The following is a 57,671-nucleotide window of genomic DNA, read 5'->3' as shown; positions in this document are numbered from 1 at the left end:
GGGATCCACTCGCGCAGCTCGGCGGCGGAGTAGCCGAAGCCCTGGAGCGCCCGGTAGTAGGGGTACTCGGCGCCGGCCTGGACGAACACCTCGTTGATGCCGTGCAGGGCGAGCAGGTCGATCTGCCGCTGGTGCTGCTCGAAGGTGCGGTACGGGCCCGAGTAGCCGTCGTCGGTGTCGTTGAGGGCGTAGCGGTGCGGGACGAGCGCGCTGCGGGTGACCGGCGCGGGCACGGCGGGCAGCCGCGCGGGCAGCATGCCGATGCTGTCGCCTGGCCAGCCGATGTCGGCCCCGGCGATGTGCTGGAGGTACCAGCCGACACCGGTGAGCAGGGTGGCGCCGGTGGACCCGCGCACGGTGACGGCGCCGGCCGAGCCGGACACCGTGAACGTGTCGGCTCCGGCGGCCGGATCGGGTACGAGGGTGAACTGGGCGGCATGGCGGGGCAGCAGCCGCTCCAGCGCGGCCCGCGCGGGCCCGGCGTCGAAGGCCCGGGGCTTCGACGCGCCGGGGGAGCCGCGGTGTGCCGGGCCGCGCGCGTGGTCCCGTACGGGCGCGGGCGCGGGGCCTCGTACGTGGTCCGCGTCGGCCACGTCGGCCAGTGCGGGGGAGCCGGCGCAGAGCAGGGCCAGCAGCGTGGCGAGGGCTGCCCGGCGGCGCAGCTGCGCGCGCCGCCGGCGCCGGGGCGGGGAGTTCGTCATCCGATGAGTCACCGATCCGTGGTCTGATCCCGGTCTGATCCGGACCTCGTCCCGTGCCGGGGCCCGTGGGTCCGGTCTGGTCGTGCTGCGTCGTGCGTCGTGCGTCGTGCGTCCTGCGTCGTGGGCCGGTGGCCCGATGCGCGATCGGGGCCGCCGACCGGGCGCTGTCCGGGGTCGGCCCCGGACGGCAGCCCCGGCGGGTCGTCAGACCGGCAGGGACCAGGCCTGGTCGACACGGTGCTCGCCGCAGTCGGTCAGCCGCAGCCGCTCGGCCGCGGCGTCCGGGGTGGCGGCCGCGGCGGGAGCCGTCAGGCACAGCCCGCTCACGTCCTCGACCAGCGCCCCGTCCCGGCGGTGCGTCCAGCCCTGGCCCGGCTCGCCGGGCGCGCAGGCGGCCAGTTCCACGACTCCGTCCTCACCCGCCGACAGGCACTTGCCGGTCAGGCGTACGCTCGCCTCCGGCCCCAGGACCCAGCGCTGGTCGGCGGCCGCAGTGCACGGCGCAAGGACCACCGCGCCCACCCCGGAGGTGTTGACCCCGTCCACGCACTGGGCGCCGTTCCCGGTGATCTGCCCGGTCGGGACGGCCGCGCCGCACCCCTCGCGCGGGGTGAGCCGGAAGACCGCCGTGTCGTGCGCCGCCACCTTCCCCGTCAGGGAGGTCGAGACTTCGGTGCTCCTGCCGCTCCACAGGTCCTTGGCGTCGACCGTGCAGGAGTACAGCCCGATGTCGGAGAGCGGTACGGAGATGTCCCGGGTGCCGGCGGACCGGTTGAGCACGGCGACGGCGCGGTCGCCGTTCGCCAGCGGCCGCGCGAGCACCTCGAAGGTGGCGTTGGCGGAGAGCACCGCGCCCTGGCGGCCCATCGGGTCCTGGTCCAGCGCGATCACGTCGGTGTTGCCCAGGGCGGCCAGCCCGGCCGGGGTGAGCTTCGAGACGTCGGAGGACAGGATGAACGGGGCCGCCATCATCGCCCACAGGCCCACCTGGCTGCGGCTCTCGGCCTCGGTGAGCCCGGGGGCACCCGCGATCAGGAAGTCGGGGTCGTTCCAGTTGCCGGGACCCGCGTACCGGCCGAGCCAGCGGTTGTAGCCGTAGTTGCCCAGCACCGAGCTCCACCGGGAGGTTGCGGGCGCGGTCGCGTTGTAGACCTTGATGTCCTTGCCCTCGCGCCACAGCTGGCCGGTCTCGCCGACCCAGCCGAGGACCTTGTGCCAGTCGGAGCCGCCCCACTCGCCCTGCTGGAAGTAGGCGGGGGCGGAAGCCGAGAGCACCATGTCGCGGCCGCTCGCCCGCAGGCCTTCGGCGACGGCGTTGTACGCGTCGCGGTACGCCTGCTCCTTCGTCTTCCCGGGCGGCACCCACAGGTTGCAGCCGTCCATCTTGACGTAGTCGACCTGCCACGACGCGAACTGCCGCGCGTCCTGGGCGTAGTGGTCCGGGCCGCCGCCGTCGGGGGAGCCGCTGCCGGGGTAGCGCTCGCAGGTGAGGGAGCCGGCGTCCTCGTAGATGCCGAACTTCAGGCCCTTGGCGTGCAGGTACTCGCCGAGCCAGGCCATGCCGTGCGGGAACTTCTGCGTGTCGACGACCAGGCTGCCGTCCGCGTCCCTGCTCTTGGTCATCCAGCAGTCGTCGACGGTCACCGTGTCGTAGCCCTTGGCGGCGAGGCCGCTGGACACCAGTGCGTCGGCGTTCGCGACCACCTTGGCCTCGTCGATGTCGCACATGTAGTGCGCCCAGTTGTTCCAGCCCATGGGCGGGGTGAGCGCGAGCGGGCTGTCCGAGGTCGCGTAGGGCTCGGCCGCCGCGGGGGCGGGGGCGAGGCAGAGGGCGAGCAGGGCGGCCGCGGTCAGGCAGGGGAGCGACGCACGCAGGCGAGGCGGCACGGAGACTCCTTGAGGTGGGGCTGCAGTGCGCTCAGTGCAGCGGTGCGACTACCCGCTGTCAACATAAGTCGATGGTTATGGCTCAATGACCAGCAATATGGCCGTAGTCGACGTCACACGATCGGGGTGAGGCAGCGGCGATACGTCGTATGTTCCATCGTCTGATACGATGTATCTCATGCCGAGGAGATCAGCCGCCCTGGACCGCGCGACGCCCGACGCGATCGCCGTCACCGCCCTGCGCCTCCTCGACGAGGAAGGGCCGAACGCGCTGAGCTTCCGCGCCCTCGCAGACCGGCTCGAGGTCTCCCACGCCACCGTCCAGCGCCGCTGCACCGACCTCGCCGGACTGCTCGACCTGTGCACCGAGCACCTCGCCGGGCAGCTGCCCGAGATCCCGGCCGGGACCGGCTGGGCCGAGGCCACCGAGCTGCGGTTCACCGCCCTCTACCGGCTGCTCACCGCCCACCCCGGGCTGCTGGTGCTCCGTGGCGGCCGCCCCTGGCTCGGCCGCCAGCTGCTGGCCCGGCTGGTCGAGCCCGCGCTCGCCGACAGCGTGGCCGCCGGGATGACCGCCGCCGAGGCGATGACCGCCTACCGCCGTATGTACCTGCTCACCCTCGGCAGCGCCGCCTTCGTGGACCACCGGGATCCGGCCGGAGCCACCGCCGCCTCGCGGGCGGCCCTCGCCGCGCTGGATCCGGAGCGGTTCCCCGTGCTCTCGGGCGGGCTGGCCGACGTACTGCCGGCCCTGACCGACCACGAGGTGTACTACGGCGCCCTGCGCCAGCTGATCGAGGCCAACCGGCCTGCCGCCGCCTGAAGCCGCCCGAAGTCGCCCGAAGTCGCCCGAAGGGACCCCGTCATGGACGTCATGGAACAGCAGCTCGACTACGCCGCCGTACGCGCAGCCGCCGACCGGATATCCGGGTCGGTCCGCCCGGTTGCGGTGGTGCCCGCCGCCGAGGGCCTCTGGTACGCGCTGGAGTACCTCCAGCACACCGGGTCCTTCAAGGCCCGCGGCGCCCGCAACTTCCTGGCCGCCCACCGCGAGGCCGGCACCCTCCCGGACGCGGGCGTCACCATCGCCTCCGGCGGCAACGCGGGCCTCGCCTGCGCCTGGGCGGCCCGCGCGCAGTCCGTCCCCGCCACGGTCTTCCTGCCCGCCAACGCACCCCGCGTGAAGGTGGAGAGGCTGCGCGGCTACGGCGCCGACGTACGGCTCGTCGGCGACCGGTACGCCGAAGCGCTGGCCGCCTGCGAGGAGTTCGCGGCGGCCGGCGGCGCGCTGAGCAGCCACGCGTACGACCACCCGCTCATCGCGGCGGGCGCGGGCACCCTGCTGGACGAGATCCGGGCCGGGCTGCCCGGTCTGGACACCGTGGTCGTCGCGGTCGGCGGCGGCGGGCTGTTCGCCGGTGTCGCCGCCGCGGCCCGCGAACACGGCGTACGGGTGATCGCGGCCGAGCCGGAGAACTGCCGGGCCCTGAACGCGGCATTGGAGGCGGGCCGGCTCGTCGATGTGGCCGTGGACTCGGTCGCCGCCGACTCGCTGGGCGCCACCCGGGTCTCGGCTGCTGCGCTGGCTGCCGCGCAGGAGAAGAACGTACGGTCCGTCCTGGTCCCGGACGCCGCGATCACCGCAGCCCGGCGCGCTCTGTGGGAGGAGCACCGGATCGTGGTGGAGGCGGGCGCGGCCACGGCCCTGGCGGCCGTACGGAATTCGCCCGAGCCGCTGGGCGAGCGGGTGGCCGTCGTCCTGTGCGGGGCGAACACCGACCCCGGGGACCTGACGGCCCCCGGCAACTGACGGTCGGGGAGGGGGGCGGGCGTCAGTCTTCGTCCGCGCCCTCGCGTACGACGACCACGGTGCTTGCCGCGTACTGCACCACCTGCTGGCTGACCGAGCCGAGCAGGGCGCCCTTGAAGCCGCCGTAGCCCCGGGTGCCGACCACCGTCAGGTCCGCCTCATTGGAGGCGTCCACCAGCACCTGGGCCGGCGAGCCCTGTTCGACACGGCGGAAGACGGGGACGCCGGGCGAGGTGCCGACCGCCGAGGCCACGGTGTCCGCCAGCTTCTGGCGGGCCGTCTCCTCGGCGCCGACCGGATCGCCCTGCATGCCCGTGGTCGCGCCCGTGCTCGTGTTCGTGCTCGTGCCCAGGGCGAACGGATTGGTGTTCCACTCCCAGCTCATGACGGCGTGTACCCGCCCGCCGATGGCCTTGGCCTGGGCGACGGCCCAGCGCAGGGCTTCCTTCGAGTGGTTCGAACCGTCCACGCCGACGACGATCAGAGGCTCGATGGTCTCACTCACGGTGGGTTCCTCTTGTTTCGTCCGTATCGTCCGTATCATCCTTTCCTCTTGTATACACGGGCGAGGGGGCCTGACCTCGAACGACGATCGTTGCGGGTGCCGAAGACTTTGGAGGACAGCGCTCGGTCCCCGTGGCTTGCGAAGGTCTGGGTGTCAACGAGGATCGGCAAGGTACGGAGGAACGGACGTGGCGCAGCGCAACGGCTGTCTGATCGGCTGCGGAGTGGTGCTGGTGCTCGGCCTCGCGGCCGTTGCGGCACTCGTCTTCGGCGTCGGGAAGGTCGTCGACGCAGCCGGCAAGACCATGCTCGAACCCGGCGTCTACCGGTCGGTGAACGTCGGCGACCCGGAGGACGCGGTCCGCGCCAAGATGCCGTCCGGCGAGAGCTTCATCAAGGGCGCCCTGAAGTCGGGCGGCCCGGCCGAACCCGAGGGCACCGTCTGCTCCTGGTACATATCCGCCGCGGACAGCAAGGACGGGGAAGAGACCGTGTTCCGCTTCTGCTTCAAGGACGGCAAGCTCGCGGAGAAGGTCGAGTACCGCATGAAGTAGCGGCCTCGTGGAGCCGGGCGGGGGCGGGGGCGGGGGTGAGGGCGAGGGCGAGGCGGGTGGTGGTCTGCGGGGCGGTGACTTCGGGGGTCCGTGGCTGACTGATCGGGATCGGGGAGGGTTGGGGGTTTCCCGCCAGTCCCATAGTCCTTCCGGTGCGGGCCGGTCCCTCAAGGGCGCTCCCTGCGGTCGCGTCGCTGCGCGATGGCCTGCGGCCACCCTTGACCGACCGTCCCACCCCGGAAAGACAAGGACTGCCGGGAAGCCCCAAAGGAACGGTCACCTGGGACAGATCGACATGCGGGTCCATCGGGGATGCAGGGGCCTGGTCCCGGCTGTCCGGATCCCCACGCGGGGCCCATGAGCAGGCCCCTTCCGGGTCGGGGCCCGGCCAACCCGCACCTGGCGGCGACGAGAACGGCATCGGGGGTGGTCCGGCGCGTCGGCTCGGTATGCGCTTCCCCACGTCGGGCGTCGTCCGCCTGCTGGTTGGCACCGTCCGACCGAACCCAGGCAGCCGAAGTGCGTAAGGGGCTTTGGCGCGGCCTCTGGTAAACCGCATTAGTGCGTCGCCTCTCGAACCGCCCATAAGAAGTCAACATCTGACGCCGGAGCAGATTTGTTATGGAATCGATATCACTTCGGATCGGTTAACAACTAAAGCGCATTAGTGCAGGTCGCTGCGGTGTTGACTCTGTGGGTTTCCTCTGCCTGTCGGCCCGCTGTCGTGATATGAGACCTACGGGTACCCGCCCATCGGGACTTTGGCCGCATTGACGCGATCGCGATGTGGGGTCAGCGTGGGCTGCGCGCTCCGGCAGTGAGGCCGGAACTCCCCCTGAAGGTGGCGACGATGACCCGTTCGAACGCGACCCGTACAGCCATCGCCACGCTCGTGGCCGGCACGCTCCTCTCGGTCTCCGCCTGCGGAGTGAGCGGGGGCGCCGCAGATGTGCCGGAGGCGAAGAAGAGCGGCAAGGTGGCCGGCGAGATCACCTTCCGCACCCTCCAGCTCAAGCCCAAGTTCACGGCGTACGTCCAAGGCGTCATCGACGCCTTCGAGAAGAAGTACCCCGAGGTCAAGGTCAGATGGGAGGACGTGCCCGGCGACGGCTACAACGAGAAGCTCGTCGCCGACGCCCAGGCCGGAGCCCTCCCCGACGTGGTCAACCTGTCCACCGACTCCTTCCAGCTCCTCGGCGACCGCGGCCTGCTCGCCGACGTCGCCAAGCTCGACCCCGAGGTCGCCAAGGAGTACGTCCCCGGGGCGTGGGAGCAGTTCAAGCTCCCGGGGAAAGGCGACGGTGTGTATGCGTATCCCTGGTACGTGACCCCGGAGATCCTCACGTACAACAAGGAGCTCTTCGAGAAGTCGGGCCTGGACCCGGCGCAACCGCCGGCCAGCGTGGAGCAGTTCTTCGACTACGCCGACAAGATCGCCGCCTCGTCGGGCGGCCGGTACTCCGCCTTCATGGCCGACCCCAAGGGCCGGCTGCCCGGGGACTGGCAGAAGATGGGCGTGCCGATCCTGAACGAGAAGCGGGACCGGTTCGTCTTCGACACCCCCAAGGCCGTCGAGTGGGTCGAGCGGATGAAGGACCTGTACGCCAAGGGCGCCATGCCCAAGGAGTCCCTCCTCAAGTCCGACGACATCAACCAGCTCTACGGCGGCGGCAAGCTCGTCTTCGGACCCGGTTCCCCGGGCTTCGTCAAGGACATCAAGCAGAACGCCCCGCAGGTCTACGCCGGCACGCAGGTGGCGGGGGCCGTCACCGGCAAGCTCGGCCACATCGGCATCTACGCCCAGTCGCTCGGCATCAAGAAGGACACCGAACACCTCGACGCGGCGAGCGAGTTCGCCAAGTGGGTCACCAACGGCCCCAACCAGGTGGAGTTCTCCAAGAACGCGACCATCTACCCGTCCAACGCCCAGGGCCTCGCCGATCCGCGCTTCGCGGACCGGGGCGACGGCAAGGACGCCGAGACGGTCGCCCGCGCGGTCGGCGCCGAGCAGCTGAAGAGCGCCGCACTCGACGCCAACACCCCCGTCCAGTGGTCGAACCAGGTCGGCGACGCGGTCGTCCGCGAGATGCAGAAGGCGATCCAGGGCGAGCAGGACCCGAAGACGGCCGTGCGCAAGGCCCAGGAGGAGGCGAACCAGCTGCTCGCCAAGTCGGCGCAGAAATGACGCGCGCCGCCAGACGGCGCCGCAAGGCCCTCGCGGCCATGGAGGTCGAGACCGGGCTGGTCCACCGCAGCTGGTGGACCCCCTACCTCTTCCTCGCCCCCGGCCTGCTGATGGTGGCGCTGTTCAGCCTCTGGCCGTTCGTCAACACCGTCATCCTCTCCTTCACCGACGCCCAGATCCTGCGCGGCGGCACCTTCGTCGGCTTCGACAACTACACCCGTGCCTTCGCCGACCCCGACTTCTGGACCGCCACCGGCAACAGCGTGCTGTACCTGGTGGTCGTGGTGCCGTGCCTGGTCCTCCTCCCGCTGGCCCTCGCCGTGCTCGTCCAGGGGAAGATCCCCGGCATCGGGTTCTTCCGCTCCGCCTTCTACACCCCGGTGATCGCCTCGGCCGTGGTCGTCGGCCTGATCTGGCAGTGGGTGCTGCGCAGCGACGGGCTCGTCAACACCGTGTTCCGGAGGCTGAGCATCGTCTCGGAGCCGATCCCGTTCCTGACGGACAGCACCATGCTGCTGGTCTCCGCGATGATCGTGACCGTGTGGAAGGGCCTCGGCTACTACATGGTGTTCTACCTCGCCGCCCTCGGGAACGTGCCGGCCTCCCTCTACGAGGCGGCGGCACTCGACGGGGCCGGACCCGTACGCCGTTTCTTCAGCATCACCGTCCCGCAGGTGAAGCCGATGATGCTGCTGGTCGGCACGCTCTCCGCCATCTCCGCGCTGCGCGTCTTCACCGAGATCTACATCCTCGGCGGCGAGAGCGGCGGTCCCGGCGGCGGGGCACGCACCCTGCCGTTCCTCATCCGGCAGGTCGGCCTCGGATTCTCCGGCGAGACGGGTTACGCCTCCGCGATCTCGATCCTGCTGTTCCTGCTGACCCTGGTCTTCAGCCTGCTGGGCCGCCGCCTGTCGAAGGGGGACGAGAGGTGAGCACCGCGACACGTACCGCGCCACCTGCCTCGGCCTCAGCACGTACCGCGACGCGCGCCGGCGCCGACCGCAGGCGCCGCCGGATCGGGCTCGCCGCCCGGTACGCCACGCTGATCCTGATGCTCGTCGTGATGCTCGGCCCGATCGTCTGGCAGTTCCTGACGTCGATCCGCGGCCGTACCGAGAACGTGTACGACGGCGTGCTGCCCTCGCAGCCCACCCTCGGCAACTACGCCCTCGTCGCCGACTCGTTCCCGCTGCTCCAGTACGTCGGCAACACGCTCGTGGTGGCCGTCCTCGCCATCACCTCGAACATGCTGTTCGCCGCGATGGGCGGGTACGCCCTCTCCCGGGCCGGCTGGAAGGGCCGCAAGAGCGTCTTCACGGTGCTCGTGGCCACCCTCATGTTCCCCTTCGAGTCCGTGATGATCTCGATGTTCCTGACCGTCCGCGAGATGGGCCTGGTCGACACCCTCGTCGGCGTGTGGCTCCCCGGCGCGGTCTCCGTCCTCAACATCATGATCATGCGCTCGGCGTTCCTCGCCGTGCCCAAGGAGGTGGAGGAGTCCGCGGTCCTGGACGGCGCCGACGAGTGGACCCGGTTCACCCGTCTCTTCCTCCCCGCCGCCAAGGGGGCCCTGGCCGTCGTCTGCATCACCAGCTTCATGGGTGCCTGGGACGACTTCCTCTGGCCCCTGCTGGTCCTCACCAACAGCGACCACTACACGCTCCAGCTCGGCCTGAAGACCCTGGCCGGCGCCAGCACCACCAACGACCAGCGGATCATCGCCGCCGGCGCGATGGCGGCGCTCCTGCCGATGATGCTGCTCTTCTTCGCCCTCCAGCGTTTCTTCTTCAAGGGAGTGGGCGAGGGAGCCGTCAAGACCTGAGCCGTCCCGCCTCGGCCGCCCGCCCCTCCCGTACGCCCGCCCCTCCTCCTGCCGTCACCCGACCTCCCTCCCTTGGAGCAGCCGTCATGCACGACGACCGCAGCATCACCGAACACCGCCTGCGCAGGGTTCTCAAGGAGCGCATCAAGCCCGCCGTCCACTCCCGCCCGGTCCCGCTGGAGATCGGGCGCTGGGAGGCTCCGGGTGAGCCCGTGCCGGTCGCCGCGGGTCTGGCGGCTGCGTACGGGCCCTGCGCGATCGGCGAGACGTGGGGCCCGGCCTGGGGAACCACCTGGTTCAAGGTCACCGGTACCGTCCCGGCAGCCTGGGCGGGCCGTACGGTCGAGGCCGTCCTCGACCTCGGCTTCGACCGGATGATGCCCGGCTTCCAGTGCGAGGGACTCGTCCACCGGGCCGACGGCAGCGAGGTCAAGGCCCTCAACCCGTACAACGACTGGGTGCGCGTCGCCGACTCCGCCGCCGGCGGCGAGCAGGTCGAGTGGTACGTCGAGGCGGCCTCCAACCCCGTTCTGGTCGACCACTCCGCGACGTACGAGGGCGACCGGCAGACCAGCGGCGACCAGCCCCTCTACCGGCTCGCCCGGATGGACCTCGCCGTCTTCGAGACCGAGGTCTGGGAACTCGTCCAGGACCTGGAAGTCCTCTACGACCTGATGATGCAGCTCGGCGAGGCCGACGCCCGGCGGTACGAGATCCTGCGCGCCATCGACGCCGCCCTCGACGCGGTGGACCTGGGCGATGTCCCCGGGACGGCGGCCGCCGCACGCGCACGGCTCGCCGGGGTGCTCGCCGCCCCGGCCAACGCCTCCGCGCACCGGATCAGCGCGGTCGGCCACGCCCACATCGACTCCGCCTGGCTGTGGCCGCTGCGCGAGACGGTCCGCAAGGTCTCCCGCACCGCGTCCAACATGGTCAACCTGATGGACGGGCACCCCGAGTTCGTCTTCGCCATGTCGCAGGCGCAGCAGCTCGACTGGATCAAGACCCACCGGCCCGAGCTCTTCGAGCGGGTCAAGAAGAAGATCGCGGACGGACAGTTCGTACCGGTCGGCGGCATGTGGGTGGAGTCCGACACCAACATGGTCGGCGGCGAGGCCATGGCCCGCCAGTTCCTGTACGGGAAGAAGTTCTTCCTGGACGAGTTCGGCATCGAGACCCACAACGTCTGGCTGCCCGACTCCTTCGGGTACACCGCCGCGATGCCGCAGATCGTCAAGCTCTCCGGTTCGAAGTGGTTCCTGACGCAGAAGATCTCCTGGTCGCAGGTGAACAAGTTCCCGCACCACACCTTCTGGTGGGAGGGCATCGACGGCACCCGTGTCTTCACCCACTTCCCGCCCGTCGACACCTACAACAGCGACCTCGGCGGCACCCAGCTGGCCCTCGCGGCCCGCAACTACCAGGAGAAGGGCCGGGGTTCGCGCTCCCTGGCCCCCTTCGGCTGGGGTGACGGCGGCGGCGGCCCCACCCGCGAGCACCTGGCCCGGGCCAGGCGGCAGCGGGACCTCGAAGGCTCCCCGCGCGTCGAGATCGAGCGGCCCGACGCCTTCTTCGAGAAGGCGCACGCCGAGTATGCGGACGCGCCCGTCTGGGCTGGCGAGCTGTACTTGGAGCTGCACCGCGGCACCTACACCTCGCAGGCCAAGACCAAGCAGGGCAACCGGCACAGCGAATCGCTGCTGCGCGAAGCCGAGTTGTGGGCGGCCACCGCCGCGGTCCGGGTGCCGGGGTACGGGTACCCGTACGAGGACCTGGAGCGGATCTGGAAGACCGTGCTGCTGCACCAGTTCCACGACATCCTGCCCGGATCGTCCATCGCCTGGGTGCACCGGGAGGCGCGCGCGACGTACGCGGCCGTACGCGAGGAGCTGCGCGGGATCACCCTGGCGGCGCAGCTGGCCCTGGCGGGGAAGGGCACCGCGGAGCTCGTCTTCAACTGCGCCCCGCACGCCCGGCGCGGCATCCCGGCGGGCGGCGCCGGCCTGCCGGAGGGGGCGGGGCAGCCCGTCACTGCCGAGGAGCGGCACGGCGGCGGGCACGTCCTCGCCAACGGGCGGCTGCTGGTGGAGATCGACGGCCGCGGGCTGATCGTGTCGGCGTACGACCTGGAGGCGCGCCGGGAGGCGGTGGCCCCGGGGCAGGCCGCGAACCTGCTGCAGATCCACCCCGACTTCCCGAACATGTGGGACGCGTGGGACATCGATGCGTTCTACCGCAACAGCGTGACGGATTTGGTGGAGTCGGACGCGCTGGAGGTGGCGCAGACCGGGCCGGACGCGGTGACGGTCCGCGTCGCCCGCTCCTTCGGCCGGTCGACGGTGGTCCAGTCGATCACACTGCGGGCGGGGGCCAAGACGGTGGACATGGTCACCGAGGTGGACTGGCACGAGACGGAGAAGTTCCTCAAGGCCGCCTTCCCGTTGGACGTGAAAGCCGAACGGTCCGCCTCGGAGACCCAGTTCGGGCACGTCCACCGCGCCACCCACACCAACACCTCCTGGGAGGCCGCCAAGTTCGAGATCTGCGCGCACCGGTGGATCCACGTGGAGGAGCCGGGGTGGGGGACGGCGGTCCTCAACGATTCCACGTACGGCCACGACGTGACCCGCGACATGCGGCCGGACGGGGGCCAGACCACCACGGTCCGCCTCTCCCTCCTGCGGGCCCCGCGCTACCCCGACCCGGAGACCGACCAGGGCGCCCACACCCTGCGGTTCTCGCTGGCCCCGGGCGCGGGGATCGGGGACGCGGTGCGCGAGGGCCACGCGCTCAACCTGCCGGAACGGGTGGTGTCCGGGGCGGCTCCGGTCGCCCCGCTGCTCACACTGGACAACGACGCGGTGGTGGTCGAGGCGGTCAAACTGGCGGAGGACCGCAGCGGCGACGTGGTCGTCCGCCTCTACGAGTCCCGCGGGGGCCGCGCGACGGCCGTCCTGACGGCGGGCTTCCCGCTCTCGGCGGCGGTCGAGAGCGACCTCCTGGAACGCCCGCTGTCGGGCACGGCGGTCGGCGCCCCCACCCGGTCGGGCGCGGTCCCCCTGACCCTGCGTCCGTTCCAGATCGTCACGGTCCGCCTCCACCGCCGCTGATCCCCGCCAGCCCCCGGTCCGGTCACCCGGACCGGGGCCCGGCACGGTGACCGCGGCCCGGTAGGCCTCGGCCTTCACCGGCCGGCCGGCGGCGGGTGAACTCCGCTTCCCGAGTCATGCGGCGAGGAACGCCGAGACGGCCGCCGTGAATTCCTCGGGCGCCGCCGCGTGGATCAGGTGTCCGTACGGGAGGGTGATCAGGCGGGCGTCGGGGATGCGGGCGGCGATCTCGTCGAAGGAGGCGGCAGCGAGGTGGCTCGTGGGGCCGCCGTAGATGACGAGGGTGGGGGCGCTGATCCGCTCCAGGCCGGTCAGCCACGCCGGATCGGGCCGGTCGAGCTCCGCCCTGACGGCGAGCACCATCGCCCAGTCGAAGTCCAGCTCCCCCTCGGGTCGTACGGGGGCGGCGGAGATGCGGGGGAGCGGCGCGGGGGCGTCCTCCAGTACGAGCCGGCCGACCCGGCGCGGCTGCTCCGCGGCGACCAGGTACGCGACGACGCCGCCCAGGGAATGCCCGACCAGGTCGACACTGTCGAGCCCCAGGGCGTCCAGGAAGCCCAGGACGTCGTCCCGCATCAGCTCCGGCGAGTACTGCGCCGGCCGGTCGCTCAGGCCGTGCCCGCGCAGGTCGAGGGCGTACACGTGCCGGTCCCGCGCGAGTGCGTCCCGTACGCGCTCCCAGTCCGCGGCGCGCTCGCCCAGCGCATGCAGCAGGACAACGGGCGGGCCGCCCTCGGCCCCCGCCGCCTGGTATGCCAGCCGGACTCCGTTCACCGTCACGGTGAGGTCTTCTGCCATCCGGCCGAGCGTACGGGCAGCCGCGCGGAACGGCGTGGACGGGGTCGCGCCGGTGAAGTATGTTCCTGGCTGCCCGCCCCCGTCGGCGGGCTTCTTCATGTCACCGTGCGCCCGTGGGGGTTCCTCGTCATGTCCTTCGGTACCAGATCGCTGCCCCCGCTCGGCGCGCCCCCGGTACGCTCGCTGCTCCGCTCGCCCAAGGGCCTGGCCACCGCGCTGACCGTGCTGCTGGGCGTGTGCGCAGCGACCCGCACGCTCATGCTGGCCGCCGGGCTCAACCGGTACGAGGCGCTCGGCGGCGCCGTGGATCCGGAGCCGTCCTGGCGCCTGTTCTCGATGGCGATGGGCCTGGCGCTGCTGGTGATGGTGCCCACGGCCGTGGTGTTCATCGTCTGGTTCCACCGGGTCCGGGTGAACGCGGGTGTCTTCGCTCCCGAAGTGTTCCGCCGGGGCGCGGGCTGGGCGATCGGCATCTGGTTCATCCCGTTCGTCGGCTGGACCGTCCTCGCCCACGGGATCGCCACGCGCATGTGGACGGCCAGTGCGCCGAAGCCGCCCCGCGGCGTCGGCGCGTCCGTCTCCCCGGTTCCCGTCACCGCCTGGTCCGGCGCGTTCGGCGCGGCGATGCTGCTCTCGCTGGCCTCCAACCGGATCGGCGACAAGGCCCTGACGGAGGCCGGGCTGCGCGACGCGGTGCTGGTCGGCATGGCGTCGGACCTGGTCTACGCCGTGGCGGCCGGTCTCGCCGTCGTCTTCGTACGGAGGCTCTCGGCGATGCAGTCACGGGCGTGAACTCCGCCACAGCCCTCGCCCGGCCGGGCCCCTGACCCCGGGAAATCCCGGCCCGGCAGGCCCCCCGCAAGCCCGCCCCCGGTTATGCACCTAGTTGCAAAACCCTCCTCTCCTCGCTAGAACAGGTGCATCACCCCCGCGCGAGGAGGCGCCCCTCATGAGTTCCCAGAGCCGGTACCCGCACCTGCTGAGCCCCCTGGACCTCGGCTTCACCACCCTGCCGAACCGCGTGATCATGGGCTCGATGCACACCGGCCTCGAGGAGCACGCGGGCGGCTTCGAGCGCCTCGCCGCCTTCTACGCCGAGCGCGCCCGCGGTGGCGCCGGGCTGATCGTCACCGGCGGCATCGCCCCGAACGACGCCGGCCGCCCCTTCGAGGGGGGATCCCGCCTCACCACCGAGGAGGAGGCCGCCGAACACCGGGTGATCACCGAGGCCGTGCACGCCGAGGGCGGGAAGATCGCCATGCAGATCCTCCACTTCGGCCGCTACGCCTACCACAAGGACCTGGTCGCCCCGAGCGCCCTCCAGGCCCCCATCAGCCCCTTCGTCCCGAACGAGCTGAGCGACGTCCAGGTCGAGCGCACCGTCGAGGACTTCGTCCGCGCCGCCCGCCTCGCGAAGCTCGCCGGCTACGACGGCGTCGAGATCATGGGCTCCGAGGGCTACCTGATCAACGAGTTCATCGCCGCCGCCACCAACAAGCGCACCGACCGCTGGGGCGGCGCCTACGAGAACCGCGTGCGCTTCCCGCTGGAGATCGTCCGGCGCACCCGCGCGGCCGTCGGCGAGGACTTCATCCTCATCTACCGGCTCTCCATGCTGGACCTGATCCCCGGCGGCTCCACCCTCGACGAGGTCGTCCACCTCGCCAAGGAGATCGAGGCGGCCGGCGCCACCATCATCAACACCGGCATCGGCTGGCACGAGGCGCGCATCCCCACCATCGCCACCTCCGTCCCCCGCGGCGCCTACACCTGGGTCACCAAGCGGCTGATGGGCGCGGTCTCCGTACCGCTCGTCACCAGCAACCGCATCAACACCCCGGAGATCGCCGAGGAGCTGCTCGCCGACGGCCGCGCCGACCTGGTCTCGCTGGCCCGCCCCTTCCTCGCCGACGCCGACTTCGTCGCCAAGGCCGCCGCCGGCCGTTCCGAGACCATCAACACCTGCATCGGCTGCAACCAGGCCTGCCTCGACCACACCTTCAGCGGCAAGATCACCAGCTGCCTGGTCAACCCGCGCGCCTGCCACGAGACCGAGCTCGTGCTCTCGCCCACGCAGCTGAAGAAGCGCGTCGCCGTCGTCGGCGCCGGCCCGGCCGGCCTCGCCTGCGCCGTCTCCGCCGCCGAACGCGGCCACTCCGTCACCCTGTTCGAGGCCTCGGGCCACATCGGCGGACAGCTCGACATCGCCCGCCGCATCCCGGGCAAGGAGGAGTTCGAGGAGACCATCCGCTACTTCGGCACCCAGCTCGCCGCCCGCGCCGTCGACGTCCGGCTGAACACCCGCGCCGACGTCGAGACCCTCCAGGGCTACGACGAGGTCGTCGTCGCCACCGGCGTCACCCCGCGCACCCCCGACATCAAGGGCGTCGACCACGCCAACGTCGTGAACTACCTCGACGTACTGCGCGACGGAGCCCCCGTCGGCGAGCGCGTCGCCGTCGTCGGCGCCGGCGGCATCGGCTTCGACGTCGCCGAGTTCCTCACCGACAGCGGCGAGGGCGCCTCCCAGGACCCCGAGACGTACTTCCGCCACTGGGGCGTCGACACCTCGTACACCGGCCCCGGCGGCCTGACCGCCCCCGAGCGGCCCGCGCCCCCGCGCCAGGTCCACCTCCTCCAGCGCAAGACCACCAAGGTCGGCGCCGGCCTCGGCACCACCACCGGCTGGATCCACCGCGCGGAGCTCAAGCACCGCGGTGTCGTCTCGGTCGCGGGCGCCACGTACGACCGGATCGACGACGAGGGCCTGCACATCACCGTCGGCGAGGAGCAGCGGCTCGTGCCCGCCGACACGGTGGTGCTCTGCACCGGCCAGGAGCCGCGCCGCGACCTGTACGAGGCGCTGCTCGCGGCCGGCGGCCGGCCGCACCTGATCGGCGGTGCCGACGTGGCCGCCGAGCTGGACGCCAAGCGTGCGATCCGCCAGGGTACGGAACTGGCGGCGACCCTCTGATCCCGCCGGCCGGGCCGGCAGGTCGTCGCCGACCCGCCGGCCCGGCCGGAGCGCGTACTGCCCTGACGGATCAATGGTGTTGTGCGGCCCGGGCCGGGCCGCCACAATCTCCGGGTGACTCTGACACCCGCAGACGCAGACAAGATCCTCGCCGACAACTTCGCCCCCTGGGTGCTCGCCCTCGGGCTGACCGTCCAGGAGACGGGCGAGCGGCACGCCGTACTGCGGCTGCCCTGGTCCGAGGCGCTGGCCCGGGACGGCGGCGGTCTGTCCGGGCAGGCCCTGATGGCCGCCGCCGACACCGCCACCGTCATCGCGATCTCCGCCGCGCGCGGGGGGTACGGGCCGATGACCACCGTCCAGCAGTCGACCAGCTTCCAGCGGCCGGTGCTCGGTACGGACGTGCTGATCGAGGTACGGGTGACCAAGCTCGGCAAGCGGATGGCCTTCGCCGACATCACCATGACCCCCGAGGGCGCGCCGGAGCCGGCCGCCACGGCGTCGACCGTCTACGCCCTGCTGGGCTGAGCGCGGGTGCCGGACCAGGACCCCTCGCTCTGGCGGAACCGGGACTTCAACGTGTTCTGGCTCGGTCAGGCGCTGTCCGTACTCGGCGGATCGATCTCACTGCTCGCGCTTCCCCTGCTGGTGCTCGACGCCACCGGGGACGTCGTCCAGATGGGCCTGATCACGGTCGTGACTGGGGTCACCGGCATTGCGACCGGGATGTTCGCCGGGCATGTGGTGGACAGGACGGACCGGCGCCGCCTCATGATCACCTGCGATCTCGTACGGGCGCTGCTGCTGGGCGCGGTACCGCTCATCTGGCTGGCCGGGCCGCGGATCTGGGTGCTGTACGTGGTGACGGCGCTGGTCACCGCTCTGAAGACGCTGTTCGACGTGGCGTACGTGACGGCGGTGCCGAACCTGGTGCGCGGCGAGGACCTGACCGCCGCCAACGGGCGGCTGATGGGAACCTTCGCCGTCGGGACCCTGTGCGGGCCGGCGGCGGCGGGGCTCATCGCCGGCGGGGTGGGCGCGGACTGGGCCCTGGGGGTGGACGGTGCGACCTTCCTGGTCTCGGCAGTGAGCCTGCGATGGGTGGCCTTCGGGCGGGACGGTACCGACGAGTCGCGTGCCTCGAAGCCGCGTGCCGCCGAGTCCGGGAAGCTGCGGGAGGTGTTCGTGGTGGGCTTCCGCTTCCTGTGGGCCCACCCGGTGCTGCGCCCGCTGACCGTGCTGCTCACGCTGCTGACCTTCGTCACCATGGGCTCCACCGACCTGCTGGTCTACCGGCTCCAGGAGGAGCTGGGGCGGAGTGAGACCACTGTCGGCTTCGTCATCGCCGTGAGCGGGCTCGGCGTCGTCGGCGCGGCCTTCGCCGCCGGGCCGCTGCGCCGGACCTTCGGGTTCGGCGCCTGCTGGCTGGGTTCGGTCGCCATGATCGGCGTGGCGGTGGCGGGGACCGGCGTCAGCCGCAGCCTGCCGGTGATCGCCGTTCTGGCCGCCGTGTTCATGTTCGGGATGACCCTCGGCGGGGTCTGCTCCATGACCCTGCGCCAGGAGGTGACCCCGGACCCGCTGCTCGGCCGCGTCACCTCCGCCTTCTGGACCGTGCACAACGCCTCGGGCCCGGTGGGCGCGGCCGCCCTCACGGTGCTGGCCGCCCGGCACGGGGTCCCGGCGGTCAGCGTGGCCGCCGGGGTCTTCTGCCTGCTGATCCTCGGTGCGGGGCTGCTGACCCCGCTACGCGGCAGCCGGATCGCGGGCGCCCCGGTCGGGGACGCGGTCGCCGGATCCGCGGCCCGGGAGCCGGTCAGCGGCCGGCGGCCGCGGCGGCCGTGACGCCGGTGAGCTGCTCTGCCACGCGCGGCCCGCGCGGCCCGCGCGGCGCGCGCGTAGGGTGCGGTTCTGCGATCGTGGGTCGTGGGTCGTGGGTCGTGGGGAAGCGTACGGAGGAGCAGACATGTCCGGACAGTTCGAGGCGACCGTCGAGATCGACCGGCCCGTCGCGGAGGTCTTCGCCTACCTGGCCGACGGCCGCAACGACCCGCAGTTCAGCCCGCGGGTCCAGGAGATCACCCGGACGCCGGACGGCCCGACCGGAGTGGGCACGGTCTTCCGCAGCACGGTGAAGGACGCCGGCATGAAGACCGGCCGTGAATTCCGCATCACCGGCCTCGAGCAGCAGCGGCTGGTCCGCTGGACGGAGCAGAGCAAGAACCTGGTCACGGCGGAGGGCGGGTACGACTTCGAAGCCCTGCCCGGCGACCGCACCCGGGTCCGCATCTTCAACACCCTCGAAGGGCACGGGCTCGGAAAACTGCTGGTGGGCCTCGCGCTGAGCGCGGCACGCAAGGACGCCCCCGACTTCGGCCGCCGGATCAAGGCCGCCGTGGAGGCGTCCTGAGCGTCCTGAGCGGCGGCCGAAGCCTGCAGGGTCAGAACCTCCCGTCGGTGAGGACCGGGAAACGCTTCGGCGACTGCGGGGCGATCTCCGAGCGGCGCTCCTGCGAGCCCGGCGTCGTCCGGCACGTGACGTCCTGGGCGGGCAGCTTGCCCGTCGTCAGGTAGGAGTTGACCGTGGCGTTGGCGCAGGAGTTCGGGTCCGCGAGGTACACGCCGTGGCCCTCACCGCCCATCGCGAGCACCATTCGCGAGCCCTTGAGCGCCTTGTGCAGGCCCTGACCGCTGACCAGCGGGGTCTGGGAGTCCCACTCGTTCTGCACGGTCAGCACGTCGGTCTTCGTCTTCATCGGCGTCGCGGGCTCGATCGGCCGCCGCCAGTCGGAGCAGGGCTTGATGTTGGAGGCGAAGTCCCCGTACAGCGGGTACTTGGCCTTGTCCTTGGCGGCCTCCCGCGCATACTGCTCCGGGTAGCGGGGCCATTCCGTGTCCCCGCACACCACGGCCAGGAACACGGCCGTGCCGTTGTCCGACGCCGGCTCGGCGGCGGGCTTCAGCAGCTTCAGCTGGGGCGCGGTCGCCTTGACCGGCTTTCCGTCGGCCGCGTCCTTGAGCGCCTTGACGAGGGGCGCCGCCTGCGAGGGGTAGAAGAACACGCCCCGCGCGGTACGGATGTCGTCGCCCGTGAGCTTGATGCCGTCGAACTCGATCGGCTGCTTGTCCGCCCGGGCCACCAGGTCCCAGAAGGTCTTGGAGACCGCGTCCGGGGTGTCGCCGAGCTGGTACTCGGCCGCCCGCTCGGCCGTCCACTGCGTCCACCGCTCGAACGCCGGCTCCGCCTCGGTCGCCCACACCTGGATCATGCCGCGCCAGATGCGCTGCGGGTCCACGCCGCTGTCGAGCACGAAGCGGTCGCTGCGGTTCGGGAACATCTGCGTGTACACCGCGCCCAGGTACGTGCCGTACGAGTAGCCGACGTACGAGATCTTCTTCTCGCCCAGGGCGGAGCGGATCGCGTCCATGTCGCGCGCGGTGTTGCGGGTGGTGATGAACGGCAGCACCGGGCCCGCCTTCTCGCGGCACTTCTCGGCGACCGTACGCGCCCAGGTCACGTCCGCCTGGAACGTCTCCTCCTTGTACGGCCGGTCGATGTTCTGCTCGGCGTCGGTCAGCCCGCAGGTGATCGGGCTGGAGGCGCCGACGCCGCGCGGGTCGAAGCCGATCAGGTCGTACTGGTCGCGTACGTCCTTGGGCATCAGCTCGTTCATCATCAGCGGCAGATCGAGCCCTGAACCGCCCGGCCCGCCCGGGTTGAGCAGCATGGCACCGTGCCGCTTGGCCGGGTTCTCGCTCTTCATCCGCGATATCGCGAGGTCGATCGTGGCGCCCTGGGGGCGCCGGTAGTCGAGCGGGACCTTGATGGTCGCGCACTCGTACGAGGCCGGCTGGTCGGTGCTGCAGCGCTGCCACGCGGGCTTCTGCGGGGTGTACTCCGCGGGCGTGGCGGCGGCGGCCCCGGTCGCGGAGAGCAGGGGGATCGTGGTCGCGATCAGACCGGCGGCGGCGAGCATCGGGGCGAGGCGTTTCATGTTCACGAAGAGCGGTTTCCTTCCGTGAATTCGATGGCCTCATCACCTTGTTGCACGCGGGCTCCGGGCGAATCATCCCGAAGGGTCGGTCCGTATGCTCCTCGCGAACGAGCTCAAATCCGGACAACTGGCCGACACGCGGAGAGAGTTGCCGCAGCATGCGAACGGCGCCGCACGTCGGCCTCCGCGACCGTACGAGGAACTGGCCTCGTGGAAACGCGCCTTGGCGGAAGGGTTCCGCTCTGCAGGTCAGGCGTCGCAGATCTCGGCACTGACCAAGGGCTGGCCGGCGGACAGCGCCTTCGCCTACTAAGGCGACCCGTTCACCGACGCCGGCGAGGCACAGAGCGCCGACGGAGCCGACCTGCCGGTCAGGAGCGGCCGGTGACGCGCTCGATGGCGACCATCGCCGCGTCGTCGCCCAGGCTGCCGCCCGGGGAGTGGGCCAGCAGGTCCGCGCACAGATGGCCCAGCAGGGCGTCCGGGCCGTCGCCCGGCCAGTCGGCGGCGCGCTCCGGCAGGGGGTAGAACTCGCCGACGGCGTCGCGGGCCTCGATGACGCCGTCCGTGTACAGAAGGATGACGTCGCCGGGCTCGAAGGAGAAGGACTGCGCGGCGAAGCCGGTGTCCACGTACTGCGTCAGGCCCAGCGGCGGCGCCGGGTGGTCCACCTCGAGGGGGACGACCCGGCCGCCGCGCAGCAGCAGCGGCGGCGGATGCCCGCAGCTGATGAGCCGTACGGTCATCTCCCGGTCGGGGATGTCCAGTACCGCCGCCGTGGTGAACGCCTCGCCGGGTTCGTCGGTCGCCTCACCCGTGCCGTCAGGGTCCGCGGCCACGGCGGCCTCCAGGTGGGCGACCAGGGTGGGCAGGTCCGCCACCTGGTGGGCGGCGGCCCGGAACGCGCCGAGCACCAGCGCGGCGTCCCCGACGGCCTCCAGGCCCTTGCCGCGGACGTCGCCGATGATCAGCCGGGTGCCGTGCGGGGTGCGGGTGGCGGCGTACAGGTCCCCGCCGATCTGGGCCTCGGCCTCCGCGGCCAGGTAGACGGAGGCCAGCCGCAGCGGGCCCATCCGGCCGCGGAGCGGCCGCAGGACCACCTCCTGCGCGGCCTCGGCGACCGAGCGCAACTGGATCAGCTGTTTCTCGTGGACCTCGCGCAGATGTGCGAAAAGCGTCACGGAGACCGAGATCAGGACCAGGGCAATGATCTGGAAGGTGTGGTTCAGATCGGTGACGGTGGTCCGCGTCACCGCCACCGTCACCTGGGCCAGCACGGCCACCGCGCCGACGAACCCCGTCATCCGCGGCCCGGCGAAGGAGGCGGTGAGGGCCGGGGCCGCGACCAGGAACGGACCCAGGTGGACATCGGGCGGCGCCAGGACGTCGACCACCGTGACGACCGCGATCAGCGCGAAGGGAACCGCCAGCAGGGGCAGGCGCGGTTCTCCGACGTGGCGAAGGCTCGGATGCGGCGGCCGGTGGTCCATGACTCCTGAATACACCGCGCCCGATCTTCCCGCGCACCGGCCGGATCGCGGGAGCGCGCGTTCCGTTCCCCCACCTCTGTACGTCCGCCCCTCGGCGCGCTCCGTCTCGTACGGCCCCATCGGGACGCGGCTGTGCTGCCGGTGCGGGGGAGTGGAGAGAGGATGGGAGACGACCCGGGCGCGGACCCCGGGCGCGGAGAGCGAACGGCCGATGCACCGCCCCTGCGGCAGCGGACGGGAAGGAGCGGCCGGCATGAGTACGGCGGACGCCTTTCCTGCAGACCCGGAACCGGCGCACACCGGTCCCTCCACCGGGCCGGGCCTCCTCGACGTGCTCGGGGTCGCGGCGGTGGTCCTCGACGCGGAGGGCCGGATCGCGCTCTGGAGCCCGCAGGCCGAGGAGCTGTTCGGCTACACCGCCGAGGAGGCGCTCGGCCGGTTCGCGGCGCAGCTCCTCGTCGACGACGAGCACCTGGGGATGGTCCTCTCCCTCTTCGAGAAGGTCATGGCCGGCGGAGAGCCCTGGGCCGGGGCGTTTCCCGTGGTGCACAAGGACGGCAGCAGCCGGCTGGCGGAGTTCCGCAACATGCGGCTCGAGGACGGCCAGGGCCGGCTCTACGCCCTCGGTATCGCCTCCGACCAGGCCACCCTGCGGCGCCTGGAGCGGGACCTGGCCCTGTCGATGCGGCTGGTCGCCCAGTCCCCGATCGGCCTGGCCGTCCTGGACCCGGAGCTGCGTTACGTCCTGGTCAATCCGGCCCTGGAGAGCATCAACGGCCTGCCCGCCGACCGGCATATCGGCCACCACGTCCACGAGGTCCTGCCCCGTTTGGACGCCGCGTCCATCGAGGCGGCGATGCGGACGGTCCTGACCACCGGCCGGCCCCAGCTGGACCGTTTCACCGTCGGCCGTACGCCCGCCGACCCCGACCAGGACCACGCCTGGTCGGTCTCCCTCTACCGGCTCGACGACCCGGCCGGGCGGCCGATCGGGGTCGCCGCGTCCGTCGTCGACGTCACCGAACAGCACAAGACCTCGATGGCCGTCGCCCAGGCCCGCCAGCGGCTCGCCCTGATCGCGGATGCCTCCGTACGCATCGGCACCACCCTCGACCTCTGGGTCACGGCGCGCGAGCTCGGCGACATCGCCGTGCCGCACCTGGCCGACCTGGCCACGGTCGACGTCCTCGACGCCGTGCTGACGGGCGACCACCCGCCCGGGGCCCCGACCGACGAGACCGTGCAGTTCCGCGCCCTCGCCGTCAAGGCCGCGCGCCCCACCCCCGCCACCCGCGCGGCCGACCCGGTCGGCTCGATCGCCCGCTACGACGCCACCCGGGTGGTCACCCGGTGTGTACAGTCCGCCCGCCCCGTGCTCCTTGCGGACCTCACGGAGGCCGACCTCGCCGGCGTGGCCCGGGACGCCGAGGCCGCCGCCCTGCTCGCCGAGGCCGGGCTCCACTCGTACCTCGCGGTGCCGCTGATCGCCCGCGGCGAGGTCATCGGCGCCCTCGGCCTCCAACGCACCGACAACCCGCTGCCGTTCGACCAGGACGACGTCCTGCTCGCCGGCGAGCTGGCGGCCCGCGCCGCCGTCTGCATCGACAACGCCCGCTGGTACCAGAAGCAGCGCCGCACCGCCCTCACCCTCCAGCGCCATCTGCTGCCCCACCACCCCACCCCCACCCCGGGCCTGGAGATCGCCTACCGCTACCAGCCCGCCGGGGCCGCCGGGGAAGTCGGCGGCGACTGGTTCGACGTCATCCCGCTGCCCGACGACAAGACGGCCCTCGTGGTCGGGGACGTCATGGGGAGCGGCATCAACGCCGCCGCCACCATGGGCCAACTGCGCACCGCAGCCCGTACGCTGGCCGAACTCGACCTCGACCCGGCCACCGTCCTGGCCCGGCTCGACCACACCACCACCGGGCTCGGGCACACCATGGCCACCTGCGTGATCGTCGTCTACGACCCCCACCGCAACCGGTGCCGCATCGCGACCGCCGGCCACCTGCCGCCCGTACGGACGAGCCCCGGGCGCCCGCCCGAGCTCCTCGACCTGCCGACCGGCGCGCCGCTGGGGGTCGGAGGCGTACCCTTCGAGGCCATCGCCCTCGACCTGGGTGTCGGTGACGAGCTCGTCCTGTACACCGACGGGCTCGTCGAGACCCGCGATCAGGACATCGACACCCGCCTGCAGGCGCTCACCGCACTGCTCGGCGGCCCGGTCCGTCCCCTCGAGGAGACGTGCGACCTGCTGCTGGGCGAACTGCGCCAGCCGGACGACCGCGACGACGTGGCCCTGCTCATCGCCCGGACCCGCCCGCTGTCCGGGGCGCCGGGGCAGTAGCCCGCGCACGGTACCAGCCTTTCGAGACGTTGCCCGGATGTTTGTCCATTCGTGATGGTCCTTCCAAACAGGCACCACAACTGGCACTAGCGTCCCGTGGCACCCGGGGAGCGCGATTGCCACGGCACGGACAACTGCCGGAGCCCGAGCGGCCGCAGCCCCTCCCGGTCCACGCAGCAAGGAGGCACAGTGCTGTCTTTCCGTCGGTCGGCCGTCGGCAGCATGTCGGTAGCTTCGAGACACGTGATGGCAACGGGCGTCGTCATCGGCGCCCTCGCCTTCACCCTGATCGCGTTGCTGATCCCCGTGCAGAAGTTCGGCGGGAGGAACGCCGCGGCCGCCACAGCGCCGGCGGCCGAGGACGACGGCGCAGGTATCCAGAGCACGGCCTTCGGGCCGCTCACCCCCCAGGACCGGGACTTCGTCCGCAAGGTGCGGCTCGCCGGCCTGTGGGAGCTGCCCGCAGGGCGGCAGGCGCTGCAGCGCGGCACACGGCCCGCGATCCGCACTGCCGGGGAGCATCTCATCGACGGCCACACCGAACTGGACCGCAGGGTCCTGGAGGTGGGCCAGGCCCTCGGCATGGAGCTCCCCAGCATGCCCAGCGCACAGCAGCAGGGCTGGCTCGACCAAATGGACCGGGCCCAAGGACCCCAGTACGAGCAGCTGTTCATCCAGCTGCTGCGCAGGGCCCACGGAAAGGTGTTCACCCTCGTGGCCCAAATCCGGGCGCAGACCCGAAATTCCATGGTCCGGGCCCTGGCCACGGACGCCAACAACACCGTCCTGGACCACATTTCGGTCCTCGAGGCCAGTGGACTGGTCGACTTCGACGGCCTTTCGGACACCCCGCCGGGCACCCCCTCCGCGCCGCCCCCCGCCTTCTCCCCCAATTCCCGACCGACGAAGTGAAGTGATCGCATGAGTCAAAAGGGCCACAAACGCCGTCTGCGGCCGAAGCACAAGATCCTTGCCGGGATGTCCGCCCTGGTCCTGGGCGGCGGCGGGGTCGTGATCGTCTCCCAGGGCGCCTTCGCGGGTCAGGACTCCCGTACGGCGCCCGTGACCGCCACCATCGACTGCCCGGACGTGGGCGACAAGCTCGACAACGTCCCCGACCAGGCCCGCGGCGAGGTGGACAAGAACCTCGCGCAGCTCGACACCCAGGTCGCCGACGCCTACAAGCAGCTCTCCTCCGGCCGGGCCAAGGACAAGGCCCTGCTCGGCGGGCTGAAGCAGCAGCGCGACAAGACCATCACCAACCTGTCCGACACGCTCGGGAAGGCGGGCCAGAAGCCCGCCGGACTGCAAGGGCTCAGCGGATGCGTGATGAAGGAGGCGGCGGCCGCCGACCCGGCGGACGAGCCGGCCGCCGCCCAGGGCGCGGCCGAGCAGGGCGCCGCAAAGCAGGGCGCACCGCAGCAACAACAGCAACAACAGCAACAGCAGCAGCAACAGCAGGCCAAGGGCGGACCGGCCCGCAGCGACTTCGTCGCCATCGGCAACGTGAAGCCCAACGTGAAGAAGCCCGCGGCCCGCGGGGGCGCCTCCACCGGATCCTTCGCCGTGCAGTGCGGGACCAACCAGGAGGGCCACTTCAACCCGGACAACGTCATCGTCGCGCCCGGTGTGAGCAACGGCGCCCACCACATGCACGACTACGTCGGCAACAAGACCACCGACGCCTTCTCCACCAACAACAGCCTCGCCCAGTCCGGGACCACCTGCACCAACGGCGACCAGTCGACGTACTACTGGCCGGTGCTGCGCCTGCGCGACGGCAAGGCCGAGAAGGACGCCAAGGCGCCCGGCGGCGGCCAGGACGCGAACGTCGGCACGATCCTGAAGCCGAAGCAGGTGACCATCGATTTCAAGGGCAGCCCCGTGAGCAAGGTCGCGGCGATGCCCCGCTTCATGCGCATCATCACCGGCGACGCCAAGGCCCTCACCAACGGCAACGCCAACGCGAACGCGTCGTGGAGCTGCACCGGTTTCGAGAACCGCCAGCTGAAGGACAAGTACCCGGTGTGCCCCAAGGGCAGTGACGTCGTACGGACGTTCAACTTCCAGAGCTGCTGGGACGGCAAGAACATCGACAGCGCCAACCACCGCACCCACGTGGCCTTCGCCGACGCCAACGGCAACTGCAAGAAGGGCTTCAAGGCCATCCCGCAGCTGGTGCAGCGGATCGTCTACAGCGTTCCGCCCGGCTCCCGGTTCGCCGTGGACAGCTTCCCCGAGCAGCTGCACAAGGCGGGGACCGACCACGGAGACTTCATCAACGTCATGTCGAACGGCCTGATGGCCAACGCGGTGAACTGCATCAACGGCGGGCGCGCCTGCCGCTGAGACCCTCGGGGCGACGCTCCCCCCTCCCACCTCCCCAGCGTCGCCCCGAGAGCGGTGCCGGACCGAAGCCGACTTCGGGCCGGCACCGCGTTCGCGCTTGTGCCACTGCCCGAAGGGGCCCGCGGGCCCTGAGACCCACACGAGGAGTGCCATGTCCGGCTCTCGTCACACCACGCCCGGTCCGCTACGCAAACCCGGGCCCGAGCCAGAGCCTTCCGACCAGGACCTCATACAGCAGCTCAGAGCGGCATACGCAGCCGGCGACGGGGATCCGGCCGTCTGCGAGCTCCTGTACCGGCGGCACAGTGCCGCCGCTTTTGCATGTGCGCGCCGTTGTTGCCGAGCCCCGCAGGACGCCGAGGACCTCGTCTCGGAGGCGTTCATCCGCACCCTGCAGGCCGTCCGCTCCGGCGCCGGCCCCCGGGACCACTGGCGCCCGTACCTCCTGTCGGTCGTCCGCCACACGGCCATCGAGTGGCGCGACGGCGCCGGCCGGACCCTCCTGACCCCCGATGTCGAGGCGTGGTGCAGCCCCGGCCCCGACGGGGACGACCCGCAGCGCCGGCTCCTGGACAGCGAGGACCGCCGGCTCGTCGCCCGCTCCTTCCAGGCCCTGCCCGAACGCTGGAAGGCCGTCCTGTGGCACACCCTCGTCGAGGACGACTGCCCGCACCACGTCCCCCTGCTGCTCGGCATCACCCCCAGCGCCGTGACCTCGCTGGCCTTCCGGGCACGTGAAGGACTGCGCGAGGCGTACCTGCGCGCGCATCTGGACACGGCCACCGACGAGCGGTGCCGCCACTACGGCAGTGTGCTCGGGGCGGTGATCCGGCGCCGCGGAGCGCCGCGCGGCCGCGGCCTCGCCCGTCATCTGGCGGCCTGCCGGTCCTGTTCCCGCGCGTACGCCGAACTGCTCGACCTCAATGCCGCGCTGCGGGCCGGTGCGTCGGGGGTCCTCGTCGGCCTGTGACACGCGGCGGCCCCGGTTCCCCTGCTCCGCCTGGGCGGGGAGGGGACCGGGGCCGAATCCTTGGGTGCGGGGGTGCCGGGGGTGCCGGGGGTTTCGGGGGTTTCGGGGGGTTGAGGGGTTGAGGGGGTTGAGGGGGTTGAAGGTTCGGGGTTCGGGGGTCGGGAGGTCGGGGTTACAGGCCGTTGACGCGGGCCATGCGGCCCACGCCCAGCGGCCGGAAGTCCGTCGTGGCGACCCGTACCTTGCGGCTCACCCGGGAGTTCTGGCGGCGCACCTGGGCCATCAGGCGCCGGCTGCGCAGGGCCATCTCGAGCTCGAAGCGCGTACGCGGGTCCCGAAGTCCGGGGCCGAAGAGCTTCTCGAGCTGCCGCATGCGGTAGCGCACGGTCTGGGGGTGCACGCTCAGCGCCTTCGCGGCCTCGGGGGCGCCGCCGCCCTCCAGCCAGGCCAGCAGGGTCACTTCGAGCCGTTCGCTCTGGCGCGGGGTCAGATTTGCCAGCGGCCGCAGCCAGCGTGCGGCCAGTGCGTGCGCCAGGGGCTCGTCCTGGAGCAGCAGGAGGGTCGAGAGGTGGTCGTCGACGAAGAGGGCTCGTGCCTCCAGGCCGGCGCGGTTGGGGGTCAGGGACAGCAGCCGCAGGGCCCACCGCAGGGAGGAGGCGGTGTCCCGGGGGGCGACGGGGTGGCCCACGGCGGCGAACCGGCCGCGGAGCAGGGCATCCAGGGAGGCGCGGGTCTCCGGGTCCGGACTCGGGACCAGCAGGCACGGCTGGCCGCCGACCATTCCGGCGAGTCCGTCGTCCAGGACTGCCGCGAGCTGCTGGGTCTCGCCCGGTGTGGCCAGGGCGATGGCGCGTATCTCGGCCGGGAGGGGCCAGTCGGCCGCGGCGGCCAGTTCGGAGAGGGCGATTTCAGCCATGGGCATGTCACTCGTAAGAGCGGAGAACAGCTCACGCCGAGCACGTTCGGAGGGGGTTCCGAGCCCTTCGCGAGGGACGACCTTCAGGGGGGCCAACTGCCTTCGGCGGCCGGGGTCCCGGAGCCGGGGCGGGCCGCGGTACTCCTCTTCCTCTTCCACCTCCTCGTCTTCGTCGGGGTGGTCGCGCTCGGCCGCGTAGTCGTGCTCGTCCTCGTCCTCTTCCCGGATCGGGCCGGAGTCGGAGTCGGAGTCGGAGTCGAGATCGAGGTCCGGATCGGAGTCCAGGTCGCAGTCAGGACCGGGGGCCGGATGCGGGTCCGCCGGCCGAGCCTGTTTCTGCGGCGCGGGCTCGCGGTACCCGAGGGCGGTGAGCAGGGCCACTTCGAGCCGCTGTCTGACCACCTCCTCGTCGAGGTCGTCGACCAGGGCGGAGAACCCGGGGAGCTCCTCCCTCAGCTCCTCCACCATCCCTGCGCTCAGCGCGGGGAGTTCCCTTCGCAGGACCCGGGTCCATTCGCCTCGGGGACGGGCCCAGATGCGGTTCAGAAGTTCGCACATTGTTACCTCGTTCATGCCGGGGTACGGCCTGCCCCATGGGAGGGGGACAAGCCTGCCGAGGTCGCCTCCCTCCCCCCTCTGCGCCAGTGCGGACGGGGGAGTTGAGCACCTCGTACACCCTCCAGGAGAGTGCCATCCACTTGCAGTCCCGCGGCTTTGCCTTCATTTTGCCGTCGGGGAGGTGTGGTGGCGGACAAGGCGTCACCCTGGTTGCCACCGCACCGTTGGAAGGGAATCTTCCGCGGACGTCTGGTGTGACGATGCCACGCGCGCAAGAACTTGTCACGATTAGATAAATACTGTGGAGGCGTTGCGAAGGTCCACGATGCTTCTGCACTCCGGCCCCCGCTCCCGGTCGGTGAGACCTCATCTCCCGCCCGCCGCGGAGCAGTTCCGTCGACTACCCCGGGCGCCGAGTGCGCGGTGGAGTGCCTCGGGCCTGGGCGTATGGGAGAACTACATGCCCCTGTCCCCAGCCCGTACGCCCCGCTCACACCGGGCCCGCAGCACCAGACGCCATGCCGGCGTGGCCGCTGCCGCGGCCGCCGGCCGGCGGGCCGTCCGGAGGCCGCCCCTGCTGTCCCCCGCCGGGGGCGTGCGCCCCACCACCCTCGTCACAGCCGCCCTCGCGGGCCTGCTCGCCCTGGCCGTGGCGGCCCGGGCCGGCGTCACCCTGACCAACTTCTGGGACTTCCTCGACTTCGGGGCGGGCGTCCTCTCGCTCGTCTCGCTCACCTCCGCCGTCCTGTGGGGGCTCGCGGCCACCGACCGCACGGTGCTCACCTCCGGGCACCGGCTCGTCGCCCAGGGAGCCCACCGCGGCCTCGCCGTCGCGGGGCTGGGCTTCCTCCTCCTGCACATATGGGTCAAGGTCGCCGAGGCGCAGACGGGGGTCGCCTCCGCCTTCGTGCCGTTCGCGGACCGGGACCGGCCGGTCCTCATCGGCCTCGGCACCCTGGCCGGATACATCTTCGTCTCCACGGCGGTATCCGGCGCGGTCCGCAGCGCCTTCGCCACCAAGGGCCGCTCCCTGTGGTGGCGGGCCCTGCACGTGGGCGCGTACCCGGCGTGGGGCGCGTCCCTGGTGCACGGGCTGAAGTCCGGCCGCGCCGCCAGCGGCTGGGTGACCGTGGCGTACGCCCTCTGCCTGATCGGGGTCGCCGGCGTGCTCGCCATCCGGCTCCGGGCCAGGCTGCGCGCGACGCCGCTGCGCCCGGCCGCCGCACCGGCGTCCGTTCCCCAGGCTGCGCCGCCCCGGCCCAAGAAGGCGCCGCAGCGGTTCGTCCGGCAGCCCGCCGAATGGGCCGCCGAACGGCTGACGGCGCGGCTGGCGCGGCAGTCGGACCGGCGGGCCGTCGGGCAGGAGCCGGACCCGGTCCGTGCCCCGGCGGGCCTCGGCCCCGTGCCCTCGCCCCGGCAGGCCCTGGAGCCCACGACCGAGATCCTCCCGCCGTACGGCTCGGCGCCGTACGGCGCCGAGCCGTACGAATCGGTGTTCATCCCCAGCGGCATCGGGGCCGGGCCGGCCGCGGACCGGTTCGGTGAGCCGCTCGACGGGATGCGGGGCCGGCAGTGACCTCAATCGTCGATCCCGCCCTCGGGTGCGTCGGCCAGCCCAGGCTGCTGGCAGGACTCGACGCGCTGCCGCGGCTCGATCGCGCCGACCACCTGGTGGTGCACGGCCCGCTGCCGCAGTACAACTCGGACGATCTCGTGGACCTCGCCGAGGGCATAGACCTGAAGGGCCGCGGGGGAGCGGGCTTTCCGTTCGCCCGCAAGCTCAAAGCCGTCATCCGCTCCGCCCGGACCAAGGAGGGGCGGACCGCCGTCGTCGTGAACGGCACCGAGGGCGAGCCGAGCTGCCTCAAGGACGCCGCCATGCTGCTGCACTCCCCGCACCTCGTGCTCGACGGCGCGCTGCTGGCGGCCGACGCGATCGGCGCCGAGGAGGTGGCCATCGGAGTGACCAGGGACGACGTGGAGCAGTCACTGCGGGCCGCCGTCGCCGAGCGCGGCCTGGCCGGCAGCCGCGTCCGCGTCGGCAGGCTCCCGGAGCGCTTCGTCAGCGGAGAGGGGACCTCCCTCGTGAACGGCCTCAACGGGGGGGCCGCCGTCCCGAACGGGCAGAAGGTCCGGACCAGCGAGCGGGGCCTGAGCGGCCTGCCGACCCTGCTCTCCAACACCGAGACGTACGCCCAACTCGCCGTCGCGGCCAGGCTCGGGGTACTGGGATTCCGCTCGGTCGGCCTGCCGACCGAGCCGGGTACCGTCATGTTGACGATCAGCGGTTCGACGGTCGTCGAGGCGCCGCTCGGGACGTCCCTGGCATACGTCCTGGAGCTGTGCGGCTCGTCCCCCGGCCAGGGCGTCCTGGTCGGCGGGTACCACGGCAAATGGCTGACGGCGGCGGCGGCGCGGACGGCACTGCTCTCCCGGGAGTCCCTGACCTCGTACAAGGCCACGCTGGGGGCGGGTGCGATCCTGCCGCTGCCCGAGGACACCTGCCCGGCCGGCGAAGTGGCCCGCGTGATGCGGTGGATGGCGGACGAGACCGCCGGCCAGTGCGGCCCGTGCGTCAGAGGACTGCCCTCGCTCGCCGACGCCGTGGAGGCCCTGGTGGCCGGGGGAGGCCGGGCCGCCCTGGAGGCGGTCGAGGTGCGGATGCGGGGAGTGCTGCGCCGCGGTGCGTGCAGCCATCCCGACGGCACCTCGGCCTTCATGGCCTCCGCGCTCGCCGTCTTCCCCGACGAGATGCGCGACCACGCCCTCGGCAGCGGCTGCGGGCGCCGTGTCCTCGGGGCACTGCCCCTGCCCGAGGACGAGAACCCCGAACGGCTCGTCGTGGACTGGACGCTGTGCAAGGGCCACGGGCTCTGCGTGGACGTGCTGCCCGACGTGGTGCGCCTCGACCGGGACGGCTACCCGGCCGAGGCCGTCATGTCGGTCCCCGGAAGGCTGCGGCCGAAGGCGCTCCGGGCGGTGCGGCGCTGTCCCGCGCTCGCGCTGCGCATTCAGGAATGAGCCGGCAGTAAACGGCCGCCGGCGGCGGGAGTTCAAGCGTTAGCGTCATCTGACAAATTCCCGTTCATTCGAATTCGGCGCCCTTCTCAGGCCTTATGAATAAGGCAGTAGACGAACCCCCCGGGTTCAACCCGAAGGAGTGATCGTGAACAAGATGCGTCGTATGACAACTGTCGGATCGGTGGCCGCGGTTCTGTTGCTGGCGGCCACGGGATGCGGAAGCAGCGAAAATGGCGCGCGCAACTCGAACTCCGTACAGCCGGCGGGGGCCGGCAAACCCCTCGGAGGCGCATACGACACGGGCTACGGGGCAGGCGGCTACGGGTCGGGCGCCGCCGTCGCCGGCTCAGGGTCGGGCTCGGACGTCGGCTCCGGTTCCGGCAAGGCCGAGCCGGCGGGGCAGCTGTCCGTACGCGACATCGCGAGCGTGGGCAGCGTGGTCACCGACAGCGCCGGAATGGCCCTCTACCGCTTCGACAAGGACACGCCCCAGCCTCCCAAGTCCAACTGCGAGGGGGACTGCGCCGCCGTGTGGCCCGCCGTCCCGGCGGACGACGCGTCGGCCGCCGCCGGCATAGACGCCGCCCTCCTCGGGTCGGTCGCCCGGGCCGACGGCAGCAAGCAGCTGACCCTCGGCGGCTGGCCCGTGTACCGCTACGCGAAGGACACCAAGGCGGGGGAGGCGAAGGGCGAAGGCGTCGGCGGTACCTGGCACGCACTTGCACCGGACGGCAAGAAGGCGATCGACAAGAAACAGAAGGCGGACGGCGGCGGCGGAATGGGAGGGATGGAAATGAAGGCGGGCACGGAACTCTCCGTGGCCGACAATGAAAAACTCGGCAAGATCCTGGTGGACGGGAAGTGGCGCACGCTCTACCGATTCGACAAGGACAGTGCGTGGCCCATGAAGTTCGGCTGCCTTGGTGCCTGCCTGGACACCTGGAAGCCCGCCCCGGCCGTGGACAAGTCGAAGGCCGAGGGAATTGCCGGCAAGCTGGTCGGATCGGTGAAGCGGCCCGACGGAAGCGAGCAGCTGACGATCGACTGCTGGCCGGTCTACACGTTCACCGGTGACACCGAGCCCGGCCAGACGAACGGCCACAACAAGCAGGGGCTCTGGTTCGCGGTCACCCCCGAGGGCAAGAAGGTCCCCCCGACGGCGTAGCGCGCCCGAGCCCTGCGCAGCGATCACCGTGTCCCGAGCCGCAGGCCCCGATCCCGCCCCGACCCCTGTGAGGCAGCCAGTCATGCCCCGTTCACCCCGTATCGCCGCCGCCGCGCTGCTCGCGACGCTGCTGTGCGGCGGCTGCGCCGCCCGGGTGGCCGCCGGTCCGCAGGATCCCGCCGCGAGCGCGTCCGCCCCGGCCTCGTCCGCCCACCCCGCCCCGCTCCAGGAGATCGCCGCAGCCCTCGGCTGCACGCCCGAGATCACGGTCGACGCGGAGGAACTCCGGGAGGGGGCGTGCGGGGCGGGCGCCGAGGGCTTCCGGATGGCCACGTTCACCACCGAGCAGGGCCGGCAGACCTGGCTGACGGAGGCGCAGATGTACGGCGGCACCTACCTCGTCGGGCCCACCTGGGTCATCACGGCGGCATCCGCCGAGGCGCTGGCCCCCGCCCACACCCGCCTCGGCGGAACCATCGAGACCACCACCGGCCACGGTTCCGCCGCGCACGACGCAGGCCCTGCTGCCGGCCCCGGCGCCGATCCCGGCGCCTCCCCCGATGCCCCCCACGACGCCTCCCACGGCTCCTCCCACACCGGCGGGCACGACTCCCCGAGTCCCGCCGCCTCCTGAGGGGGCGTCCGGCCCGGCCCGCATTCAATTGCGGTGCCGGGCCGCTGCCGTTTCACTACACTCACTCTCGTGCCGCCACGGGATGTGGTGTGTGCACGCCGTCGAGCGAGCCGAGCGGCTCGTGTGATCCGAGTGAAGGGAGCCAGGCCATGTGTCACCGCATCGCCGTCTTCGTTCCCCGGTCGCGGTACGACGTGATCCTGGTGTCTTCGTCTTCCCGGTGACGGCTGCGCGGCCGCCATCGGATGCCCGCGACGAAGATCCGACCTCTTCCTCCAGGCAGGCGAGCCGACCTCGCGTACCCGGGTGTTCCCGGACCGCGGTCGAGCCCTGTAACGCCTTCCTGCCCTGAGCCTGGTCCCCTCTCGTCCGCAAAATCGCGCCGCCCCCTTCACGACCCACCAGAAAGACCCCGGGCCATGCGCACCGACCTCAACACCTCGACCACCGTCCGCAATCTCGGCATCCTCGCGCACGTCGACGCCGGCAAGACCACCGTCACCGAACGGATCCTCTACGCCACCGGGGCAACCCACAAACGCGGCGAGGTCCACAAGGGCACGACCGTCACCGACTACGACCCCCAGGAGCGAGACCGTGGCATCACCATCTTCGCCGCCGCCGTCAGCTGTACGTGGGACGACCACCGCATCAACCTGATCGACACACCCGGGCACGTCGACTTCTCCGACGAGGTGGAGCGCTCGCTGCGCGTACTCGACGGCGCGGTCGCGGTGTTCGACGCCGTCGCGGGCGTCGAACCGCAGAGCGAGTCGGTATGGCGACAAGCCGACCGCCACGGCGTGCCGCGCATCGTGTTCGTCAACAAGATGGACCGTGTCGGCGCCGATCTCGACCGGGCGGTCGCGTCCGTACAGGAGCGGCTCCACGTGGTTCCGCTGGTCGTCCAGCTGCCCATCGGGCAGGAGGACGGCTTCACCGGGACGGTGGACCTCGTCCACATGCGTGCGCTGGTCTGGGGTGCGGGGCCCGACCCGTTCGCGACGGGTGCCGTACCCGATGCCCTGTACGACGAGGCACGCCGCCGCCGGCGGCTGCTGGAGGAGCGGGTGGCAGAACTCCATCCGGCCGCCCTGGAGGAGTACTGCGCCACGTCGACGCTGTCCACGGCCACGCTGACCGCCGCGCTGCGCGACCTCACGCGCAGCGGTGAAGGCGTCGTCGTGCTGTGCGGCTCGGCGTACCGCAACCGCGGGATCGAGCCGCTGCTCGACGCCGTCGTGTCCTACCTCCCCTCGCCGGCCGACATGCCGCCGGTACGGGGAACCCGTGGCACGGCGGTGGAGGAACGGGCCGCCGATCCGTCGGCGCCCTTCGCCGCGCTGGCCTTCAAGGTGAGCGCGACGGCGACCGGCCGGCTGACCTGCCTGCGGGTCTATTCGGGAACGATGAGGAAGGGGGACACCGTGCTGGACGCGGGCACCGGCCGGACCGAGCGGATCGGACGGATCCTGCACGTGCAGGCCGACCGGCACGCCGAGGCGGACCGGGCCGTGGCCGGGGACATCGTCGCCGTGGTCGGCCTCAAGGGCACGCGCGCCGGGTCCACGCTGTGCGCACCGGACGCTCCGCTCGTCCTCGAACCGCCGAAGACCGCCGCACCCGTGGTGTCCGTGGCGGTCGAGGCGGGCAACAGCACCGAGACGGCGCGCCTGTCGTCGGCACTGGCCGGACTGGTCGAGGAGGACCCGTCGCTGGTGGTCCGGACGGATCCCGAGACGGGCCAGACGGTCCTGTCGGGGATGGGCGAGCTGCACCTGGAGGTGGCGGTGGAGAAGATCCGCCGCAGCCACGGGCTGCACATCGCCGTGGGCCGCCCGCGGGTCGCGTACCGGGAGACGGTGGCGCGCGGCGTGTCGGGGCTGGTGTACCGGCACGTCAAGCAGGACGGTGGCGCGGGTCAGTTCGCCCACGTGGTCCTCGACCTCGAGCCCCTGGAGGACCGGGACGCCGGAGATGCAGGCGGGGGCGCGGCCGGCGGCGACGGCGTGTTCGAGTTCCGGTCGACCGTCGTCGGCGGGCGGGTGCCGCAGGAGTACGTCCGTGCGGTCGAGGCGGGCTGCCGCGACGCGCTCGCCGAGGGCCCCCTCGGCGGCCATCCGGTGACCGGGCTGCGGGTCACCCTGGCCGACGGGGCCACGCACTCCAAGGACTCCTCGGAGATGGCGTTCCGGGCGGCGGGCAGGTTCGCGCTGCGCGAGGCCCTGCGCGCCGCCGAGATGGAGCTGCTGGAGCCGGTGGTCGAGGTCGTGGTGACCGTGCCCGACGACGCCGTCGGCGGGGTGCTGGGCGATCTGGCCGCGCGGCGCGGACGGGTCTCGGGCTCGGCTGCGAGGACGGGGACCACGGCGCTCACCGCCACCGTGCCGCTGGCCGAACTGTTCGGCTACGCGTCCCGGCTGCGCAGCCGCACCCAGGGCCGGGGCACGTTCACCACCCGCCCCACGGGCTACGCCCCCGTCCCGGTGGCGGCGTACCAGCATGCCCTGTCGGGCTAGCAGGCACTCCTGCCCCCGGCCGCCACCGCGGCCGGGGCAGGGTCGCAGGTGCACCCGTCAGCCGGGGCCGGCGGCGTCCGCCTCCTCCAGGAACCCCTCGGGGAAGGGCTGTTCGGTCCAGATGGTCTTGCCGCGGGCGTGGTAGCGCGTGCCCCAGAGCTGGGCGAGCTGCGCCACCATGAACAGCCCGCGCCCTCCCTCGTCGGTCTCCTCCGCACGCCGTACGTGCGGGGTGGTGCTGCTGCCGTCGGAAACCTCGCAGATCAGCTCGCGGTCGCGGATCATCCGCAGCTGGATCGGCGGACTCCCGTAGCGGATCGCATTGGTGACCAGCTCGCTCACCACCAGCTCGGTCGTGAACTCCAGCTCCTCCAGGCCCCATACGGCCAGCTGCCGTGTCGCGAGCGTACGGGCGCGGCCGACGACCTCGGGCTCGGCGGGCAGGTCCCATGTGACGTGGTGGCCCGCGTCCAGCTCGTGGAGGCGCACCATCAGCACCGCCACGTCGTCCTGCGGGAGCACCGGCAGCAGCCGGCCGATCACCGCGTCGCAGGCCTCGTCCAGCCCGTTCCCGCGGCGCCCGGGCCCGGACGGCGCGGCGAGCGGGATGCCCGACAGCGCCTCCGGGATCCGTTCGAGGCCGAGGTCGACGCTCCGGTCGGGCGCCGCGACCAGGCCGTGCGTGTACAACACCAGCACGTCCCCGTCGTCCAGCGTCAGCTCGGCGCTCTCGAACGGCGATCCGCCGAAGCCCAGGGGAGGCCCGGCAGGCAGCGCGACGATGGCGGGCTCCCCGCCCACCGGGGCGAGCACCGGCGGCGGATGACCCGCGCAGGCCACGGCGCACTGGCGCGAGATCGGATCGAAGACCGCGTACACGCACGTCGTCCCGGCCGCCCCGCCGGGGCGCGGGCCGCTGAGCTCGTCCTGGCCGTGCTCGTCCACGAACCGGTGGATCTGGTCGTCCATGTACGAGAGCAGCTCGTCGGGGGAGAGGTCGAGGTCCGCGAGGGTACGTACGGCGGTACGCAGCCGGCCCATGGTCACCGCGGCGTTCAGGCCGTACCCCTGTGCGTCGCCCACGACCAGCGCCACCCGTGCTCCCGACAGTGGGATCACGTCGTACCAGGCCCCGCCCAGCTCCGCGTGGCCGTGCGCGGGCAGGTAGCGGGTCACCGCCTCCAAGGCTCCGAGGACGGGCAGCCGCTGGGGCAGCAGGCTGCGCCGCAGGGCCAGGGCCGCCGTCCGCTCCCGCGTGTAGCGGCTCGCGTTGTCGATGCACACCGCCGCACGCGCCGCGATCTCCTCGGCCAGCAGCACGTCGTCCGGCTCGAACCCGTGGGCGCGTGCGTGGCGTACGAAGACCGCGGCGCCCAGCACCGCCCCGCGGGCCGACATCGGTACGAGCAGCCAGGAGTGGACCCCGTACGCACGCACCCGCTCGGCCTGCCGGGGATCGACGGGGGCGAGCTCCGCGATCAGCTCCTCTCCCGTGAGCAGCAGCGGTTCGCCGCTGGCCATGGCCCGGGTGAACAGGGAGCCCGGCCCGGTGGTGAAAGGGTCGGGTCCGCCCGTCGCGACCGCCGCCTTCACCGGGATTCCGGGCGCGGAGGAAGTCGCCGCGCGCAGCAGGGTCTCGGCCTCGCCCACCGCGCCGACGAGCGGCTCCCCGACGCCGAGGACCTGGGCGGGCAGGTTGACGTAGGCGTGGTCGGCGAACTCCGGGACGGCCACGTCGACGAGCTCCTGCGCGGTGTGCAGGACGTCCAGCGTGGTGCCGATGCGCGTGCTCGCGTCGTTGATCAGCGCCAACCGCTCGCGGGCCCGGGCCCGTTCGGTCACGTCGGCCACTGCGTGCGCGAGCGCGATCAGCTCGCCGGAGCTGCTGCGCAGCGGCAGGATCGTCTCGGACCAGACGTGCTGCCGGTCGGGATCACCCCGCAGCAGGCCCCGCACCTCGGTCTGGACCAGTGCCTCACCGGTCTCCAGGACATGGCGCTGCCGCGCCTCGAGGGCCGCCATGTCCAGCAGATCGGGCGGCGCCACCTCGGATATCGTGCGCCCGACGAACTCCTCGTTCGCGAAGCCCGCGCCGCGCCGCAGGGCGTCGTTCTGCGCGATGAAGCGCAGCTGCGTGTCGAAGATGTCGATGAGGAAAGGGGACTCGGTGAACAGCCCCCTGATCAGGGCCTCACTGAGCTCGTGCCGGCGCGTGGCGTCGGTGTCGGTCGCCTGGATCAGCCACTGCCGGTCACCGGCCGTGGACACCATGGGACGTGCGTGCAGCGCCACCTCGACCTCGCGCCCGCTGCGGTGCCGCAGGACCGCGTGCCCGAGCTCCGTACGCCTGACCAGCAGCTCCGACCCGCGCCACCCGTGCACCTCCCGGGCCGTGTAGCCGAGCAGCCGCTCCGCCCCCGGGCCCCAGCCGATGACCACCCCGCGCGCGTCGAGGAGCGCGTAGGTGTCGTCGTCCGCATCCGCAAGCACGCCGGAGGCATCGTGGAACACCGGGTCGTGCATCGCTGCGCCCCACTTCCGGATCTGCGGAACGACTCCTGCCCTACCCGTGCAATTATCGCTTTGCGTCACCGCTTGTGCAGCGTGGGTCGGGACCCGCCCCCGACCTGCACACAGCAGGCGGGGCGATGAGGTCGGCCAAGACTCAGCGCGGCTCCTGCGGGGCCAGCCCTTAGTCGTCGCTTCGTCGTGGCTTCGCGAGTGCAGGGCCGGGTACGTCGGCTGCGGCGTTGGCGTAGCGGCGGGCCAGGTGGGCGAAGGCGTCCTTGAGCTCGGCCGGGCCGACGACCTCGATGTCGGTGTCGAACCTGCCGAGAGCGGCGGCCAGGCCGGGCCAGGACCACGAGCCGAGGACGAGCCGGCAGCGGTTCGGGCCGAGTTCCTCGATGAGTCCGTCGCGGGCGTAGGGGGACACGGCGGCCGCCGGAAGGCCGAGGACCACCTCGCCGCGGCAGGGCCAGCCGCCGGTGCCGCCCGAGTCGCCGGATCCCCGGAACCTGCCGGCGACGAAGGCGGCCACGTCCCCTCCGGGCAGCTCGCGCGGCGTGAATCGAGGCCCCGTCGGGGTACGCGGGGTGATCATGTCGGCGCGGAACATGCGCCAGTCCTCGCGGGCCAGGTCCCAGGCGACCAGGTACCAGCGCCCGCCCCAGGTGACGAGGTGGTGGGGCTGTACCTGGCGCGGCGGCGTCTGCGTGCCGTTCCGGGCAGCTCCCGGCGCGGACGGGGAGGCGGACGGGGAGGCGTAGTCGAAACGCAGTACCTCGCGGGCGTGGACGGCAGAGCCGAGCGCCATGAGCACGTCGCTGTCGGCCACAGCGCCCGGCCCGCCGGCGGGTCCTTCGACGGCGGTGACCTGGAGGGTGTCGATCCGCCCGCGCAGCCGGGCGGGCATGACCTGCCGGACGGTGTTCAGCGCGCGTGCCGCGGCTTCCTCGATGCCGGCGCCGGCGCCGGTGGCGACGGCGCTCTGGAGGGCGACGGCGAGGGCGACGGCCTGCTCGTCGTCGAACAGCAGCGGAGGCAGTTCCGTGCCTGCGCCGAGCCGGTATCCGCCGTCAGGGCCCTTGACCGCCACGACGGGGTAGCCGAGCTCGCGCAGGCGGTCGACATCGCGGCGCACCGTGCGCGCGCTGACGTCCAGCCGCTCGGCCAGCAACTGCCCCGGCCACTCCCGGCGCGCCTGGAGCAGTGAGAGCAGTGAGAGCAGTCGCGCGGAAGTCTTCTGCATGGTTTCCATGATGCGCCGAGAAGCGGACAGAAACTGACCGCTACCCCTGCGAGTGTGGTCACCGGAGCAGGGCAGGCGGTGAGGGCACCGAGCCCCCCTGTCACGGCCCCGCGGTCGGGCCGGCACCCGCCGGACCACCCCGACAGGACGCAATCGAAAGGCCGGGAGCCCACCATGTCCGTCAAAGCCGTGACTCACTTGAACTTCCGGGGCGATGCCCGCGCGGCACTCGCGTTCTACCGCTCCGTGTTCGGCGGGCACGAGATCGTGGTCACCTACAAGGACGCCGGGAACGTCCAGGACCCCGCCGAAGCGGACCAGGTGATGTGGGGCCAGGTGGCCGCCGACAACGGTTTCGCCGTGATGGCCTACGACGTGCCCGCGCGCATGCCGTGGAACCGGGGTGAGAGCGCCTTCGACGTGAAGGCGAGGACGCAGCAGTGAAGACACGCGCACCGGGCAGGACCGGAATCGTGGCGCGGTGAGCCGATGACCGTTCTCGGCACCCGGGCGCTGGGCCGCGCCACGCTCGCCCGGCAGCTGCTGCTCGACCACGCCGACCTTCCGGTCCTCGACGCCGTCGCGCACCTCGGCGGCCTCCAGGCACAGGAACCGCAGGAGCCGTTCGTCGGGCTCTGGTCGCGGCTGCGCGCCTTCGACCCGGCCGTCCTCTCGGACCTGCTGACCGGGCGAAGAGTGGTACGGACCCACCTCATGCGCCGCACCGTCCACCTCCTCAGCGCCGACGACGCCCTGGCCTGGCGCGCCCGCCACGACACCATGCTGCGCCAACGCGTACTCGGCACCTACCGCCGCGAGCTCGCCGGGACGGACCTCGACGAACTCGCGGCAGCGGGCCGCGCGGTGATGGCCGACGGCGAACCCCGCTCGATGGGGGAGCTCGCGCGGGCGCTCGCAGCGCGCTGGCCGCGGCCGGGACCGCGGCCACTGGGCGAAATGCTGGTCGCCGCCCTGATCCCGATGGCGCAGCTGCCACCGCGCGGGCTGTGGCGGACGAAGGCAGGCGTGCGCAACGCCATGCTCTCCTCGTGGCTCGGGCGCGAGATCGACCCACCGTCCCCGGACGCCTCCGATCCCGTGGGCCAGGAACTCGTGCGGCGCTACCTGGCCGCATACGGCCCCGCCGCCTCTGCCGACCTGCGCGCCTGGTGCGGCCTCGCCGGACTCCCGGCCGCGGTCGACGCCCTACGCGAAGAGCTCGTCACCTTCCGCGACGAGCGGGGCCGTGTACTGCTGGACCTCCCCGGCGCACCCCGCCCCGACCCCGACACACCCGCCCCGGTGCGGTTCCTGCCGGCGTTCGACAACGCGATCCTCGGCTACCACGACCGCACCCGGATCATCGACGACGCCCACCGCGGCCTGTCCGTCGCCGGCGCACGCGTCGTCCTGCTCGACGGCCGGGTCTCCGCGACCTGGGCGGTCAAGGACGACACCGTGACCGTCACCCCGCTGCGCTCTTTCACCCGCGCCGACCGCAACGCCGTCGCGGAGCAGGGGTACGGGCTCGCCTCGTTCCTCTCCGACAACGAAAGCCACCGCGTACGGATCGCCGAACCCTCCCCTTGAGCCGGGCACCGCTGGTTGCGTCGGACGTCCTTGCGCTTGCATCCGGCCGCGCTTTCCTGCCGGTTGCCGTCGTTCACCGCGACGCTCCTTCCGCGAGCCTTGCGAAGCGGAACAGCGTTCCGTATCGTAGGCGGAGCGAGGTTCCGTTTTGGTCGGGATGGCAGAGACCGGGGACCACCGACCGAGCCCGGCACCGATGTGCCCGCGTGTCGGAGGCCCTCCCCGCCACCCCCCAAGAACCGGCCCGGCCTGCGACCCCACCGACGTCCGGGCCCCGCCCCGCCGAACCAAGAGTGCGAAGAAACCGAATGGAAGGCACTTCCGTGTCCGACTCGAACACCACGACCACGACCACTGTGATTTCCGCCAAGCCGGTCATCCTGCCCGCCCCGGGCGGTCGCGGTGAGGACCTCCAGGTCCGCGTCTCCGCCCCCGCCACCGGCGGCGACCTGCCCGTCATCGTCTTCTCGCACGGCTTCGGCTGGTCGATGAACGGTTACGCCCCGCTCGCGGACCACTGGGCCTCCCAGGGCTTCGTGGTCATCCAGCCCACCCACCTCGACTCCCGGACGCTCGGCATCCCGCACGAGGATCCCCGTACGCCGCAGATGTGGCGCATCCGCATCGAGGACCTCGCGCTCGTGCTCGACGGACTCGACGTACTGGAAGCCTCCGTACCGGGCCTCGGCGGGCGGATCGACCACAGCCGCATCGCCGTGGCCGGCCACTCCTGGGGAGCCCAGACGGCGAGCGCGCTGCTCGGAGCGCGCGTCCTGGACTCCGGCGGCGTTCCCGGTGAGGACATGTCGGACCCCCGGGTCACGACGGGTGTGCTGTTCGCCCTGACCGGCCTGGGCGACACCCTCACCCCCTTCGCCGCCGAGAACCTCCCCTTCATGAAGCCGTCCTTCGACACCATGACCACCCCGGCCCTCTTCGTCGTCGGCGACAACGACGACTCGATGCTGTCCACCCGCGGACCGGACTGGTTCACCGACCCCTACACGTACAGCCCGGCCGACAAGAGTCTCCTCACCCTGTTCGGGGCCGAACACTCGCTCGGCGGCATCCCCGGCTACGAGGTCGCCGAGACGATCGACGAGAACCCCGCCCGCGTCGCCCTGATCCAGCAGCTCACCACGGCCTTCCTGTGCAGCGCCCTCTTCCCCGGGGACACCAGCTGGAAGACGGCGGCCACCGCCCTGGAGAACGACCCGGACCCGCTGGGAAACCTGCAGAGCAAGTAAGACCCCGGGCCCAGAAAGGAACAGGTCGAACTCCCCACCGGAGGCGAAGGGCACACATGGTCCTCGATGTCAGCCGTCTCCAGGAGGACACCGGCTACCGGGCCGACGGTGGCCTCCGGCGGTTCGATCTGCGGAAGACGGCCCGCTCGAGGGATGACCTCCAGCCGGCCGTTACGCCGGCGCCGGGACGGCCACCGTGGGCAAGCGGGCCAACGCCACGCCGGGCCGCCCTGGTCCTCAGCCCGAGACGGCCGCGGCCCAGTTGCGGTTGACGGTCTCTCTCGCCTTCTCCCGCTGCTCCTCCGTCGGAAACGCCGGCGTGCCCTCGACCGTCGGCAGATTCTCCGCGGCAGCCTTGTCGAGGGTGCCGTCCTTCGCCATGGCGTCCATGAGGACGGGGCGTGCATAGGCGCCGAGCCGGATGTTCTGGCCCTCCGGGCTGAAGACGTACTCCTGCCACAGACGTGCCGCCGCGGGGTGCGGGGCTTCCTTGCTCACCCCGTTCGCGTAGTACTCGGCGAAGCTGCCGTCGAAGGGGATGGCGGTCCGCCAGTCGACGTCCGCGCCCTTCTCGCGGAATTGGTCGGCGTATCCGAGGTTGAGGAAGTCCCAGTCGATGCTGATCGGGGTCTGGCCCTTCGCGATCGTGTCCGGTGAGGATTCGACCGGGATGAAGTTGCCGTTCTTTCTGAGCTCGGCGAAGAAGTCGATTCCGGGCTGGATGTCGTCGAAGGACCCCCCGTTCGCCAGGGCCGCCGCATACACGCCGGCGAAGGCGGAGCCGGACTTGGTGGGGTCGCCGTTGAGCGAGACCTGGCCCTTGTACTCGGGCTTGCGCAGATCGGCGAAGGTCGAGGGGCAGGTCTTCACCCGCTTGGCGTCACAGCCGATCGAGACGTAGCCGCCGTAGTTGTTGTACCAGCGGGCGTGCTTGTCCTTCTGTTCCCCGGGGATCTGGTCGAACGCGGCGACCTCGTACGGAGCGAGCAGGCCCTGCCGGGCCGCCGACTGCGCGAACGAGCCCCCCACGTCGATCACGTCGGGGGCCCGGCCGTCGCGCCTGTGCTCCATCAGGGCGTTGATCTCGTCCTGGCTGCTGCCTTCCGGGTTCTCCACCGCGACCTTGATCCCGTACTTCTTCTCGAATCCGTCGATCAGTGCGCCGTAATTGGCCCAGTCGCGCGGGAGCGCGATCGTGTTGAGCGAGCCCTCCTTCTTCGCCGCCGCGGTCAGTGCCGCCATGCCGCCGGCGTCCGCGGCGGAGGTGGCCACCGCGGGTGCCCTGGGCGCGGCGACGGGCTTGGCTCCGCAGGCACCGAGGGGTGCCGCCGCGAGGGCCAGGAAGGAGGCGACGAAGGCTGTCCGGAGACGGGGTGCGGGCACAAAGGCTCCATAACGGGCGGTCGCGTACCGATCGGGGTCAGCGTACGTTCGGCAGCCTCGGCGGCGCAGTCCCGGAGGGTGGTGTCCGCCGTCTTCCCCGCGGCTGCCGTAGCGGCGCGTTCTCAGAACCCCTCGTCGTCCCACGCGGCCAGGAGCGCCTCCCCGAGATCCATCGCGGCCGGTGCGGCCCCCTCGTGGAGCGACTGCTCACTCCAGATGATCTTGCCGCGGGCGGTGTAGCGGGTGCCCCAGCGCTCGGCGAACTGCGCGACGAGGAACAGGCCGCGGCCGCCCTCGTCGGTGTCCGCGGCCCGGCGCAGGTGCGGGGAGGTGCTGGACCCGTCGGAGACCTCGCAGACCAGGCAGCGGTCGTACAACAGCCTCACCCGGATGGGCTCGGTGCCGTAGCGGACGGCGTTGGTCATCAGCTCGCTGAGGATGAGTTCCGTGGTGAACGAGATGTCCTCCAGGCCCCACTCCACCAGTCGGCGGGCGCAGGCGTTGCGCACCGGGGACACCGCCGCAGGGTCGGGGGCCACGTCCCATTCGGCGATCCGCTCCGGGTCCAGCAGGCGGGTGCGGGCGACCAGCAGCGCGACGTCGTCGCTGGGCCTGGTGGGCAGCATCGCGTCGATCACCGCGGTGCAGGTTTCCTCCGGGGTGCGGGCGGGCCCGGACAGGGCGGCACGCAGCGCTGCCAGGCCCGCGTCCGGATCGCGGTCGCGGCTCTCGATCAGCCCGTCGGTGAAGAGCGCCAGCCGGGAGCCCTCGGGCAGGGTGAGGGTCATGGTCTCCACGGGCATACCCGCGCCCAGGCCCAGCGGCGGGGAGACCGGCACCTCGGGGAAGGACACGGTCCCGTCGGGGCCGACCAGAGCGGGGCCCGGATGCCCGGCGGTGGCGGCGGTCACCTGCCCCGAGACGGGATCGTAGACGGCGCACAGGCAGGTGGCTCCGGTGATCCCCTGCCACTCCTGATCGTCGGTGTCGATATGGGTGACCAGCTCGTCCAGGTGGCTCAGGAGTTCGTCCGGGGGCAGGTCGAGGGTGGAGAAGTTGTACACGGCGGTGCGCAGGCGGCCCATGGTGGCGGCGGCGTGGAGACCGTGGCCGACGACGTCGCCCACCACCAGGGCCACCCGGGTGCCGGGCAGCGGGATGACATCGAACCAGTCACCGCCCACCCCGGCCTGGGCGGCCAGATAGCGGTGCGCGACCTCGACGGCGGACTGCTCCGGTACGCCCCGGGGCAACAGGCTGCGCTGCAGGGTGACGGCCATGGTGTGCTCGCGGGTGAAGCGGCGGGCATTGTCGACGGACACGGCCGCCCGGGCGGTCAGCTCCTCGGCGAAGGACACGTCCTCCTCGTCGAAGGGCGGGGAGTCCTGCCCCCGCCAGTAGCCGGCCATCCCCAGCACCACGCCCCGGGCCTGCAGGGGTACGACGATCAGGGAGTGGATGCCGCGGTCCAGGATCTGCCGGGCGTTGGCCTGGTGCTGGGCCCGCCAGCGGTGGGTGGCGCGCAGGTCCGCCTCCAGGACCGCATGGCCTCCGGCCAGCCCGGCGGCCATGGGACCGGTGGGAGCGAACCGGATCATCTCGCCGACGGGGGTGAGCGGGTGGTCGCCCTGGAGGCCGACGACAGCGGTGCGGCGCATCTCGGTGTTCGCTTCGGGAGGCTCCTCGCCGCGCAGCACCGGCTCCAGCAGGTCGACGGTGACCACGTCGGCGAACCGCGGGACCGCCACCTCCGCCAGTTCCTCCGCGGTGCGCTCCACGTTCAGCGTCGTTCCGACCTGCACCCCCGCGTCGTAGAGCAACTTCAGCCGCTCGCGGGCCACCTCGGCCCTGCCGGAGAGCGCCCGCAGCTCGGTGGTGTCCCGCAGCGTGACGACGGTCCCGGCCTGCCCGTAGGGGGCGGTGGGCCGGATGTTCACCGCCAGCAGCCGATCGCCCGCCATGTGCAGCTCGTCGGTCGCGGAACGGCCCGATGCGATCAGCTCGGCGATCGCCTTCTCCAGCCCCAGGCCGGTGACGGGGAGCCCTTCCGCGGCTGCCGGCAGATCCAGCAGCCGCCGCCCCTCGTCATTGGCGAGCAGCAGCCGTCCGCCGGCGCCGACGATCAGTACGCCCTCTCGCACCGCGTGCAGCACCGCGTCGTGGTGCTCGTACATCCTCGTCATCTCGGCCGGCCCCAGGCCGTGGGTCCGGCGCAGCAGCCGACGGCTCACCAGGGCCGTCCCGCCCGCGGACAGGGCGAGCACCGCGGCTGCGCTGCCGAGGACGACCGGCAGCTGCCCGTTCACCATGCTCTGGACGTTCTGGACCGTGACCGGGGAGGAGACGACGGCGATGACCCTGCCGTCGGCATCCTTGACGGGGACCACCGAGACCACGGACTGGCCCAGGGATCCGGCGAACGTCTCGGTGAAGGACTTGCCGGCCGCTGCCTTGGAGAAGGGGCCGACGACGCGCTTGCCGATCTGCCGCGGATCGCTGTGGGCGAGGGTGACGCCGTCGAGCGTGTACACGTTGATGCCGTCGACCCCGGAGATCTTCCGGGCCGCCTCGGCGCTCGGCTGGAGCACTGCGCTGGGGTGGGGGCTGCGCAGCGCGGCGACGATCCCCGGAGACTCCGCGAACGTTCCGGCGGCGGCGAGGGTACGGTGCCGGGCGTCCAGCATGGCGGAGCTCCGGGCCTGCACGACGAGGGCCACGACCGCGGCGGCGACGAGAAGGACCACGACGGCCAGCTGGAGGAGGAACACCTCGCCGGCCACGCTGCGCGCGCTCAGGAGGGAGGAAAGACGCTGCGGCCGCTGCGCCCCTGCCCTGGGGGGCGGTGCGTGCTCCCGGTGCTCCTGGTGGTGTCCTGAGCGGGGACGCCGAGGGGGAGCGGAGGGGCTCGTGGCCGAGCCGAGCAGCCAGCGCCGGAGGTCTCCCCGATAGTTGCTCATAGTCCATCTTCTAACCTCTCCGGCCCGTCGGCAGCGGGTGGCGACGGGCCGGAGATGCGGCGTGAGCCGGATGTTCGAGCGGTTCCGCGAGCGTCAGAGCGGCGCTCACCGGCCTTGCCGCAGCCGGCGGAGTGTGCATCGCCTCACCGGACGGGCTGGGTGTCGTCCGCGTGGAGGGCGGTGTGGACGCCGGTGATGACCACGGTGATCAGGCAGAGGGCGATGATGGTCTCTGCCCACAGGAAGGCGAACCAGTCCAGCACGCAGCCGATCGGGGGTGTGCCGGGGGCTGTGTTGCGGAACGCCGAGAGGGCGAACAGAGTGGCGGCCATCCAGGCGAGGGCGGGCCAGACCAGGCCTTTGGTGCGGGTCGTCAGGTACCAGGCCCCGAGGAGCACGGACGCCGCCAGCGCCCACATCACGACCATCATGAAGACCGCGAAGACGAGCAGGCTGCCCGATCGGGACACCCTCAGCGCCACGACGGCCTCCTGCCGGGAGGGCGTGGGTTCCGCGGAGATCGAGAAGAGCGTGTCGTTGTTCGAGAACAGCAAGCGCACCGGCACCTGCTTGCCACCCAGCTGCGCCCGGAACCCGATGTCCGTGTCGTAGGTGTCGAACGGGTAGTCGCTGATCGACCCACCGCTGAGCGCGACCTGCACGTCCCTGGTCGCGAGCCGCTCGTGCGCTGGGAACTCCAGGTCACCGAGGGTGGCCCCGGAGGTCTGGAGGCTGAGATCGGCCACCGGGGCTGCCCCCTCCGCCTCGCCGAGGGTCCCGCGTGGGGTGACCCAGACGCGCAGTACCAGCTCTCGGGCCGCGGCGTCGACGCGTTGGACGACGGCCTCCACGTCCACCCGGTCGGCGGCTGAGGATCCGACGGTGTGGACCGTGTCGCCCGCCTGCCGCTCGGTGAACTGCAGCCACGAGCCCACGGCCACCGCCACCACGATCAGGACCGCGATGGGCAGCAGGACCGGCAGGATCGACCCGCCGGAGCGGCGTGGGCGAGGTGGGTCCGGCGGTGGGGCCATGGTGACTCCGGCGACGTGGGAAGGGGAGCGGACTCGTCCGCCCGACACCGGGAGCGGACCACGCGCCGGCACGGGGCGGTCCGGCGATTCGTGCGGGTCGGGCCGTGTGATGCGGCGCGCGTCCCATCGTGTCGGACGGGCCGGGGGTTACGGGTTGTGACCGCTCCGCGTGCACCCGAACGCGCCACCCGGTAGCGTCGAAAACGCGCGTTCCGACCACACCATTGCGCTCTGGTGCCGTCAGTGGCCGCCGCTGCTGCCGGCAGAGGAACGAGACCACATGCCAATGCACCGCATCCACGCGGTGACTGCCGCGACCGCTCTGGCCTGCCTGGCAGCATTCGGCCCCGCACCGACACGTGCGACGACATCCCCTTCCTGGTCGACTCCGGCCTGAACAAGGAGGTGGTGTCCGTGAATCGGATGGTGTCGTTGTGCACCGCCGGGGGTGCCATGGTTGCGGTGGTACTGGCCGGGGTCGCAACCCCGCAGGCACACGCGACCGGCGACGACCGCGAGAAGCGCAGCACGGAAGTTCTCCAGGAGCTGGTGCCTTCTCCTGACGGCCCGGGCTGTGCAGCAGCTGTCGGCAAGCGGGGAAGCGCTGTCTGGGAGGCGGGGAGAGGGAAGGCCGATCTGACGACCGGGCGCGCCATCACCCCGAAGACGGTCTTCGACATGGAATCCAACTCCAAGCAATTCACCGCAGACGCCGTCCTTCTGCTGGCCGGGCGGCACCAACTCGCGCTGAACGACCCCCTGTCCGATTTCCTCGACGATCCGCCCGCCTGGACGCGGGACGTCACGCTGGGCGACCTGATGCGTCACACCAGCGGCATCACCGACTACCAGGATCTGCTGGAGGCCAAGGGAATCAAGCTGACGGATCCGGCCGGCCAGAAGGAAGCGATCGCGGCCATCCTCGCCTCACGGCCGGAAGATCCGCCAGGCAGGCGCTTCTCCTACTCCAACTCCAACTACGTCCTCCTGGCGCATGTCGTCGAGAGGGTCACCGGCAAGCCGTTCCCGACCTTCCTCCAACAGGAATTCTTCACCCCACTGCACCTGCGCATGACTTTGTCCCCGGCGGTGGACGTTCCCGGCAAGGCAAAATCGTACGACGAGAAGGACGGCTCCTTCATCCCCAATTCCTCCCCCTGGAAACAGTACGGAGACGGGTCCGTCCAAACCACTCCTGGGGAATTCGTCCGCTGGGCCGACAATTACCGCACCGGTCGCATCGGTGGAGCGGCGCTGCTCACCGGAGTCACGGCGGGAGCGGTGAGTGTGGGTGACGTCCTGCGCCGGCGCGGCATCGAAGAAGGGCGGTACGGGGCCGGAATGCTCCTCCTCCCCGACAAGAGCCTGGTGCATCGCGGCGACTGGGAGGGATTTCACAGCACCTTCAAGGTGAGCCCGGACCGCAACACTGCCGTAACCGTCGCGTGCAACGTGGATTCACCCGATAATTTCCGTGCAGCCGATCAACTGCTGGATATATGGGCCAAATGACTGACCGAACAGGCGAATCGTTGTAGGAATGGCGGGACCGTCGGGCCAAACCGGCGCCGAGCGCTGCCTCGGCGCGCACGTCCTCGGGCGCCTGCCGGGCTGAGCCTAGTCGGGCCCGGTCCAGTCGAAGGTGATGTGCTTGCTGGACTGGCCTTCCCTGCTCCACTGGAAGCCGTAGGCATCGGCGCGGTCCGCTGTCGAGCGGCCCCAGGTCGCGACCTGGCCCGGTCCGGTCTCGGCACCCGGCAGATTGGTCGACTGCACGCGAGCGCCCTCCGGCGTGTTGGGTCCGGTGAGTGCCTGCGCGCCCGCCTCGACCCGGCCGGGAACCACGGCCCGCCAGCTCGAGAGGTCGTCGGCGACCTCCACCTCGATGGGGGCGAACTCCATACCGCGCATCTCCGCACCCATCATGCTCACCATCTCCGCCGGCCAGCTGCCCGCCTGGCCGCCGAAGATCATCTGGAGCGCTTCGCGCTGCGCGTCGTCGGCGCGCTCGTCGACGAAGACCGCTGCGTACGTGTCGGAGTGCTCGGCCCAAATGTTGCCTACGAAGGAGCCCAGCATCAGCACGTTGAGGCCGTCCAGCGGTACGTCTCCGTATCTGCCCTCGCGGATGTGCCACGCGAGGATGCCCTCGCAATCGCCGTATGTGGGAAGCTGCGCGAACGAGCAGGGGCACGGCACGTTGCACTTACAGGTGTCGAACCAGTTGCCCGCCGCGTGCCATCTCGGCACAGTCGCCGTCGTCTCGGACATCTCCCTGCCTCCTCGTGACCGGGTACCGGACGTGGTCGCGGGAGGGCGGCAGAGCCTGGAAGACATCACCGGCCCATGCCCGGGTCGTGCCGGTCTGCACATCCGATTATCCGCCCGCCGTGGCCGCCCGGCGGGGTCTGATTCCGCACGTGCACGTCTGCTGTGGTGTGCTGGAAGCATGCGCCTCGACCGGAAGGGCCTGTCACCACCCTTGCGTCCGGCAAACCTGCTGTCGGCTCGGCAGCTGGCGCTGGCATGGTCCGTGATGGGACTGATCGCGCTGATTGCCTGGGTGCTGGTCGTCGACCAGGCCCGTGACATGGGGGTTGAGCCGGGGACCATGGGCATGGGCATCCCACTGTTCCTGCTGTTGTGGCTGATCATGATGATCGCCATGATGTTCCCGTCCGTGGCCCCGGTGGCCATCACCTGGGCCCGGGCCATCGGCCGCCAGTCCGCCGGAGCCGTCCGCGGGGCCCGTACCGCCCAGTTCGTGGCCGGTTACCTCCTGGCCTGGACGGTCTTCGGCCTGATCGCCTACGGGCTCCTCGCCGCGACCGGGGCCGTGGTCGACGACCACCCGGGCGCCGGGCGCTGGATCGGTGCCGGAGCCTTCCTGATCGCCGGGCTGTACCAGTTCAGCCCGCTGAAGAACTTCTGTCTGCGGCACTGCCGCAGTCCCATGGGCCAGCTCGTGCGCTACGCCGGCTTCCGGCCCGTGGTCCGGGATCTGAGGGTCGGGGCCCACCACGGTGCGTACTGCGTCGGCTGCTGCTGGGGACTGATGATCGTCCTCATCCCGCTCGGCGTCATGAACGTCCTGGCCATGGCCGCGGTGGCCGTGGTGATCTTCGTGGAGAAGCTGTGGCGACTGGGCCCCGTCTTCTCGGCAGCCATCGGCATCGCCTTCCTCGCCCTTGCGGTACTGGCCCTCTTCCAGCCCTGGCTGCTGCCGGGCCTGGTCCCACCGCAGTCGCCCATGCCGTCCATGCTCCAGCCGTAGAACGGCTTCGCCACCCCCGGGTGTTCTCCCCCGGTGATCGATGACCAAGCGCCCGGCATGTGTGAGCACGCGGAAGTGTCCCGATGGACGCGAGTGACGGCAACCGGGGCCAACCCGGCGCCACAGCCGACCGCCATTGGAGCAGCTGGAGCGGGCTCGCTCCTCCGACGCGGCTGCACGCCACCCGATTCCGCCCCCGCATCGGGGACGGTCGTGACGGACGTGCGGCGGCATCGCGATGCGGAACGCGTTCGACGCATGGTGGCAGCTGCTCCTCAAGCACGGTGACAGCAACAATGACGGGCAGGTCTCCCGCGACGAGTTCATCACCGTCATGGAGGCCAACGTCACCTCTCCCGAGCACTTCGAGGGCGCGATCCTCGCGATCGCCGACGCACTGATGCAGGCACTGGACACCGACGGCGACGGGGTGTTGAACCGCACCGAGTACGTGCGCCTGTACGACGAGCTGGGGGTCCCGCCGGTGCACTCGGAGGAGGCGTTCAAGCGACTCGACCGAGACGGGAACGGGACGATCAGCCACGACGAGTGGCGTACCGCGATCTCCGAGTTCTACCTCAGCACCGACCCGAACGCTCCCGGTAACTGGCTGCTCGGCCCGGTCGATTCGGCCGTCTGACGCGCGTGCCGATAGCAGGCGGTATGAAGGCGCTGCTGCGGGCGCCGGACAGCGGCCCGGGGCTGGAGCTGGGCAAGGTGCCGGTCCCGGTACCGGCAGCGGGCGAGGTCCTCGTGCGCGTGCTGCGTACCGGGATCTGCGCCACCGACCTGCTCACCGGGGCAGGCGGGCCGGTAGGGCATCCGGTGTCTCGTCGGCGGGTCGCGGGGCACGAGTTCGCCGGAGTCGTCGAGACGACCCCGGTGGGGGGCCCGGCCGTCGGCACACTCGTCAGCGGTGACGGGTACGTGGCCTGCGCGGCCTGCCGTCCGTGCCGGGCGGGCGACTGGCCCAAGTGTCCGCGCGCCGACAGACTCGGGTGGGAGCGGGACGGGGCCTTCGCCGAATACGTCGCCCTGCCTCTACGGAACGTGTGGACGCACCCGCCCGGCACCGATCCGGACACGGTCGTCCTCTTCGACCCGCTGGGCACCGCGGTGCGAGCCCTGACGGCCTCGCCAGTGGTGGCGCAGGACGTGCTGGTCACCGGCGCCGGGCCGACCGGGCTCCTGACGGTTGCGGTGGCCCGCCGCATCGGTGCCCGCCGGGTGGTGGTCATCGACCCTGATCCCGGCCGGCGAAAGCTGGCGGAACTCCTCGGCGCCCACCATGCCATCGACCGGTACGACAGTCCGCCCGGCGACACGCTCGCCCCGTTCCGCGGCGGGGAGGACTTCGCGTGCGTCGTGGAGACCTCCGGCGACCCCACGATGATCCGGCTTGCCCTGGGCCAGGTGCGGCCTGGCGGCCATGTCGCCGCCATCGGCATCGCCACCGGCCCGGTCGAGATCGACTGGAACAGCACCGTACGACGCCCGGCCACGCTCCACGGTGTCGGCGGCCCCCGGACCGTCGACACCTGGCGCATCGTTTCGTCACTGCTCGACGGCGGGCTGGACCCCACCCCCGCCATCACCCACCACTTCGCATACGAGGACTACGAGGCCGCACTCGAAGCCGCCCGCACCTGCGGGGCGGGCAAGGTCGTCCTGGAATGGAGCACCCTGTGCGCATCGCGGTCGTAGGAGCCGGCATCGCCGGGCTCACCACCGCCTGGCTGCTGGAACCCTCGCACGACGTCACGCTCTACGAGGCGGCCGAGCGGCTGGGCGGACATGCGGACACCGTCACGGTTCCCACGGGCCACGGCGAGGTGCGGGTCGACCTCGGGGCGCAATACGTGTATCCGGCCGGATTCCCCGTCCACGGCAGGCTGCTGGCCGCACTGGGAGTGGGGCCGGCCGACCTGGCCGAGGCACCGGTGACGTTCACGATGTCGTCCTCCGGCCGCAAAAACGTGCCTCTGATCGTCTCCCCGCACGCGCCCGACGAACTCCGAGGCAGCCGCACCCCGGTCACCGGGCCTGCCTGGGACTCCCTGGGCACCTTTCTGGCTGCCGCAGCCGACTTCGCGGCGGTCGACGGGGACTGGACCGTCTCGCTCGCCGAACTCCTCGACCCACTGGCTCTGCCCGAGGACCACGTACGGCAAATCATCCATCCGCTGATGGCCTACATCTCCAGCTGCGCGGACGCCCAGGCACCCGAGCTTTCGGTGCGCGCCGCGACGGCGTTCTTCCTCGCGCTCGCCCCGCGGGCCCCCGGCCATGCCCCGATCTGGGCCAATGCCACCTGCGGAATGGGCGGGACCGCCTCGCTCATCGCCGGGGAGTTGCGGGGCACGGAGATCCGGACCGGCTCCGGCGTCACCGCCGTCCGCCGCCTCGGAGACGGCTACGAGATCACCGACACCGTCGGCGATGCGCGGATGGTGGACCGAGTGGTCCTCGCCCTGCCCGCGTACGCCGCCTCGCCCCTGCTGGAGCCACTGGCCGGCCGCGACGGCGTCCGACGGGCGATGGACGCCTTCCCCTACACCCCCGTCAGCGTCGCCGTGCACCGCGATGCCGCGTACATGCCCGTCGATCGGGCCCACTGGTCGACGGTCAATCTGGACACCCATGACGGCCACACCGAGGCGTCCAACTGGTACGGCCCGGTCCTCGGACCGCCCGGCCGGCAGGTCTTCAAGAGCTGGACCACTCACCGTGGCCGACCCAAGGACACGATCGCAGTCAGGGACTTCCGTCACCTCGTTCTGACCACCGACGCCGTCCGCGCCCGCGGCGTCCTGGACAGCCGCCAAGGAGAGGACGGCCTCTACTTCGCCGGCAGTCACCTCACCTACATCGACAGCCAGGAAGGCGCGGTCCGCTCCGCCGTGACCGTCGCGAAGCACTTCGGCTGCGACAGCCCGCGCCTCGCCGCACTCTCCGCCCCTGTCGCCGACCTCGCCGCCGCCCCGGCGGGAACCCTGTGAAGGAAGCCATGACCAGCCAGTTCGACACCCTCCCCGGTACCTACGAGGACTTCACAGGCACCGCCTTCCGCACCCACCTGGAAACCCCAAGCGTTCTGACAGCCCTCGGCGACCTCCACGGCATGCGCGTCCTGGACCTGGGCTGCGGCTCCGGTGTCTACACCCGCCTGCTCAAACAGCACGGCGCCGCTCACGCCACCGGACTGGACATCTCCGCCGGAATGATCGGCCACGCCCGCGCCCAGGAAGCCGCCGACCCGCTCGGCGTCGACTACCTCGACGGCACACTCCCCGACCGCCTGGCGGGCACCTTCGACCTCGTCCTGGGCGTCTACGTCCTGCCCTACGCCACGACCCCCGCCGAGCTCAGCGACCTGTGTGTCACCGCGGCCACGGCCCTGCGCCCCGGCGGCCGCTTCGTCACCCTGCCCATCCACCCCGGCTTCCGCCCCGACGCCGTCTCCTATGCCCGGTACGGCTTCACCCTCACCGCTCCCGAGCCGCTCGCCGACGCCTCGCCCGTCACCCTGAACCTGCGCTTCGACGGCCACGACGACACCGTCACCGCCCGCTACTGGACCCGCGCCACCCTGGAAGCCACCTTGCGCCGGACTGGCTTCACCCGCCCACGATGGAGCGACCCCACCGTCACCGAACAAGGCATCACCGCGCATGGGACGGACTACTGGAAGGACTACCTCGGCCACCCCCACACCGTGATCGCCGCCTGTACCAAGGAAGGCGGTGACGTGTAGATGCTCCACACCCTCCTGCCCACCGCCGTGCCCATCGACGTCCATGCAACGATCGACAGCGTCACCGGCTGGGACGAGGCCGTAGCGGCGGCCCCTGTCTTCTACCGGCTTCCCTTCCTCAAGGCATTCGAGATCGCCCCACTGCATCCCGTCCTACGCCATGCCTACCTGCACAACCCGCAGAGGGGGATCGCCGTACCCGTCACCCTCCAGCACGGCATCGACCCCATGGGCGTCCTGGGTACCCATTTCCCGGCTGCCCGCGAGCGGCCCGTCCTGCTCAGCCATGTCTGGCACTGCTACGAAACCGTCCTGCCCAGAGCCGACACCCATCCCGACTCTGCCGCGGCCGTCCTGCGGACCCTGCGCAAGCTCGCCGACCGCTGGGACGCAGGCCACTTCGGCTTCGTCAACGTCCCCGCCCACAGCCCCACAGCGGTTGCCCTCGAACGCCTCGGCATGGCCCCCGTACCGGCCGAGAACGGCCACGGCCTCGACCTCACCCCGTTCCGCGAACTGGACGACTACCTCGCCACCCTGGCGAGCAAGCCCCGCCGCAACCTCACCCACGACCTCCGCCGCGCCCAGGAAGCCGTGGTCGAGACCGAGATCCTGGCGCCTGCCAAGGCCGACCTCGATGGATTCGTCGCACTCGCCCGCGCCACGGCATCCAAGTACGGCAACGCCGACTACTACCGCCCAGGCATCTTCCAGGACTTCGTCCTGGCACTGGGCGGGTGTGCCCGCGTCATCGAGCTCCGCCGCGCAGGCCACCTGATCGCCTCCGCCATCACCCTCCTCGACCAGCACCGGTACCACTTCTGGTGCGTGGGCGTGGACTACGCAGCGGCACCCGGCTTCAGCCCCTTCTACACCGTGTTCGCCGACGTCATGCGGGACGCCATCGCCTCCGGGCGCAGCCACCTCGAACTGGGGCGGCGCAATCCCGACTTCAAGCGCCGCTACGGACTCCGCGCCACACCCCTCTGTGCGTACATCGAAGCTGTGTGACCCGATCGAGTCCTGACTCCCGCCACCGTGGGATGCGGCCACGGCGGCGTCTTTTTGTGGCGCGCCCATCAGGGGGTGCCATGACGTGAGTCCTCCTGCCTGCGCGGATTCGGGGCATCCACGTCGCCCGCCCGCGAGCTGCGCCCGCCCCGCCCTTGTGTTCCCGATTCACTCCCCGCACAGCCCGAGCGGTGCCCGTCAGCAGGCCACTCGCAGGGACCGCCGCCGCTCGTGAGAGCCCCCACGAAGGGCACGCCGCACGTTGTCTCATTCGCACCGTACCCCTCTGACCGGTCGGGAGAATCTCGGATTGCAACAGGCGGTGATCGAACGTGCTGCCGGTGGGCGCTTCAATTCGCCCCCGCCGTACGCCGGTTAACCGACCCCCCAGCACGGTGAGAGGTACCACGATGACAACAAACCGCGTCAAGCGCTACGCAGCCCGCGCGCTGACGATGACGGTGGCGGCCTGCGCAGTCACGGCGGCAATCACCCTTCCGGCGTCCGCTGCCGACCAGCCGACACGGCCGCAGCTCATGGCGGACTGCGGCTCGGGCGAAGGCAAGTGCACGTTCAACTCGCCCGAGCTCGGGGAGGCGTACCTGGGTGAGTTCCGTCAGGTGTCGAACTCACTGTTCAACTGCAGTACGTCCGATGCCACTCAGACGATGACCTGGGACGACACGGTGGGATCCACCGACTCGTTGGGGGTCTCCGTCACCGCCGGTGGCAAGATCGCGGGAATCGTGGACCTCAGCATAACGGCGAGTTACAGCCACAGTTGGTCGAGCACGCACTCGGAGAGCAGCTCGCTCAACATGACCGTGAAGCCCGGCGAGGTGGGCTGGATCTCACGTGCCCAGGTGATGCAGAAGGTCTCCGGTACCTGGCAGACCCACTACGACAGCCCCAAGTGGGGTCACTACTACTGGTTCTTCCAGGACACCATCACCAGCCCGGCCAAGAACGGCACCGACGGCAAGAGCAATGCGGTGGTGGTGAAGAGCCGGAAGATGACCGCCGCGGAGAAGCGCTCCTGCTCCGAGGAGTCCCGCAAGGGCCGTTCGGTCCTCCAGGAACGCTGAGCAGCGACTCGCACGTGACACCGGCCCCTTGTCCCCGCCCCGTGCGGGGGCGGGGGGCCGCAACCACGGCCGCCGGGAACGCCGCGGCATTGTGTCCCGCCGATGCTGACCTACGGGCCTGACGGCGGGGGCTGGTCCGATGGCCTCCCGGCCCGTATCGGAAGGCTCCCTCACGTGCACTGACTGCTCGCCCGTGGTGTGGGTGGGTTCCGCGAGCACTGGGACTGCGCCAAGCTCCTCCGTCTCCGTCTCCGTCCCCGTCTCCGTTCGCGT

At 71.6% G+C, this 57,671-nt stretch carries 45 protein-coding genes and 1 pseudogene (1 of these 46 running past the window's edge); 33 read left to right on the top strand and 13 right to left on the bottom strand.

Features of this window, described 5'->3' with window-relative positions:
• Together OHT74_RS07100 and OHT74_RS07095 are read right to left on the bottom strand one after the other, a co-directional pair.
• Positions 1-701 carry the 5' portion of an alpha-N-acetylglucosaminidase gene (locus OHT74_RS07100; RefSeq protein WP_328619747.1) on the bottom strand. The gene continues 1,630 nt to the left of window position 1, outside the view, so only the first 701 of its 2,331 coding nucleotides appear in the window; it begins with the start codon at positions 699-701; its stop codon lies off the left edge, out of view.
• 204 nt (positions 702-905) lie between these two features.
• On the bottom strand, positions 906-2,588 hold the full coding sequence (locus tag OHT74_RS07095) for a ricin-type beta-trefoil lectin domain protein (protein WP_328619746.1): 1,683 nt from the start codon (positions 2,586-2,588) through the stop codon (positions 906-908).
• Between the two features lie 178 nt (positions 2,589-2,766).
• Here OHT74_RS07095 and OHT74_RS07090 point away from each other — a divergent pair, with 178 nt between their 5' ends.
• Positions 2,767-3,411, top strand: coding sequence for a TetR/AcrR family transcriptional regulator (locus OHT74_RS07090; RefSeq protein WP_266661659.1), 645 nt, complete (start codon positions 2,767-2,769; stop codon positions 3,409-3,411).
• 51 nt (positions 3,412-3,462) lie between these two features.
• A complete protein-coding gene (locus OHT74_RS07085) occupies positions 3,463-4,398 on the top strand; it encodes a serine/threonine dehydratase (protein ID WP_328623269.1) in 936 nt (311 codons plus the stop codon).
• A 22-nt stretch (positions 4,399-4,420) separates the two neighbouring features.
• On the opposite strand, the gene OHT74_RS07080 is transcribed toward OHT74_RS07085, so the two are convergent.
• Positions 4,421-4,903 (bottom strand): universal stress protein, encoded by a 483-nt coding sequence (locus OHT74_RS07080; RefSeq protein WP_328619745.1) that lies wholly within the window; start codon positions 4,901-4,903, stop codon positions 4,421-4,423.
• Between the two features lie 187 nt (positions 4,904-5,090).
• On the opposite strand from OHT74_RS07080, the gene OHT74_RS07075 reads away from it, so the two are divergent.
• The 5 genes from OHT74_RS07075 (at position 5,091) to OHT74_RS07055 (ending at position 12,573) form a co-directional block, all read left to right on the top strand.
• Positions 5,091-5,456 carry a hypothetical protein gene (locus OHT74_RS07075; RefSeq protein ID WP_328619744.1) on the top strand — a complete coding sequence of 122 codons (366 nt, stop codon included), beginning with the start codon at positions 5,091-5,093 and terminating at the stop codon, positions 5,454-5,456.
• A gap of 850 nt (positions 5,457-6,306) precedes the next feature.
• The gene (locus OHT74_RS07070; protein ID WP_328619743.1) at positions 6,307-7,641 is read left to right on the top strand and encodes an ABC transporter substrate-binding protein; all 1,335 of its coding nucleotides are present in this window, start codon (positions 6,307-6,309) and stop codon (positions 7,639-7,641) included.
• Positions 7,638-8,573, top strand: a complete 936-nt coding sequence (locus OHT74_RS07065) for a carbohydrate ABC transporter permease (RefSeq protein WP_443047299.1) — start codon at positions 7,638-7,640, stop codon at positions 8,571-8,573. Before OHT74_RS07070 ends, OHT74_RS07065 begins: the two co-directional genes overlap by 4 nt.
• On the top strand, positions 8,570-9,463 hold the full coding sequence (locus OHT74_RS07060) for a carbohydrate ABC transporter permease (protein WP_328619742.1): 894 nt from the start codon (positions 8,570-8,572) through the stop codon (positions 9,461-9,463). The genes OHT74_RS07065 and OHT74_RS07060 overlap by 4 nt, the downstream gene beginning before the upstream one ends.
• Positions 9,464-9,549: 86 nt before the next feature.
• Positions 9,550-12,573: an alpha-mannosidase gene (locus tag OHT74_RS07055; protein ID WP_328619741.1), complete on the top strand. Its 3,024-nt coding sequence runs from the start codon at positions 9,550-9,552 to the stop codon at positions 12,571-12,573.
• Positions 12,574-12,687: 114 nt separating this feature from the next.
• Here OHT74_RS07055 and OHT74_RS07050 read toward each other — a convergent pair whose 3' ends face one another.
• The gene (locus OHT74_RS07050) at positions 12,688-13,371 is read right to left on the bottom strand and encodes an alpha/beta fold hydrolase (protein ID WP_328619740.1); all 684 of its coding nucleotides are present in this window, start codon (positions 13,369-13,371) and stop codon (positions 12,688-12,690) included.
• Between the two features lie 129 nt (positions 13,372-13,500).
• Between OHT74_RS07050 and OHT74_RS07045 the strand changes: the two genes are divergently transcribed.
• The 5 genes from OHT74_RS07045 to OHT74_RS07025 all read left to right on the top strand — a co-directional run bounded on the left by OHT74_RS07045 (position 13,501) and on the right by OHT74_RS07025 (position 18,755).
• Positions 13,501-14,163, top strand: coding sequence for a DUF4328 domain-containing protein (locus tag OHT74_RS07045; protein ID WP_328619739.1), 663 nt, complete (start codon positions 13,501-13,503; stop codon positions 14,161-14,163).
• A 157-nt stretch (positions 14,164-14,320) separates the two neighbouring features.
• On the top strand, positions 14,321-16,345 hold the full coding sequence (locus tag OHT74_RS07040) for an NADPH-dependent 2,4-dienoyl-CoA reductase (RefSeq protein ID WP_328619738.1): 2,025 nt from the start codon (positions 14,321-14,323) through the stop codon (positions 16,343-16,345).
• Positions 16,346-16,459: 114 nt separating this feature from the next.
• Complete coding sequence (locus OHT74_RS07035) at positions 16,460-16,873, top strand: PaaI family thioesterase (protein ID WP_266661645.1); 414 nt, start codon at positions 16,460-16,462, stop codon at positions 16,871-16,873.
• Positions 16,874-16,879: 6 nt separating this feature from the next.
• Positions 16,880-18,190 (top strand): MFS transporter, encoded by a 1,311-nt coding sequence (locus OHT74_RS07030; protein ID WP_328619737.1) that lies wholly within the window; start codon positions 16,880-16,882, stop codon positions 18,188-18,190.
• A gap of 121 nt (positions 18,191-18,311) precedes the next feature.
• The gene (locus OHT74_RS07025; protein ID WP_328619736.1) at positions 18,312-18,755 is read left to right on the top strand and encodes an SRPBCC family protein; all 444 of its coding nucleotides are present in this window, start codon (positions 18,312-18,314) and stop codon (positions 18,753-18,755) included.
• Positions 18,756-18,786: 31 nt separating this feature from the next.
• Here OHT74_RS07025 and OHT74_RS07020 read toward each other — a convergent pair whose 3' ends face one another.
• A complete protein-coding gene (locus tag OHT74_RS07020) occupies positions 18,787-20,340 on the bottom strand; it encodes an alpha/beta hydrolase (RefSeq protein WP_328623268.1) in 1,554 nt (517 codons plus the stop codon).
• A gap of 94 nt (positions 20,341-20,434) precedes the next feature.
• On the opposite strand from OHT74_RS07020, the gene OHT74_RS07015 reads away from it, so the two are divergent.
• A complete protein-coding gene (locus tag OHT74_RS07015; RefSeq protein ID WP_328619735.1) occupies positions 20,435-20,653 on the top strand; it encodes a hypothetical protein in 219 nt (72 codons plus the stop codon).
• A 58-nt stretch (positions 20,654-20,711) separates the two neighbouring features.
• Here the strand turns inward: OHT74_RS07015 and OHT74_RS07010 are convergent, their stop codons facing one another.
• Positions 20,712-21,830: a PP2C family protein-serine/threonine phosphatase gene (locus tag OHT74_RS07010; protein WP_328619734.1), complete on the bottom strand. Its 1,119-nt coding sequence runs from the start codon at positions 21,828-21,830 to the stop codon at positions 20,712-20,714.
• Positions 21,831-22,083: 253 nt separating this feature from the next.
• Between OHT74_RS07010 and OHT74_RS07005 the strand changes: the two genes are divergently transcribed.
• The 4 genes from OHT74_RS07005 to OHT74_RS06990 all read left to right on the top strand — a co-directional run bounded on the left by OHT74_RS07005 (position 22,084) and on the right by OHT74_RS06990 (position 27,499).
• Complete coding sequence (locus OHT74_RS07005) at positions 22,084-24,180, top strand: SpoIIE family protein phosphatase (RefSeq protein WP_328619733.1); 2,097 nt, start codon at positions 22,084-22,086, stop codon at positions 24,178-24,180.
• A 246-nt stretch (positions 24,181-24,426) separates the two neighbouring features.
• On the top strand, positions 24,427-25,092 hold the full coding sequence (locus tag OHT74_RS07000; protein ID WP_266999748.1) for a DUF4142 domain-containing protein: 666 nt from the start codon (positions 24,427-24,429) through the stop codon (positions 25,090-25,092).
• 66 nt (positions 25,093-25,158) lie between these two features.
• On the top strand, positions 25,159-26,529 hold the full coding sequence (locus OHT74_RS06995; protein ID WP_443047298.1) for a DUF1996 domain-containing protein: 1,371 nt from the start codon (positions 25,159-25,161) through the stop codon (positions 26,527-26,529).
• Between the two features lie 151 nt (positions 26,530-26,680).
• On the top strand, positions 26,681-27,499 hold the full coding sequence (locus OHT74_RS06990) for an RNA polymerase sigma factor (RefSeq protein WP_266661631.1): 819 nt from the start codon (positions 26,681-26,683) through the stop codon (positions 27,497-27,499).
• Positions 27,500-27,671: 172 nt separating this feature from the next.
• On the opposite strand, the gene OHT74_RS06985 is transcribed toward OHT74_RS06990, so the two are convergent.
• The gene (locus tag OHT74_RS06985; protein WP_328619731.1) at positions 27,672-28,973 is read right to left on the bottom strand and encodes a PucR family transcriptional regulator; all 1,302 of its coding nucleotides are present in this window, start codon (positions 28,971-28,973) and stop codon (positions 27,672-27,674) included.
• A gap of 460 nt (positions 28,974-29,433) precedes the next feature.
• Here OHT74_RS06985 and OHT74_RS06980 point away from each other — a divergent pair, with 460 nt between their 5' ends.
• The 5 genes from OHT74_RS06980 (at position 29,434) to fusA (ending at position 36,312) form a co-directional block, all read left to right on the top strand.
• Complete coding sequence (locus OHT74_RS06980) at positions 29,434-30,549, top strand: hypothetical protein (protein WP_266661627.1); 1,116 nt, start codon at positions 29,434-29,436, stop codon at positions 30,547-30,549.
• A complete protein-coding gene (locus OHT74_RS06975) occupies positions 30,546-31,994 on the top strand; it encodes an NADH-ubiquinone oxidoreductase-F iron-sulfur binding region domain-containing protein (RefSeq protein WP_266661625.1) in 1,449 nt (482 codons plus the stop codon). The genes OHT74_RS06980 and OHT74_RS06975 overlap by 4 nt, the downstream gene beginning before the upstream one ends.
• 163 nt (positions 31,995-32,157) lie before the next feature.
• A complete protein-coding gene (locus tag OHT74_RS06970) occupies positions 32,158-33,159 on the top strand; it encodes an SCO0930 family lipoprotein (RefSeq protein WP_266661622.1) in 1,002 nt (333 codons plus the stop codon).
• A gap of 82 nt (positions 33,160-33,241) precedes the next feature.
• A complete protein-coding gene (locus OHT74_RS06965) occupies positions 33,242-33,793 on the top strand; it encodes a hypothetical protein (protein WP_328619730.1) in 552 nt (183 codons plus the stop codon).
• 419 nt (positions 33,794-34,212) lie between these two features.
• Positions 34,213-36,312 carry an elongation factor G gene (gene fusA / locus OHT74_RS06960; RefSeq protein WP_328619729.1) on the top strand — a complete coding sequence of 700 codons (2,100 nt, stop codon included), beginning with the start codon at positions 34,213-34,215 and terminating at the stop codon, positions 36,310-36,312.
• A gap of 57 nt (positions 36,313-36,369) precedes the next feature.
• Here fusA and OHT74_RS06955 read toward each other — a convergent pair whose 3' ends face one another.
• Both OHT74_RS06955 and OHT74_RS06950 read right to left on the bottom strand, forming a co-directional pair.
• Complete coding sequence (locus OHT74_RS06955) at positions 36,370-38,835, bottom strand: SpoIIE family protein phosphatase (RefSeq protein ID WP_328619728.1); 2,466 nt, start codon at positions 38,833-38,835, stop codon at positions 36,370-36,372.
• Positions 38,836-39,004: 169 nt separating this feature from the next.
• Positions 39,005-40,063 carry a helix-turn-helix transcriptional regulator gene (locus OHT74_RS06950; RefSeq protein ID WP_266661614.1) on the bottom strand — a complete coding sequence of 353 codons (1,059 nt, stop codon included), beginning with the start codon at positions 40,061-40,063 and terminating at the stop codon, positions 39,005-39,007.
• Positions 40,064-40,237: 174 nt separating this feature from the next.
• On the opposite strand from OHT74_RS06950, the pseudogene OHT74_RS06945 reads away from it, so the two are divergent.
• The 3 genes and pseudogenes from OHT74_RS06945 to OHT74_RS06935 form a co-directional block, all read left to right on the top strand.
• Positions 40,238-40,495: pseudogene (locus tag OHT74_RS06945) on the top strand (VOC family protein); the annotation flags it as partial.
• 57 nt (positions 40,496-40,552) lie between these two features.
• Positions 40,553-41,653, top strand: coding sequence for a winged helix DNA-binding domain-containing protein (locus OHT74_RS06940; RefSeq protein ID WP_328619727.1), 1,101 nt, complete (start codon positions 40,553-40,555; stop codon positions 41,651-41,653).
• Between the two features lie 308 nt (positions 41,654-41,961).
• Positions 41,962-42,900, top strand: a complete 939-nt coding sequence (locus OHT74_RS06935) for an alpha/beta hydrolase family protein (RefSeq protein ID WP_328619726.1) — start codon at positions 41,962-41,964, stop codon at positions 42,898-42,900.
• Between the two features lie 237 nt (positions 42,901-43,137).
• On the opposite strand, the gene OHT74_RS06930 is transcribed toward OHT74_RS06935, so the two are convergent.
• The 3 genes from OHT74_RS06930 to OHT74_RS06920 all read right to left on the bottom strand — a co-directional run bounded on the left by OHT74_RS06930 (position 43,138) and on the right by OHT74_RS06920 (position 48,274).
• Complete coding sequence (locus tag OHT74_RS06930; protein WP_266661608.1) at positions 43,138-44,283, bottom strand: ABC transporter substrate-binding protein; 1,146 nt, start codon at positions 44,281-44,283, stop codon at positions 43,138-43,140.
• A 122-nt stretch (positions 44,284-44,405) separates the two neighbouring features.
• A complete protein-coding gene (locus OHT74_RS06925; RefSeq protein WP_328619725.1) occupies positions 44,406-47,240 on the bottom strand; it encodes a SpoIIE family protein phosphatase in 2,835 nt (944 codons plus the stop codon).
• A gap of 143 nt (positions 47,241-47,383) precedes the next feature.
• Positions 47,384-48,274, bottom strand: coding sequence for a DUF4436 family protein (locus OHT74_RS06920; RefSeq protein WP_328619724.1), 891 nt, complete (start codon positions 48,272-48,274; stop codon positions 47,384-47,386).
• Positions 48,275-48,697: 423 nt separating this feature from the next.
• Between OHT74_RS06920 and OHT74_RS06915 the strand changes: the two genes are divergently transcribed.
• Complete coding sequence (locus OHT74_RS06915; protein WP_328623267.1) at positions 48,698-49,786, top strand: serine hydrolase domain-containing protein; 1,089 nt, start codon at positions 48,698-48,700, stop codon at positions 49,784-49,786.
• A 105-nt stretch (positions 49,787-49,891) separates the two neighbouring features.
• Here OHT74_RS06915 and OHT74_RS06910 read toward each other — a convergent pair whose 3' ends face one another.
• Complete coding sequence (locus OHT74_RS06910) at positions 49,892-50,545, bottom strand: DUF1326 domain-containing protein (RefSeq protein ID WP_328619723.1); 654 nt, start codon at positions 50,543-50,545, stop codon at positions 49,892-49,894.
• A 178-nt stretch (positions 50,546-50,723) separates the two neighbouring features.
• Here OHT74_RS06910 and OHT74_RS06905 point away from each other — a divergent pair, with 178 nt between their 5' ends.
• The 7 genes from OHT74_RS06905 (at position 50,724) to OHT74_RS06875 (ending at position 57,398) form a co-directional block, all read left to right on the top strand.
• Complete coding sequence (locus OHT74_RS06905; RefSeq protein ID WP_328619722.1) at positions 50,724-51,548, top strand: DUF2182 domain-containing protein; 825 nt, start codon at positions 50,724-50,726, stop codon at positions 51,546-51,548.
• 238 nt (positions 51,549-51,786) lie between these two features.
• Entirely contained in the window at positions 51,787-52,188 is a 402-nt protein-coding gene (locus OHT74_RS06900; RefSeq protein WP_266661596.1) for an EF-hand domain-containing protein, read from the top strand.
• Between the two features lie 23 nt (positions 52,189-52,211).
• Positions 52,212-53,252: a zinc-binding dehydrogenase gene (locus tag OHT74_RS06895; protein ID WP_328619721.1), complete on the top strand. Its 1,041-nt coding sequence runs from the start codon at positions 52,212-52,214 to the stop codon at positions 53,250-53,252.
• Positions 53,222-54,547 (top strand): FAD-dependent oxidoreductase, encoded by a 1,326-nt coding sequence (locus OHT74_RS06890; protein WP_328619720.1) that lies wholly within the window; start codon positions 53,222-53,224, stop codon positions 54,545-54,547. The genes OHT74_RS06895 and OHT74_RS06890 overlap by 31 nt, the downstream gene beginning before the upstream one ends.
• Positions 54,548-54,555: 8 nt before the next feature.
• On the top strand, positions 54,556-55,302 hold the full coding sequence (locus tag OHT74_RS06885) for a class I SAM-dependent methyltransferase (protein WP_328619719.1): 747 nt from the start codon (positions 54,556-54,558) through the stop codon (positions 55,300-55,302).
• Positions 55,303-56,313 (top strand): GNAT family N-acetyltransferase, encoded by a 1,011-nt coding sequence (locus OHT74_RS06880; protein ID WP_328619718.1) that lies wholly within the window; start codon positions 55,303-55,305, stop codon positions 56,311-56,313.
• Between the two features lie 410 nt (positions 56,314-56,723).
• A complete protein-coding gene (locus OHT74_RS06875) occupies positions 56,724-57,398 on the top strand; it encodes a hypothetical protein (RefSeq protein ID WP_328619717.1) in 675 nt (224 codons plus the stop codon).
• The last annotated feature ends 273 nt before the right edge of the window (positions 57,399-57,671 follow it).

This window comes from Streptomyces sp. NBC_00354 (assembly GCF_036106915.1).
Lineage (GTDB): Bacteria > Actinomycetota > Actinomycetes > Streptomycetales > Streptomycetaceae > Streptomyces.
Note: the sequence above shows the minus strand (reverse complement) of the source record. Positions and strands in the feature narration are given on the sequence as shown.

Coding starts and splice junctions, on each gene's coding strand:
- OHT74_RS07090 (WP_266661659.1), top strand. CDS start 2,767: ATGCCGAGGAGATCAGCCGCCCTGGACCGCGCGACGCCCGACGCGATC.
- OHT74_RS07085 (WP_328623269.1), top strand. CDS start 3,463: ATGGAACAGCAGCTCGACTACGCCGCCGTACGCGCAGCCGCCGACCGG.
- OHT74_RS07070 (WP_328619743.1), top strand. CDS start 6,307: ATGACCCGTTCGAACGCGACCCGTACAGCCATCGCCACGCTCGTGGCC.
- OHT74_RS07065 (WP_443047299.1), top strand. CDS start 7,638: ATGACGCGCGCCGCCAGACGGCGCCGCAAGGCCCTCGCGGCCATGGAG.
- OHT74_RS07055 (WP_328619741.1), top strand. CDS start 9,550: ATGCACGACGACCGCAGCATCACCGAACACCGCCTGCGCAGGGTTCTC.
- OHT74_RS07050 (WP_328619740.1), bottom strand. CDS start 13,371: ATGGCAGAAGACCTCACCGTGACGGTGAACGGAGTCCGGCTGGCATAC.
- OHT74_RS07045 (WP_328619739.1), top strand. CDS start 13,501: ATGTCCTTCGGTACCAGATCGCTGCCCCCGCTCGGCGCGCCCCCGGTA.
- OHT74_RS07040 (WP_328619738.1), top strand. CDS start 14,321: ATGAGTTCCCAGAGCCGGTACCCGCACCTGCTGAGCCCCCTGGACCTC.
- OHT74_RS07025 (WP_328619736.1), top strand. CDS start 18,312: ATGTCCGGACAGTTCGAGGCGACCGTCGAGATCGACCGGCCCGTCGCG.
- OHT74_RS07020 (WP_328623268.1), bottom strand. CDS start 20,340: ATGAAACGCCTCGCCCCGATGCTCGCCGCCGCCGGTCTGATCGCGACC.
- OHT74_RS07015 (WP_328619735.1), top strand. CDS start 20,435: ATGCTCCTCGCGAACGAGCTCAAATCCGGACAACTGGCCGACACGCGG.
- OHT74_RS07010 (WP_328619734.1), bottom strand. CDS start 21,830: ATGGACCACCGGCCGCCGCATCCGAGCCTTCGCCACGTCGGAGAACCG.
- OHT74_RS07005 (WP_328619733.1), top strand. CDS start 22,084: ATGAGTACGGCGGACGCCTTTCCTGCAGACCCGGAACCGGCGCACACC.
- OHT74_RS07000 (WP_266999748.1), top strand. CDS start 24,427: ATGGCAACGGGCGTCGTCATCGGCGCCCTCGCCTTCACCCTGATCGCG.
- OHT74_RS06995 (WP_443047298.1), top strand. CDS start 25,159: ATGTCCGCCCTGGTCCTGGGCGGCGGCGGGGTCGTGATCGTCTCCCAG.
- OHT74_RS06990 (WP_266661631.1), top strand. CDS start 26,681: ATGTCCGGCTCTCGTCACACCACGCCCGGTCCGCTACGCAAACCCGGG.
- OHT74_RS06985 (WP_328619731.1), bottom strand. CDS start 28,973: ATGTGCGAACTTCTGAACCGCATCTGGGCCCGTCCCCGAGGCGAATGG.
- OHT74_RS06980 (WP_266661627.1), top strand. CDS start 29,434: ATGCCCCTGTCCCCAGCCCGTACGCCCCGCTCACACCGGGCCCGCAGC.
- OHT74_RS06970 (WP_266661622.1), top strand. CDS start 32,158: ATGACAACTGTCGGATCGGTGGCCGCGGTTCTGTTGCTGGCGGCCACG.
- OHT74_RS06965 (WP_328619730.1), top strand. CDS start 33,242: ATGCCCCGTTCACCCCGTATCGCCGCCGCCGCGCTGCTCGCGACGCTG.
- fusA (WP_328619729.1), top strand. CDS start 34,213: ATGCGCACCGACCTCAACACCTCGACCACCGTCCGCAATCTCGGCATC.
- OHT74_RS06955 (WP_328619728.1), bottom strand. CDS start 38,835: ATGCACGACCCGGTGTTCCACGATGCCTCCGGCGTGCTTGCGGATGCG.
- OHT74_RS06950 (WP_266661614.1), bottom strand. CDS start 40,063: ATGCAGAAGACTTCCGCGCGACTGCTCTCACTGCTCTCACTGCTCCAG.
- OHT74_RS06940 (WP_328619727.1), top strand. CDS start 40,553: ATGACCGTTCTCGGCACCCGGGCGCTGGGCCGCGCCACGCTCGCCCGG.
- OHT74_RS06935 (WP_328619726.1), top strand. CDS start 41,962: ATGGAAGGCACTTCCGTGTCCGACTCGAACACCACGACCACGACCACT.
- OHT74_RS06925 (WP_328619725.1), bottom strand. CDS start 47,240: ATGAGCAACTATCGGGGAGACCTCCGGCGCTGGCTGCTCGGCTCGGCC.
- OHT74_RS06920 (WP_328619724.1), bottom strand. CDS start 48,274: ATGGCCCCACCGCCGGACCCACCTCGCCCACGCCGCTCCGGCGGGTCG.
- OHT74_RS06915 (WP_328623267.1), top strand. CDS start 48,698: ATGGTGTCGTTGTGCACCGCCGGGGGTGCCATGGTTGCGGTGGTACTG.
- OHT74_RS06910 (WP_328619723.1), bottom strand. CDS start 50,545: ATGTCCGAGACGACGGCGACTGTGCCGAGATGGCACGCGGCGGGCAAC.
- OHT74_RS06905 (WP_328619722.1), top strand. CDS start 50,724: ATGCGCCTCGACCGGAAGGGCCTGTCACCACCCTTGCGTCCGGCAAAC.
- OHT74_RS06900 (WP_266661596.1), top strand. CDS start 51,787: ATGCGGAACGCGTTCGACGCATGGTGGCAGCTGCTCCTCAAGCACGGT.
- OHT74_RS06895 (WP_328619721.1), top strand. CDS start 52,212: ATGAAGGCGCTGCTGCGGGCGCCGGACAGCGGCCCGGGGCTGGAGCTG.
- OHT74_RS06890 (WP_328619720.1), top strand. CDS start 53,222: ATGGAGCACCCTGTGCGCATCGCGGTCGTAGGAGCCGGCATCGCCGGG.
- OHT74_RS06885 (WP_328619719.1), top strand. CDS start 54,556: ATGACCAGCCAGTTCGACACCCTCCCCGGTACCTACGAGGACTTCACA.
- OHT74_RS06880 (WP_328619718.1), top strand. CDS start 55,303: ATGCTCCACACCCTCCTGCCCACCGCCGTGCCCATCGACGTCCATGCA.
- OHT74_RS06875 (WP_328619717.1), top strand. CDS start 56,724: ATGACAACAAACCGCGTCAAGCGCTACGCAGCCCGCGCGCTGACGATG.